The following is a 57,671-nucleotide window of genomic DNA, read 5'->3' as shown; positions in this document are numbered from 1 at the left end:
TGTCCGATGTAGAAGACCCGGAGGGGTTTGTCGGGAGGGGCCAGCGGTTGGGCGTACATGGTGGCGAGCTCGGCCGGCTCCAGGGTCTTCTGCCCGTTGCAGGCGGTCAGGATGCAGGCCAGCGCGACCTTCAGCGAATGTCTCAGGAACATGTGGTGAGAACCGGTGGTGGGTGTGGAGAGGCCGTCTGGCCGGCCTGCGCCGTGCGGGACACCGTGGCTCTGGCCCGTGCCAGGTGCTTGCGCAGTGCGGCGGCCAGCACGTCGACGTTCGGGCGCTCCAGGATCTCCATGTGTCTGCCGGGAACACGTTCCACGGCCAGGCCGGGTGCCAGCGAACGCCAGCCGTAGGCCGGTGCCGTGGATGCGTCATCGCCCGCCTGCAGGAACACCACGGGCAGGTCGCTGGGCACGGCCTTGTGGGTCCGGATGGCCTGGGCGTACGCCTGGATGCGCCGGCTGCCCGGCTCACCGCGGTGTTCGGACTGGTGCCGGTAGACGCGGTAGATGTGCAGCAGGTGTTTCACTCCCTGGCGACGCAGCAGGCGCAGGCGCCTGAGCACCCCCGCGACCAGGTGCCGGGGGCCGTGCCCGGGCAGCCGGGAATCGAGCAGGGCGATCAGGCCGATTTCTTCGCCCTCTTGCCGCAGCCGCCGGGCCACCTCGAAGGCGATCGGGCCGCCGATCGAAAAGCCGCCCAGGAAATAAGGCCCGTGGGGTTGAATGCCGCGGATCAGCGCCTGGTATTCCGTCGCCAGCTTCTCGACCGTCACCTCTGGCAGCGCGAGGTCCGCCGGCCATTCCAGCAGGTCGATCTCGGTTTGCGAGAACACCCCGTACACAGGCATCGCCGGATCGAGTTGCTGCGCCAGGCGGCGGTACATCTCCGCGCCAGCCAGCAGAAACAGGCCCGGCTCGCTCCCATGGGGTTGCAGCACGGCGACCGGGATGTCCCTGGATTCCCCGGCCGGTGACTGGGCAAGCGCGGCGGCCAGGTCCGCCACCGTGGGGTGCTTGAACAGCAGGGCCAGCGCACAGGGGCGTTTGAGGGTCGACTCGATGCGGTTGACCACGCCCACGGCCAGGATCGAATGCCCACCGAGGTCGAAGAAGTTGTCGTGGATGCCCAGCTGGTCGGTCTGCAGCGCCGCCTGCCAGATCGCCAGGATGGTGGCTTCGGCGGGATTGCGGGGCGCCACGGACGCTGTGCCAGAACCCGGGGACTCGCTGGGCGGCACCGGCAACGCTCGCCGGTTCGTTTTGCCGTTGGGCAGCACGGGCACCGTGGCCAGTTCGACAAACACGCCGGGCACCATGTAGTCGGGCAGCCAGCGGCGCAGGTGTTCACGCAGTTCCTCGCGCGGGGGCATCGACCCGTGGGGCACCACGTAGGCCGCCAGCCTGGGCTGGCCCGGGACGTCTTCGCGCAGCACCACCACCGCGCGCGCCACGCCGGGGTGGCCGAGCAGCCGGGTTTCGATCTCGCCCAGCTCCACCCGGAATCCCCGCAACTTGATCTGGTCGTCCAGCCGGCCGCCGTGTTCCAGCGAACCGTCGTGGCGCCAACGCCCGCGGTCGCCGGTGCGGTACAGGCGCCGGTTGAGGGGATCCGGCGCGTCCGGCTGCACGACGAACCGCTCTGCGGTCAGCGCATCAAGGTGGTGGTAGCCGATGGCCACGCCTGCGCCGCCGATGCAGATCTCGCCCGGGACGCCGATCGGGCAGGGCTGAAGGTGTTCGTCGAGCACCTGGATCGAGGTGTTCCACACCGGGCGCCCCAGCGCGATGGCGGGCATGGCCTCGGGTGACACCCGCCAGCAGCTCGACCACACCGTGGTTTCGGTGGGGCCATACATGTTCCAGACCTCGCCACAGCGGGCCAGCAGCCGGGAGGCCAGGTCGGGAGCCAGGGTCTCTCCACCCACCAGCGCCTTGAGTTGCGGGTCTCCGGCCCAGCCGGCTCCGAGCAACAGGTGCCACCGCGACGGCGTGGCCTGCAGCACCGTGATCTTTTCGCGCGCCATCACCTCGGCCAGCGCGCCACCATCGGCGGCCTGCGCTTCGCTGGCGACGACCACGGTGCCGCCCGTCCCCAGGGGCAGGAACAGCTCCAGCGCCGCGATGTCGAAGCTGGGGGTGGTCACCGCCAGCAGCCGGTCCTGCGCCGTGAAGCCCGGCGTGTCCGCCATGCTGGCCAGCAGGTTCACCACCGCCCGGTGCGGCACGGCGACCCCTTTGGGCTGTCCCGTGGAACCCGAGGTGTAGATCAGGTACGCGGGATCTTCCGGCCGGGCATCGAGCAGCGGGTCGGCCGGCAGCGGGTCGGCGGCGCTGGCGGCGATCCGCGCGCCGTCCAGATCGACCTGCAGCCGTGGCAGCTGCCCGCAGGCCAGCACCACCGCGCTGTGGGTCACCAGCAGCGCCAGGTTGGCGTCCTCGATCTGCCGTGTCAGCCGCTGGGCCGGGTGGTCGGGGTCCAGTGGCACGTAGGCCGATCCCGTTTTCAGGATGGCCAGCAGCGCGACGACGAGATCGTGGCTGCGGGGCAGGCATACCCCGACGCGGGTGCCGCGCGCAATGCCGCGCTGGCGCAGCAGCCGGGCCAGCCGGTTCGACGCCTGGTCCAGTTCCTGGTGGGTCAGCCGCACGGTATCGAAGACCAGGGCGGCCTGCTGTGCGGAGATCTGCAACCCCTGGGCCACCCATTCGACCACCGACCGGGCTGCCGGCACGCCGGCAGGTCCGTGCGACCACTGGCTCAGGCGGTCGCGTTCGGCATCGCCCGGCAGCGGCAGGGTGGCGATGCGGGTTTCGGGATGACCGACCGCCGCGCGCAGGATGCGCTCCAGATGCTCGCCCATGCGCTGGATGGTTTCGGGGGCAAACAGGTCGGTGGCGTACTCGATCACGATGGCGTGGTCGTACAGCGTGTCGACCACGAAGGTCAGGTCGAACTGGGTCGATGTGCGGTCGAAGTCGAGCCTGGACCAGCTCAGGCCGTCGAAATGGCAGTCGCGGGCCTGCGAGTTCACCATGTTGAACATCACGTTGAACAGCGGCGGCCGGCCGCTGTCCGCCTTCGACGCCAGTTCCCGGACCAGCAATTCGAACGGCATGTCCTGGTGTGTGAAGGCGTCCAGAGAGGTCTCGCGCACCCGCGAGAGCACGGTGCGGAAATCCGGATCGCCGTCCAGGGCGGTGCGGAACACCAGGGTGTTCACGAAGGTCCCGATGAGGTTTTCCGAGGCCAGGTGATGGCGGTTGGCGATGGGCACGCCGATGCCGATGTCGGTCTTGCCCGTGTGCCGGTGGAGCAACACGTTGAGCGCGGCGATCAGCACCATCGAGAGGCTGGCGTCGTGGGCGGCGCCGAGCCCGCGCAGCGCGGCGATGTGGTCGGGGTCCAGGGGAAAGCGCAGCGCGCCGCCACGGAAGCTCTGCGCCGCGGGGCGCGGGAAGTCGTTGTTCAGCGGCAGGGGTTCCAGACCTTCCAGGCGCCGCGACCAGTAGGCCAGTTCGTTGGCCCGCCGCTCGCCTTCAAACCAGCGCCGGTGCCAGGCCGCGTAGTCGGCATACTGGATCGGGAGACCGGGCAGGGAGGCTTGTCCGCCAGCCAGAATGGCGTTGTAGTGCAAGGCCAGTTCCCGCCCCAGTTCGGCGAACGACCACTGGTCGCTGATGATGTGGTGCATCACGATCAGCAACACCGCTTCCTGCTCGGCCGTGTGGATGACCTGCGCGCGAAACAGCGGGCAGCGATCCAGCTGGAACGGGATGCTGGTGAACCTGGCCAGCTGCTGGTGCAGCAGGTCCCCGGACGCGCTGCTGGCGCCGGTTGTCAGCCACACCTCGTCGACGGTGGTGGCCGGGGCTGGCACGACTTCGCCCGAGACGCCGTCGGCGGACCTGATGAAACGGGTTCGCAGGATCTCGTGCCGCTCGACCACGCGCGCGAGCCCCGCACGCAACGCGGCCACGTCGAGCGACCCCTGCAGACGCAGCGCCAGCGGCACGTTGTAGGCGCTGCTGTCGGGCGCCAGTTCGTGCATGAACCACATGCGCTCCTGCGAGTACGAAGGCGCAACCAGGGTGCCGGGCCCCCGCACGCCCGGCGGTTCTGTCGGTGCGGCGATCGCGTGGCGGGGCGCCTCGGACGGCTTCTCCCGTGCGCTGGCCACGAGGTGGGCGAGTCCGCGCACCGTGGGGCGGTCGAAAAGGGCACTGATGGGCAGGTCCACGCCCAGCCGGGCGCGCAGCCGGGACACCAACTGCGTGGCCAGCAGGGAGTCGCCGCCGAGATCGAAGAATTTCGCGTCGGGTGCGATCTCCTCGTGCCCGAGGACCTCGGCCCACAGCTGGGTCAGGGTCTCCATGAGCGCGGCGTCGGGCTCGTGGGTGGTCGACGGTGCCGCATGCGACGGCGGCCGCACCGGGATTCTCAGCGGCTCCAGCCGTCCCTGCCGGTGGAGGCGCTGTGCCGCACCGCGTTGCGGCTTGCCGCTGGATGTGCGGGGCAGGGAGCCGGTGCGCAACGGCACGATGTCGTGCAGCTCCACCTGGTGCTCGATGGCCACCTGCCGCTGGACCCGATCCACCAGTTCGCGGACCACCTCGGGCGCGGGGTTGCGGCGGCACTCGACCAGAAGGACGATCGCTTCCCTCGCACCCTTGTCGACCGAGATGGCCATGACGCCACCGGCACGGACGTTCGGGTGCGCCGCCTCGGCGGTCTGCTCGAGGTCCTGCGGGTACAGGTTGCGCCCGTTCGAAATGATCAGGTCCTTGCAGCGGCCCGCGATGAACAGTTCGCCGAGGTGGAGGAACCCCAGGTCGCCGGTGCGCAGGTAGTGCACCGGGTCGGCTTCCTGAACCGCCAGCGTCGCGCCAAATTGCTCGGCCGTGGCTTGCGGCTGGCCCCAGTACCCCCGGCCCACGCTCGGTCCTGCCACCCATATTTCGCCGATGCGGCCCGGGGCACAGGGCACCCCGGTGTCGGGGTCGACGATGCGCAGCCGGAAGCCCGGCAGCGCCGGGCCGCAGCCCACCAGGGTTCTGGCGCCGGGTGTTTCCGCCGGGACGGGCTGCACTTCATGGCGTTCGAAGGCTTGCGCGTGGAACGGGATCTGGAGCATCGGGCCGTGGGTCTTCCTCACGGTCACCGCCAGCACCGCTTCCGCCAGCCCGTAGGACGGCGCCAGCGCGGAGCGGTGGAATCCGAAGGGTGCAAAGGCCTCGGCGAACGCGTCCAGCGTGGCGGCACGGACCGGCTCCGCACCACAGGTGGCGAGCTGCCAGCTTGTGAGGTCGGCGCTCCAGTGCGGCGTGCGGGCCAGCGCCTGCACACAGGCGGCGTAGGCGAAATCGGGTGCCCCGCTGTGCGTGATGCGGTGCCGGCCGATGGCCTCCAGCCACCGCAGGGGGCGCAGCAGGAACTGCGCGGTGGACATCAGGAACGCGGTGCCTTCCATGTAAAGCGGCTGGATCACGCCATGCACCAGGCCGTAGTCGTGGAACCAGGGCAGCCAGATCAGCCCTCTCGGGTGGGGCGTGTGCACCTCGCCCGACAGCGCCTGGCATTGCGCCAGCACGTTGGCGTGGGTGATCTCGACACCGCGCGGAGCGCTGGTGGACCCGGAGGTGTACTGCAGGTACGCGATGGCGCGGTCGCCCCGGGCACCGGCGCCTGCAGTGGGTGGGGCAGGGGGTCGTGGTTCGGCCAGCAGGGATGCCAGGGTGAGCCACGGCACGTCGGGAAGCTGGGCGCGCCCGGCGGCCAGGTGGTCGTCGTCGGTCAGGATCAGCGCCACATGGGCATCGGCCGCGATGCCCCGCAACCGGGACTCGCTGCTGCGCGGATGGACGGGATCCGGCACCGGTGCCGGGATGGGAATCACCTCGGCCAGGATGCAGCCCCAGAACAGCTGCACGGCCTCCAGACCGTTGTCAAACGCGAGCAGCACCCGGTCACCGGGCGCGGTGAGCGCGCGCAGCCGGCGAGCGATGGTGTCGCTCGCCAGGCCCAGTGCCGCGTAGCTCAGCACCTCCGTGGCATCGAGATCCTGGCCCAGGAACACGTAGGCCGGGCTGTCCGGTTGTGCCGCGACGCGCGCGCGCAGGAGCTCCCCGAGATCGGAGGGCTCCTGCCATTGACCCTCAATGGCGCTGCCAGCGGGCGTCCGTTCGAACATTGTGGATGCGGGGTATTGGATGGCTGTGGGGAAAAAGGCTCCAATCAGGCCGCTGGGGGCCTGTGGGGTGGTTTCAGTTCGATGCCGCGGGATGACAGGAATTCCATGGACGGGATGGCAATGATGTTTTCGTAGGTTCTGGGTTCAGGCGTTTCGATCCGGTGCAATTCGGGCGTTTCCCCGTGTTGCAGCCACCAGAGCAGTTTGCCGGTCGGGCTGCCGGTTTCGGGGGCGAAACAGATTTCAACAAAAATATAGCCCGGAAGAGAGGACTTGATCGACGGGAAATCGTCTTTCTTGGCGTGCTGGCCGTGAAACTCGAAGGCCACCACGGGCCGGTGCCTGGCGATGGTCTTTTGCAGACCTTCGAGCGTCATTGGTTCCAGTCCTTCGACATCGATCTTGATGAAGTGGATGACATCCAGTCCGAGCCCGTCGATGTAACCGTCGCCTCTCTGGATCGGCAGCTGGATGATCTTGGTGTTCCTGGGTGGTTCGGCCGTGTCGCTGACATAGCCGCTGTTGCCGAGGTTGCCGTCGAGATTCACCTGGAAGGAGGCCACGCTGTTTTCGTTGCCCAGCCCCAGCTGGTGGCACTGGATGTTCTGGATGCCGTTCAGTGCAATGTTTTCAACCAGTCTCTCGTAGGCTTCCGGGTTGGGTTCGAAGCAATGAATCCGGGACGCGACCTGGCTCAGATAGATGGCGTGATTGCCGGTGTTCGCCCCGATATCGAGAATCACACTGTTTCCGGGGAGCAGTCCCTTCATGAACGACAGGAACCGTTTTTCGTAAATCCCCTCAACAAAGATGATTTTGTCAATGTATTGGGCCGGATCGATGTTGAAACGCAGGCCGCCGTCGGTGATGTGGACAAACGGCTCCGTCAATTGCGAAATCTGCCGGCGCCGGCTCGGCTGCTGATGGTATTTTTGCCAGACCCGCGACAGGATGTGACCGATTCTTGAGGCGAGGGAGTCTTGTTGGTGCAGTGTCGACATTGGGACTCCTGGGCTGGTTGCTGGCGACCGGTCAATGGCAATGAGAAGGAACTTCCTGGCGCATCATGGTTTCGACAATGCCCTTGCGTACCGCTCATGCAGGGACTTCAAATGGTTCATTCTGGCCAGAAACTCCGCTTCGCAGGCGTGGCGCCTGGCAAATGCCAGTCCGGCCCGGGCCAGGGTGAGCAGCTGTGCGCGGTCTCCGGCGAGCCGGGCAATTTCGGCCGCCAGCGCCTTCCAGTCGTCCATCGGCACGGAACGCCCGCCATCACAGTGCCGCAGCAGGCCCGCAAAGGCTTCGTTGTCGTATCCCACGATGGGCACGCCACAGCCCAGCGTCTCGAGGTAGGTGCATGACGGATCGCCCTGCCGGTGGCAGCAGACGAACAGGTCGATCTCGTCCCGGATGCGGGGCATCAGCGCCGATTCAAAGTCGAGCACGCCGCCCAGCACGACCTCGTTGCCAAGCCCATGTTGCTGGATGTCCTGCGCCATGGCCGGCGCAAGCGGCCCGTCGCCATAGATGTCCATGCGGAAAGGCACACCGAGTTCCCACAGTGCCTGCGCGACCTTGACCAGGTGGTCGGCCCCCTTCATGGCCGTCAGGCGCCCGCTGAACGCCAGGCGGATCGGGCGCTGCGGGCCGAACGGGAGCGCACGGTCCGCCAGCCCTGGCTCGGCCGGGATCATCTGCCGGGACACGCGGCTGTCGAAATACAGCAGGGTGTTCGCATTGAGTTCGCGGTAGGCCTCGTAGGTCGGCGTGCCGTTGCACTGCAGGCCCGCCGCCTGCCGCACCGTTGCCACGATGGCCTTCTCCTGTCCGGCGGTCCAGTGGTGCCGGCGCCAGCGCCGCCAGAACACCGGGTGGTCGGCATCCACGATCTGCAGCCGGGTCTTCAGGGAGTATTCGGTGACCAGCACGAACGGCACACCGGCCTGCGCGCAGGTGGCCGCCGCGTGGTTCATGCGGTGGTCGGGGCCACCCATCACGATGGCCGCTTCCCTCATGGTTTGTTTCGCCTGTTCCGAGTCGAAACGCGTGAGCACCACCTGGAAAGGCAGCGCGTCCACCCGGACCCAGACGTCATCGAGATTGACCGAGTGCTCGTGTTCGTCGGGTTCGATCAGCAGGGTCACCGGACCCTCCCAGTGGTCCACATGCGCCTGCATGCCGGAGACGAACTTGCCGGTCAGCCGGAGCTGGTCCGGCCGTCCGATGCCGGCGGTCAGGCTGGGGGCCACCACGAGAGGTCGTTTCATGGTGCCGGGGGGTCAGTGAATCACCAGGCTGACCACCATGTCCTGGGTGGTGGTGATCGTTCCCGCCAGGCCGGGGGGCGTGCTCTCCCGGGCATCCTGCCGGAACGGGCGAGCCACAAAGCGGGTGTCGTCCAGGGTGGGCGCCATTTCAATCGCCACGTCCTGGAAATCCAGCAGGGCACGGATCTGTGGATACACCCACTTGTAGTAGGCCTCCTTGGCGCAGAAGACGCGGGTCACCCAGCGGGCGCGCTCGGCCTCGGGCAGGTCGGCCAGACGCTGCAGCTCATCGGGGCGGCAGATCAGGTCCCACAGGTCCCGGGGCAGGTCGCGGTCGGGCTCCACATCGACCCCCACCGACTGGCGGTGTTCGCGCAGCGCCACGATGGCGATGCAGGTGGTTTTGCTGTGGGAGATGGAGCCCACGAGATCCGGGGGCCAGCGCGGACTGCGGTCCGGATCGGCAGGCAGGGTAACACCAGGCCGTCCCAGTCGGCGCATCGCATGGCGGGCGGCCGATCGCCCCGCCGCGAACTCCTTCTGGCGGTGCGCGATGGCACCGGAGACCGCCGCATATTCTTCGGGGGTGAGCATCGCCGGGTCACCGTCCGCCGTGCTGCAGCAGACCGCCGCGGCATGGTGTCCCAGCAGGGCTTGCAGGGTGCTCTCCATGCGCTGATGCATCGGGAGGGGCGGGGAACCGGTGCTCAAAGGGTGCTCCCCGGTCTTGTGGTGCGCATCGCCCGCCGCCGCGCCATGGCATCGGCACGCACCTGGGCGCGTTCGGTGGATTCGGCGGCAGACTCCGCCGTGTCGCGTGGCTTGTCGTCCAGGTGGGCGGCCAGCGCGGACAGGGTCGGGAAGCGGAAGATGTCGGTGATGCTCAGGCGGGTGGTGTTGAGCGTCTGCCGGATCTCGCGGTGGGCCTGCACCGCCAGCAGCGAATGGCCGCCCAGCGCAAAGAAATTGTCCTTCGCGCCAATCTGCGGCACGCCCAGCACGCGGGACCAGATGGCGGCGATCTTCTGCTCGACCTCGTTCTCGGGTGCCACGAACACCTCGGTGCGTTCGCGCTGCGTGGTCTGTGTCGGTGCCGGCAGGGCCTTCCGGTCGACCTTGCGGTTGGGTGTGAGCGGGAACTCGTCGACCGTCACGAAGTGCGCCGGCACCATGTGTTCGGGCAGGCGCGTGGCGGCCCACTCGCGCAGCTGCTCGGTCGACACGCCCGCATCGGCACGCAGGTAGGCCACCAGGCGCACGTCACCCGGCTGGTCTTCGCGGGCCACGACCACAGCCTGGCGGACACCGTCGACCGATTCGAGCACGGCCTCGATCTCGCCCAGCTCGATGCGGTAGCCACGGATCTTGACCTGGAAGTCGGCGCGGCCGAGGAAGTCGATCCGGCCGTCCGGGCGCCAGCGCGCCAGATCGCCGGTCCGGTACATGCGCGCGCCACCGGGCGCCACACAGGCCGGGCGGACGAACGGGTCGGCCGGAAAGCGCTCGGCGGTCAGGTCGGCGCGCTGCCAGTAGCCGCGCGTGACCCCGTCGCCGCCGATGTAGAGCTCGCCCGGCACGCCGACCGGGACAGGCTCCTGGTGCTCGTCGAGCACATACATCTGGGTGTTGGCGATCGGACGGCCGATGTTGACGACCGACTCGCCGGCGCCGGCGGTCTCGGTGGACGACCAGATGGTGGTTTCGGTCGGGCCGTACATGTTTTCGATCGAGGCGCTGGTGACCAGGCCCAGCTCCGCCACCAGCGTGCCCGGCAGGGCCTCGCCGCCGATCATGAGGTGCTGCACCTGCGACAGCGCGGCCTTGGCCTCGTCGTTCATTGCGATCATGCGCGCCATGCTGGGCGTGCACTGCAGGTGGGAGACGCCGTGCCGGACGATCTGCGCGGCGATCGAGAAATCGTCGTGGGCCACGGCCGTGGGCTGGTTCGAGCGGCGCAGCACCTCGGCCAGGGGATACAGGGCTTCCATGACCTTCTCGACCGGGATGCCGTAGTCGATCAGGCAGGCGACTTCGGCCACACCGATGGCCTTGAGTTCCTCCACCCGCTTGAGGCAGTCGTCCACGGTGCCAAACAGGCCGGAGTCTTCGAAGTAGCGCAGGAAGGCGAACTCCAGGATGCCTTCCAGTTCGTCCTCGGTCAGCGACCGCAGGTCCAGCTCGAACGGATTGCTCACGCCCACCGGCTTCTTGAAGGCCGGGAAGGCCCAGGCGTACTGCTTGATCAGGCCGGCCGCGCTGCGCAGGTAGTCCTTCATCGGACCACGGGCCGTCTCGCGCGCCTGCTCGCGGTCGCGCGCCACATAGGTGTGCAGCATCAGGGTGACGGTGAAGTTCGCCGGGTCGTGGCCGGCGTCGCGCAGGGCCTGGTGGTAGATCTTGATCTTGCCGCCGACCTCTTCGACGGTCTGGCCCAGCAGGTGGGTCAGCACGTGGGCGCCGATGGCGCCGGCTTCCTTCCAGGTCTCGGGGTTGCCGGCGGTGGTGACCCAGATCGGCAGCTCCTTGGAGACCGGACGCGGCTGCGTGACCACGTTGAAGGGCTCGCCACTTGCCGTGGGAAAAGCCACCGCCTCGCCGCGCCAGAGGTGGCGCAGCTGCTCGATGGTCTCGAACATGGCTTTCTTGTTGTTCGGCGGGGTGTTCTGCGGACGCAGCACGAAATCATCGGGCTGCCAGCCGGAGGCGATGGCGAGGCCTGCGCGCCCGTTGGTGAGGTTGTCGATCACGGCCCATTCTTCGGCGATGCGCGCCGGATGGTGCAGGGGCCCCACGCAACTGCCGGCGCGCACGCCGATGTTCTTCGTGACCGCCGCCACGGCGGCACCCGTCACCGAGGGGTTGGGGTAGGGGCCGCCGAAGGCATGGAAGTGGCGCTCGGGTGTCCACACCGCGCAGAAGCCGTGCTGGTCGGCGAACTTGGCGCCCTCCAGCAGCAGTTCGTATTTCTTCGGGCCGGCGCCGTCGTCGTTGCCCCAGTAGTAGAGGCTGAAGTCCATCTTCTGCGCCGAGATCGGCATCGTGCCGCTGGAGACGAGCGCGCGGTTTTCGTCGCTGGAGAGCACGAGCTTGAAGCCGCGGGCCAGCGTGTAGAACAGCTCCAGCACCGAAATGTCGAATGACAGGCTGGTGACGGCCAGCCACACGCCGGGAGGATCGTGGCGGATGCGGTCGTCCATGCCGCGGAAGAAGTTGGCCACATTGCGGTGCTCGACCATCACGCCCTTGGGCCGGCCGGTGGAGCCCGAGGTGTAGATCATGTAGGCGATGTCGGACGGACTGACGCCACTGACCGGATCGGTGTCGGGCTGATGCGCGATGGCCGGGTCGTCGTCGATCACCAGCACCTCGGCCTGGTGCACCGGCAGGCTGTCGACCAGGGTGGACTGGGCGATGATCACCGGGGCGCCGCTGTCTTCGATGTAGAGGGCGATGCGGTCGGGCGGGTAGGCGGGGTCCAGCGGCACGTAGCCACCGCCCGCCTTCTGGATCGCCAGGGCGCCGATCAGCAGGTCCAGCGAGCGCGGCGTGTACAGGCCGACCAGGGTGCCGGGCACCACGCCCATGGCCGCCAGTCGGTGGGCCACCTGGTTGGCGCGGCGGTTGAGCTGCGCGTAGCTGAGGGCCTCGCCTTCGAACACCACCGCCGTGGCGTCCGGTGTCCGGCGCACCTGCTGCTCGAAGAACTGGTGCACGCAGGTCTGGCGCTCGTAGTCGCAACGGGTGTCGTTCCAGCCGTAGAGCACCTGTTCGCGCTCGGCCGGGCTCATGACGGGCAGGCGGCCGAGGGCCATCTCGTCGGCCGCCGGGTCGCCCAGGGCGTCCAGCACCCGTTGCAGGCGCTGGGCCAGGGTCGATGCCGCCCCGGTGGTCAGTCGGGCTTCGTCGTGCCACACGGTCAGCGCGCCGGGGGCGGTGATCTGGACCGTGATCGCCGTGCCCTCGATGCCCGCCGCTTCGCCGCCCGTCGCCAGGCCGACCTGGGGCACGGTGAGCGCCTTGATGGCCGGGTCGCGGACCACCAGGTCCAGGGCAAAGGCCGGGGCCTGCCGCGCCGCCGACAGTGCTTCGGCGCATCGGGTTGCAAAAGCCGAAAACGGGGTGTCCCCCGCGGCCGTGAGGCGCAGCGGTACCCAGGCCGACAGATAGCCAGGCGCCACGGGGGCGCCGGCGTCCCGGTAGGCCAGATCGAAACCCGCCTTGCCACTGACGCGCGCCACCCAGGCCGCCACCGCGGCCAGCAGGCGGTCGCCCGATAGGCCGGCCTGGGCCGTCAAGGATGCTCCCTGCCAGCGGCCCGGGCCGGCGGCCGCGGCCACCAGCGGCAGATCGACACCTTCCGGTGCCTGCAGGCACCGGCGCCATTGCACTTCACCGCCCACCACGCGCGCCATGGCCTCGGTGAGTGCCTTTGCGGCGTCGGCGCCGGGCAGCGGCAGGCGGTCCCCCGGCTGGGCCAGGGTCGACGGACACACGGCCTGCCCCTGCAGGTCCCGCAGCCCCGTGAGGCGCACCGGCGCCGAGCCGGTGCCCACCACCAGCCCACCCATGGTCGCCTCCAGCACCTCACCCGGCGCGGCGGAGGCAGGCCCGGTTTCCGGGGCTGCGGCCGACACCAGCAGAACCCGGTCGCCGACCACCAGCTTGGGACAGGTCATCGGGTTCCAGTAGCTGCCGTGGTCCAGCGCCCGCACCAGGGCCAGCACCTCGTCGGCCGGCCGGGTCAGGTCGATGCGGGCGGCGGCGGCGGGGCGGTCCAGGCGCGCGTGGTAGCTGCGCTGGCCCAGATCCTGTGGCTGGCGCTGCAGGCCGGGGCCATGCAGGTCCGCCAGCAACCCCGAGAAGCTCTCCATGGCGGCTTCGTAGCAGCGGGTGTTCAGGGTCAGCGCGGTCTCGTTGGGCGCCATCTCGAACAGCTGCTGTTTGACGATGTCGCCTTCGTCGATGCCGCCTTCGATCATGTGCCAGGTCACCCCGTGCTGCTTCTCGCCGGCCAGGATGGCCCAGACCGGCGCATTCAGACCGGCGTGGCGGGGCAGGGGGCCGTCGTGGAAGTTGATGGCGCCACGCGCGGCCTGGGCCAGCACGGCCTGGGGGATGACGGACAGGTTGGCGATGCTGAACAGCCAGTCGAAATGCAGGCCGGCGAGGCGCTCGGCGAGCCCTTCACCGGGTGCTTCGACACGCAGGTCCCGGCCCACCGCCCAGGAACGGATGTCCGGGTTGCGGGTGACCACCGCGCCGATCCGGTCGCCGTGCTGCAGCAGTCGCTCCGCGCACTGGATCAGAAGAGATTCGTTGCCCATCACCACACAGGAAAAATTGCTCATTGGCGACTCCGGGATAACCAAACACAGTGATTCAGACCGATGCGGCGCTGGGCCGCCCAACCAGGCGGCGGTGCCAGGCGCAGCGCAAGGCATGTGAGACAAGATCGCGCAGGAAATGCACAGGCTGGTCTGTGCTGCCTTTGCGGAACAGCCGCCGGGTCCTGAAGATCAGGGCGCCGGCCAGATGGGCCAGTGTCGCTGCGCCAGCGTAGGCCACGCCGTGGTTCTTGGTGAAGAACCACAGGCGCGAATCGAACCAGAACGGCGGGATGCGTTTCCAGCTCTTCATGCCGGTGGAGACCGAGCCGATGTGCATGACGCGGCTTTGCGGCAGGTACACGGACAGCCAGCCCGCCCGGCGGGCGCGCAGGCACAGGTCGGTTTCTTCGAAATAGAGGAAGAACCGCTCGTCGAATCCGCCCGCGTCTTCAAAGGTGCGGTGGCGGACCATCAGGCTCGCGCCCGCCATCCAGTCCACCACCTGTGCTTCCCCGGGTTCGGGCAATGCCACGATGTAGCGGCGCAGCAGGCGTGAAATGGGACCGGTCTTCGCAGCGCCTTCGAACTCGCTGAACACGGTCGGAAAGCGGAACGCCGTCTGGTGATAGACGCCGTCTTCGCCGTGCAGGCGGCTGCCCGCAAAGCCCACCTGGGGATGGGCCTGCAGGTACTCGGCCAGCAGGCGGATGGCGCCGGGCTCCGGAAAGGCGTCGGAGTTGAGGATGTAGATGTAGTCGGGCGCCGAGCCATCGGGCAGCCCCTGGCGGATGCCGAAGTTGTTGCCGGCGCCGTAGCCGCCGTTGCGGCCCGACTGCAGCACCCGCACCCGGCTCCAGCCGCGTTCCTGCACCGCCTGGGTCAGAATTTCGTAGGAACCATCGCCCGAATCGTTGTCGACCACGGTGATGGCGCCCGCCAGCCCTTCCATTTCCTTCAATGCGGTCTCGACCGCCCGCAGCGTCAGCGCGGGCGTCCGGTAGTTGAGCACGATCGTCAGGACACGGGCGTCCGCGGGCTGGTTCATGCGTTTGCCCCAGGCCGTTCGGCCTCTTCGATGCAGGCCTTCATCAGGCTGGCCATCACGCGCACATTCGGCTCCAGCACCATGGAGTCGTGGTTGCCCGGTACTTCCAGCACGCGCAGGGCAGGCATGTGGCGGGTCCAGTCGTTGTCGGCATAGACATACTCCCGGTCCGCGGTCACCCAGCGCCCGCCGGAGACCTTCCAGTGACGGTCCAGAGGAGGGCGGAACAACACCGCAGGCCCGTTCCAGGCATGCAACTGGTAGCGGGGCAGCGCGGCCAGGAAGGCCGCCTGGATCGCTTCGTTGTTCAGCTGGTTCGCGCGGGGCTGGAGCGGCGGCGCATTCCGGTGGCGGTGCCGGTGGAGCTCCCAGCGCACGCGGTCGCGCGCCCAGGTCCACAGGAAGCCGGCACCCTTCTTGCGCATCTCGGCCAGCTTGATGATGGTCTTGTCCAGGCGACTGAGCCGCGGTCCCACGGGCAGCGGCGTGTCCAGCATCACCAGCAGGCTGATCTTTTCACCTGCGGCCTCCAGCTGGCGGGCGATTTCGTAAGCCGTGATGCCACCGCCGGAGAAGCCGCCCAGCAGGTAGGGGCCGTGCGGCTGCACCTGGCGCATCTCCGCGATGTAGTCGGCGGCGGCGGCCTCGAAGGTCTCGTGCGGCGCCTGATCGCCGTACAGGCCACGCGCCTGCAGGCCGTAAAACGGCCGGTCGGTCCCCAGCAGGCGGGCCAGGTGCCGCAGGTTCAGCACGTTGCCGAACATGCCCGCGACCAGGAAGAACGGCGTGCGTTCACCACCTTCGCCATCGTGCATGGGCACCAGGTGCACGAAGCGGCGCCGGGCGGGTGCTGCCACCTCACCGGCGGCGGGAGCGGCCTCGGCAGAGGCGCTGTCGCCGATGCGTTCGCGGATCAACGCCGCACACAGCGCGATGGTCGGAGCCTCGAACAGCACCGAGATCGGGAACTCGACCCGGTAGGCCTTCTTGATCATCGCGAACAGGCGCACCGCGATCAGCGAGTGCCCGCCCAGATCAAAGAAGCTGTCCTGCACGCCCACCTGATCGACGCCCAGCAGCTCTTCCCAGAAACCCACCAGCGTGCGCTCCACATCGTTGCCCGGCGCCACATAGGCGCTGTCGAGGTCGGGACGCTGGAACTTCTGTCCGGAGCCGGCGTCGGTCGCTGCGGCCTCGCCGGCCTTTCGCACCAGCGCGTCCAGGTTCATCGAGGTGATCACCACCTGCGGCAGGCCGGTGGCGAGCGCGCGGCCGAAGGCATCGGCGCCTTCGTGCGGCAGGATGCCCAGCGACATGGTGTATTGCAGCTGCTCCTCCGCCTGCGAGAGCTTGGCGTGCGCGCCGGCGCCCCCGGTTTCTTCGAACACCAGTTCGCGCGCATCGAGCCGGCTGACAGAGGACGAGAACCCGCCCTCCTGCAGCCGCTTGATCGAAAAGCCCTGCACCTCCACGCAGACCTCGCCCTGCGCGTCGCACAGCGTCACGTCAAAGACCGCGAACGGAGCGTCGGCGCGGTTGGGCTGGGCGTTGCGCACCCAGCTCCACACCGTGCCCGGCAAGGGGCGGTGCACATGCACCGCCTGGTACGACACCGGCACCCAGAGGTGATCGGCCTTGTAGCCATCGATCAGGTGCATGGCCCAGCCGGTGGCCAGGTCCAGCAGCGCCGGGTGCAGGAGGTAGCCCGCTGCGAGGTCTTCTTCGAAGGCCGGCGGCAGTTGCAGGCGGGCAATGCCCTCGCCGTCGCCATAGGCCACCGATTGCAGCACCCGCCAGCGCGGGCCGAAGTTAAGGTGTTCCTCCTGCGGCGAGCGCAGTCCTTCGGAATCTTCGGCACGGCGGAGCAGACAGCGGGTCTGCAGCGCGGCGGTGTCGACCCGTTGGGCCGCGGGCAGCACACCCGGTACCAGCGTGGCCTGGGCGTTGAGCTGGAAGCCCTTGCGTCCCTCAAACAGCACGTCGCTGCGCACTTCCAGCGCATAGCCCTCGTCGCTGCGCGCCAGCTTCACGCGCACCTCGCGGGTCTGGCCGTCGTTGACCTCCAGCGGGCGGAAGAAATACAGATCGCGGATCGAGAAAGCGCCGGTTTCGCCGTTGCCCCGCAAGGCCTCGGCCGCCAGCTCCAGATACCCGGTGCCGGGCAGCAAGGCCTGTCCCGCCCGGGTGCGGTGGCCGTCGAGAATCCAGCGGTCTTGGGTTTGCCAGGAGGCGGTGAACAGCCGGTGGCCCGATGCATCGAAGGTGGCCTCGTCGAGCAGCGGGCTGCCGGCCGGGTGGCGGGGTGGCGGTGCGGCTTCGCCCAGGCGGCTGGCCATGGCTTTCGCGGCCATGCCGACCTCGTTCCAGATGCCCCAGTCGATGGCCAGCACCTTGGTGCGCTGCCCTGCGCGGCTGAGCGCGTAGGCGTTGAGGTACTCGTTGGCCGCCACATAGTCGACCTGACCCGCCGGCGCGGTCACCGTGCTGGTCGAAGAGAACAGGATCAGCCGGTCGATGCTGCCATCGGGGAACAGATCGTGAAGGATCTGTACCCCGTGCACCTTGGGCGCGAACACCTCTTCGACACCGCCCGAGGTCTTGGTCATCAGCGGTCCGTCGTCCACCACCCCGGCGGCGTGGATCACCACTTCGATGCGTCCAAAACGCTGTTGCGCCTGCCCGGCAGCGGCCTGCATGTCCTTGACGTTGCAGACGTCGGCGGCGACCACCAGCACCTGGGCACCCAGGCTTTCGAGGCGACGCACCGCCAGGATGCGTTGCACCACCGGGTCCAGCGGATTGCCGCTGCGCAGCCGCGCGTCCCAGGACTCGGGCGCGGGCAAGGCCTGGCGCGCCAGCAGCACCAGGCGGGCCTGTTTGTCGCGGGCCAGGCGCTCGGCCAGCGTCAGGCCGATGCCACCCAGGCCGCCGGTGATCAGGCAGACGCAGCCCTGCGACAGCCCGGACAGTTCCTGATTGGGTGCCAAGGCCAGCGGGGCAAAGCCCAGCTCGAAGCGCTTGTCGGCCCGCCAGGCGGCCACCCGGTTGTCGGGCGCCGCAAACAGGTCTTCCAGCACGCGGTCGGCCAGCGCGTTCAAGGCGGTCGCGTCGGGCCTGGCGCGCCAGCCCTTGTCGACGGCCGGCAGCACCACATCGAGCACCGAGCAGGTCAGGCCAGGCAGTTCGCGCGGCGCCACCCGGGCCGGGCCCATGAGCGTCGCTTTTTCGGGGTAGGGCAGGGCTTCGCCACGCACCCGCGCGGCACCGGAGCTGATCACCGTCAGGTGCTGGGGCTTGGGCAGGTTTTCACCGGCCACGGCCTGCGCCAGGAACAGCAGGCTGAAAAAGCCTTGCTCCAGGTTGCGGTGGAAGAAGCTGCTGCCTGGGCGAAAGTGCTCCTCCTGCGTGACCAGCCAGGCGTGCACGATCTGCTGTGGCGGGTGGCCCGTGGCCACGAGATCGCGCAGCAGCTCGTCGTAACCCTCGCGGCCGCGCTCCGGGGCCAGCAGGTACTCGAACTCGTTCAGCCGAGCAAAGAGATCGCCCGCGCGCACCACCGTGACCCGGTGGGAAGCGCCGCGCAAGCGCTCGACCAGCCTGTCGGCGAGGCCGGCTTCGTCCGCAAACACCAGCCAGGTCTGCGGCGCGGTGCTGGCCAGGTCCTGGGTGACGTCGATCTCGATGTTGGCCTGGCGGGGGCGCCAGCGCGGCTGGTAACCCCAGGCGCCGATGTCGTCGGTGCGCACCAGCTGGGGCGCCGCTTCCGGTGCGGATCGGGCCGTGCCCGGCTCGATGAAGTAGGGCTTGCGCTGAAAGGCGTAGGTGGGCAGGGGCACGCGGTGCCGGCGGGCCTCGCCCCAGATGGGCTCCCAGTCCACCTTGACCCCGGTGGCCCACAGCCGGCCCAGGGTGCCCAGGAACCACACGTCGTCAGGGACGGCGTGTTCGGCGTGGCGCAGCGAGTTGATCACCTGGGAGGCGGGAACGCCGTTGGCCTGTGCCAGGGAGCCCAGCGCCTTGCCCGGACCGACCTCCAGGTACACCCGGTGACTCTCCTTCTTCAGGGTGGCCAGGCCCTCGGCAAAATGCACCGTGTTGCGCAGATGCCGCACCCAGTACATCGGATCGGTGGCGTCGGCGGCGCTCAGTGGCTGCCCGTCGCGGTTGGAGATGATCGGGAGCTTGGGCGGGCTCAGCCGGATGCTGCGCAGGTAGGCCTCGAAACGGCCCAGGATCGGCTCCAGCATGCGCGAGTGCGCGGCGATGTCGATCTGGATGCGTTGCGGTTCGATCTCGCGCTCGCGCAACCGGGCCTCCAGCCGGTCCAGCGCGTCCTGCGGCCCCGACACCACGCACAGTTCGGGCGCGTTGATGCTGGCCATGTCCAGGTCCTGGCCCAGCAGGCCGCGCACCTCGTCCGCGGGCAGGGGCACGCTGAGCATGCCGCCGCGTGGCACGGAGTCGAAGAGCTGTCCGCGCAGCAGCACCAGGCCGATGCAGTCCTCGAACGACATCACGCCCGCCAGGCAGGCGGCGGTGTTCTCCCCCATGCTGTGCCCCAGCAAGGCGGCGGGTTTGACTCCCCAGGACATCCACAGCAGCGCCAGCGCGTGCTCCACGATCATGATCAGCGGCAGTTGCACTGAAGGTCGCCGGAGTTTGTCGACGGCAGCGGCATGCTGCTCAGGCTCCGGCAACCACAGCGCCCGGATGTCGTAGTCCAGCTGCTTCTGCAACACGTCCAGGCCGCGGTCCATCCAGTCCTGGAACACCGGCTCGGTGGCGTAGAGCTCGCGCGCCATGCCCGCGTATTGCGCGCCGCCACCCGGGAGCAGGAACACCACCTCGGGGTCGTCCAGGTGGCTGTGGGTGAACACGCGGCGGGTGTCGCTGCCTTCGAGCAAGGTGGCGGCCTCTTCGTGGCTTTCGGCCACCAGCACGCGCCGGTGCTCGAAGGCCCGGCGCCCCTGTTTGAGCGTGAAGGCCACGTCGGCCAGCGGTTGTTCGGGGTGGGCTCTCAGGTGGGCCGCCAGGGCCTTGGCGTTGGCGTCGAGCGCCGCGCGCGAACGGCCCGACACGACCAGCAACTGGAACGGCCAGTCGGACAGATCGGAGGCTTCCCGCACCGGGGCTTCTTCGAGTACCGCGTGCGCGTTCGTTCCGCCCACGCCCAGTGAGTTGACGCCGGCACGGCGCGGCCCTTTGTGGGACAGCCAGGGGCTCAGGGTGTGGTTGACCCTGAACGGGCTGGTGTCGAAGTCGATCGACGGGTTGGGCTGCTCGTAACCCAGGCTCGGCGGAATCTCCTGGTGTTTGAGCGCCAGTGCGACCTTGATCAGGCTGGCCACGCCCGCGGCGGTGTCGGTGTGGCCGATGTTGGTCTTGACCGAACCAATGCGGCAGAAACCGGTGTCCGGGGTGGTCTCGCGGAACGCCTGCGTCAGTGCGGCCACCTCGATCGGGTCACCCAGGAAGGTGCCGGTGCCGTGGCATTCGATGTAGTCGATGGTTTCGGCGCTCACGCCCGCCACGGCCTGCGCCTCCGCGATCGCCTTGGCCTGGCCATCCACACTCGGCGCCAGATAGCCGGCCTTGGCCGCGCCGTCGTTGTTGACGGCAGTTCCCTTGATCACGGCCCAGACATGGTCGCCGTCCTTGAGCGCGTCTTCCAGCCGCCGCAGCACCACCACGCCGGCGCCAGAGCCGAACACCGTGCCCTGGGCCCGGTGGTCAAAGGCGTGGCAATGCCCGTCGGGCGAAAGGATCTCGCCCTCCTGGAAGAGGTAGCCGCGTGCGTGGGGCAGTTCGATCGTCACGCCGCCGGCCAGGGCCATGTCGCATTCCCCGAGCAACAGGGACTGGCAGGCATGGTGCGTGGCCACCAGCGAGGTCGAGCAGGCCGTCTGGATGTTGACGCTCGGACCCTTGAGATCAAAGACGTGGCTGACCCGGGTGGACAGGAAATCCTTGTCGTTGCCGGTGTGCCGCAGCAGGAACATCCCCGTGCTGGCCACCAGATCGGGGTTGGAGCAGATGTTGAAATAGAAGTAGCTGCCCATGCCGCACCCGGCATAGACCGCAATGCGGCCATCGAAGCTCTCGGGTGGGTGTCCGGCGCTTTCCAGTGCCTCCCAGGCCACCTCCAGGAACTGGCGGTGCTGCGGATCCATGATGGCCGCTTCCTTGGGGCTGAAACCGAAGAACTCGGCATCGAACTGTTCGAAGCCTTCCAGTGGCGCCGCGGCCGGCACATAGTTGCGGTGCCGCATGCGTTCCGGGCTTTCTCCGCTGGCCAGAAGCTCTGCCTCGGTCAGTCGCCGGATCGACTCGACCCCCTGACGCAGGTTCGCCCAGTAGGCCGTGGGAGTGGTTGCGCCCGGTACATGCGCCGCCAGGCCGACGATGGCAATGTCGTTCGAAGCGGCTGAAGGCGTGGTCACGCAGATCTCTCCGGTTGGGTTACCCGTCCAAACTCCTGTCCGTTAAATCATTATGGCTCCACATTTTGTTACTTCACGTGAGCGAGATCACACTTTTGGGGGATCTTCTGGCGTGGAAGCGACACCTTTTTCGGATATGTGGTCTGTGGGAGGCAAGGTGTGGAAATTGATGTCGCCCAGCACGCCGTATGCACTGCGGTCGTGCAGGACTTCGTCGACCAGTTCGACGTCGATCACGGGCGCTTCGGCGGCAAAACCGTAGACCAGCGCCATGTCGCACAGGATGTTGATGCTGCGGGGAATGCCATGGGATGCCTTGGCGATCTTGGCCGAGGCGTAGGGCGTGAACAGCTTCCGTTCCCGCCCGGCCACTTTCAGTCGATGCTCGATGTAGTCGCCAACCTCCACCGTATTCAACGGGGGAATGAAGAAATCGGCCGCCACCCGCTGGGCGAACTGCTGCAGTTCCGGTCGCCTGAGCAGGTCGCGCAACTGGGGCTGACCGACCAGCACGACCTGCAGCAACTGGTCTTTGTCGGCGTTGATGTTGGAGAGCATGCGCAGCGACTCCATCGCCGCGGGGCTGAGATTCTGGGCCTCGTCGACGATGAGGACGACCCGGTGTTTCTTGCCGTACTCGCGGATCAGGAAGCGCTGGAAGGCATCGTACCGGGCGACGGGGGAAAGGCCGTCGTAGGGCAGGTCGAATGCCAGCATGATCCACTCGGTCAGATCGGCCAGCGCGGGGTGGGTGTTGGTCACCAGGCCCACCTTGACCTCGTCGTGCAGTTCGTTGAGCAGCCGGCGGATCAGGGTCGTCTTTCCGCAGCCGATGTCGCCGCAAATGACCGTGAAACCTGCCCGGCTGCGGATCGCGTACTCCAGCATCGTGTAAGCCAGCGAATGGCGCTTGCCCATGAAAAGGAAAGCAGGGTCGGGCTGGATGGAAAAGGGCTTCTCGCGAAGGCCGTAAAAGGACTCGTACACGCTTCAGGTTACCTTGAAAAATGAAAGCGGAATCGCATCCGGATTGCTGCAGGAAAAATCCCTGACTGGAACTGGGATCTACCAGTGTCCCGCCCCGATGCCGACGGTCATTTTGATCTGAGCGTTGACATAGACCACAAGATCAAACACAAAACCCACCATCAGCACAATGATGTGCCGCGGATGAAAGATTTTCCTGGGTTGCTGGGCAATGAATCCGATGCGTTTCGTCAAATAATGCAATGGAATCCACCCGGATGGCCACCGCGGCAACTGGGAACGAATCGTTTCGTTGAGCCAGTTGTCCCGGCCGGCGGCTCTCGCCAATTCCTCGTGGCGCTGATCTGCCGGAAGTCTGTGCAGGGCTTCAAATGCTGCGGCATTGATGGCCGAGCCAATGACAATCCGGGTCTGGTGCCGGATCAATGCCGGCACGGAGCGCTCGGAAGCAAATATGTGGAAGACATCTCCGCCGTCAATCCGGGAAAAATCCTCTTCCCTGGTCATCGCATCGGTGAGAATCATCGCACGCAGAAAACCATCTTCGACCGCCAGTCCAATGGGCAGATGCAGCCGCCGAGCCCTGGCCGAAGGCATGGCGTACAAGGAGCCGCAGATGGCGGTTTTCCAGTCGTTGAGTGTTTCGCTGCTCATGGCGATGACCTTGTCCATCGCGCTGAGGTTTTCGGGGCGGTAGACAATGTCCTTGATCGGGTGCGAATTGAATGCATGCAGTCTGGGATTGGCGGTCAATCCGCGCACCAGGCGAAGCAGGCTGTCGGTCTCGGGCAGTTCAATGTCGGCATCCGTGAAAATCAGCACATCGGCGTCTTGCCGGCTCAATTCATGCACATAGCTGTTCCAGGTTCTGGATTTCCCCCCCAGCGTGAGATCCACCACCTCTATTCTGATGTGAGGGGATGTGCCTTCGGCCGATTGCGCAAATGCGCGCGCCAGCTGGACGGTGTCGTCGTTGCAGCCATTGGCGAGCACCAATAGCCGGGCATCCAGGCCTGTGACGTCCTGACGCATCAACCCGCTGAGCGTCCTGACAATGCCCTTTGCTTCGTTGTGCGCGAAAACCCCGATATCGACGCGTGTCACTTGGTTTCCTGTGGAGACGGCATGGTGTCAGTTTGCCAGTGAACGAATATTTCCGCCATGAGACATGCGCTCCGGCTATTTTTTTCCGTAGGACCGTTGGTCCGGTGGGGGGCCGGACCAGGGTCTGAAGCTGTCGCGGAGCAGAAGGCCGATGCCCGCCGGGTAGTGAAGGATGTACCGTCTCCACAGGCGGCTGGGTTCCTTCATGAGCCGGAACAGCCACTCCATCCCCATTCTTCGCATCCATTTCGGTGCCCGACCGCCCCGGGGCCCGAGAATTTCAAAACTTCCGCCCACAGGCGTGACGACCAGTTCGGGCATCAGGGACTTGAGCTTGAACGCCAGCTGGTCCCCCCGCGGAACGTTCAGCGCCAGGAATACCCAGCGCACCTGCCGCTCGCGCAACGCACCCACGAACGCGCGCACCTGTTCATCGCTCAGGTCGACTTTTCCGTTGAACAGGTAACGGCAGGCCTGCTGTGCAGCGTCGCCGTAGCGCGCCACCGTGGCGGCCGGGTTCACTCCCCCAATGATGGCGTAGGCGGGTAACCGGGGCAGGAGCAGAAAGGCATCGACCAGGTCGACGCCGGTGGTCCGCTCCGGGATGGCCCGGTTGCCGCCCCGGAACCTGGAGGCCCAGACCAGGGGCATTCCGTCCGCGGTGATGATGTCGGCTCGGACGACCAGATCCCAATAGCCGGGATCTCGCGTGAAGCGGGCGAGCATCTCGGTGTTGAGCGTGAGCAGCCATGCCCCTTCTCCCCGGGCAATGCGGTCCAGGAGGCCGTCCAGCGTCTGCTTGATGGTTGCGCGGGAAATCGGCAGCCCGCACAGGATGCAGTGGTCATTCACGTTCGGGATCCGGTGAGGCAATGCACGGGTGGAGGATTTGAGCGACTTATTTGTATTCAATGATGGTGCCGGCCACGCCCCGAAGACGGGTACTGTGGAATTTCAGCGCACCCAAGCCCTCGGCAAACTTGCCAATGACCAGGAACGCGCTGGATCGGGCCGATCCACTGCGCCAGGCCAGGCGCAGCCATTGCAGGGGATAGGCCAGCGCCAGGAGTGCGGCCCAGGGGCCGAACACGACCATGGCAATGCCAATCGACAGCGGCAGCAGAATCCCCCAGAACCAGGACCGGCGCGTTTCGTGGACCCAGTGGCGTTCGGGCGAGGCGCCGTGAAGCCAGGCGCCGGCCGCATAGGCGTGACCCGATCGCATGGTGCGTTTCCACCACTGGCCGAAACGGGTCATGGCGGCATCATGCAAAGTCATCTCGTGGTCCAGCCGATGAATGCGCCAGCCCTTCTGGCGCAGGCGAAGACACAGCTCGGGCTCTTCGCCCGCGATCATGCTGTCCCGGTAGCCATGCACGGCCTGCAGTGCCGAGGCTCTCATCATCGCGTCACCACCGCAGGTCAGGGCATCGCCGATCGGCGTGTTCCATTCCTCGTCGCACAGTCCGTTGTAGATGGAGCGTTCGGGATACCGCTCCCGGCGTCGGCCGCACACCACGGCATGGGAGGGGTGATCCTGGAGAAACCTGCTGGCTGCCGCCAGCCAGCCCTGGACGACCTCGCAGTCTCCATCCACGAACTGCACAAAGTCGACATCCGGGTGTCGCTGCAGCAGCCGCCGGAGGCCCTCGTTCCGGGCCCGTGCAGCGGTGAAGGGCCGCGAAAGATCCAGATCGACCACTTCGGCGCCCATCTCTGCCGCCATGTGATTGGATCCGTCGCTGGAGCCTGAGTCCACATAGACCGTGGCCGGCACAGCGGGCAGGAGCGACATCAGGCAGCGCCGCAGGCGGTCGCCCTCATTGCGCCCGATCACCACCACACCCAGCTTGTTGTCGTGCATGCGAAGCAGTTCCTCGATAGAGTGGCAAGCAACGCGCCAGAGCACCCTGTGCCGTCTTCCCCGCAGCCAAGTCCGAAGGACCCACAGCATTGCAAACATTCTGACATGCTCTTCCTTGGCGCGTTGGTTCAACAGTCCGGGGCAAGATCGGGCCGCCGGATGTGGCGGCCGTACGGCGCCACTATGTGTGTCAATATGGCATGCATGCATCCCCAACCGGATGGACGTCGTGGTGAAATAAAAAGTATGCTTGGCGTAAGATGTGTTTTGTAAAAAAATGAAACTTGGCTTCATCGGGGAAGGGATGCTGCCAACGCTCGATTCGCGGACAGTATTTGTGACGGCGCTAGTCTTTGGAGGCTGACCATGTCTATTTTTTCGCGCTTCATCCTGGCGTTTCTGTTGGCGGCGGTCGTTGGGCCGGTGCTTGCACAAACGGAGTCCGCCTACAAGCTGCGGCACGGCGATTCCCTGATGGTGTCTGTCTGGCGAGACGATGCCTTGAGAATGCAGGTGCGTGTGCTGCCGGACGGCAGCATTACCTTCCCGCTGGCCGGGCGTGTCGAGGTGGTGGGGTTGAGCACGCCGGAGGTCGAGGCCCGCGTGGCGGCAAAACTCAAGAAATACCTGCCCGATCCTGTCGTGACCGTGGCGATCACGGCCGCGGACGGCAATCAGGTGTATGTGCTGGGCAAAGTGATTCGCCCCGGTGCTGTTGCCCTCGTTTCGCCAGAGACCACGGTTCTGCAAATGCTCAGTCAGGTGGGCGGTCTGGACCGCTTCGCCGACGGCAATTCGATCCGGGTATTGCGTCACTCGCCGCAAGGCAACCGCATCCTTCCGGTCCGGTACGATGACCTGGTCAAGGGCAACCAGCTCGACACCAACGTGGTCCTCATGCCCGGCGACACCATTCTGGTGCCTTGATCATGAAATCCCTGCCCAATCCCTGTCTGGTGCTTGCTTGTCAGGCATTTGTCTGGCTGCCGGCAATGGCGCAAAACGCGCTGACCGTGCCTGTGGAAATCGTCAGGGTCAGCAATCCTGACCTGGCCGCAGAAAGCCGTGGCAGCGTCATGCTGTATCGACTCCATCCCCAATACACATTCCAGAGCGTTCAGGGTAACTCGCGCACCGAACTGTCTCTTGGAGGCATGATCGAACGGTCGGGAAATACCGATCTGAGTGCCAGTCGCTCTCTGCCCAGTGTTGGTCTGCTCTGGGAAAATTCCAGTCCGGTGGATGTCGTTGCGTTGCGTGCATCGCTGGAGGAGGCGTCGACCCGGGAGACCGAATTCGCCGAATTCGGGAGAGTGACGCAGGACAGCACGCAGCGGACTGCGACCCTCCGAGGCACATGGACCCGCAACCTGACGGCGGGGTCGTCTCTGGAACTGGCGGCGTCGCATGCCCGCCTGAGCTACGACAGGCCATTGCTTGTCGACTACGCGGAAACGCTCGCGTCGGCGCTTTATCGCATCGAAGCGAGTGCCAGTTCCCGCTATTCGCTCTTTGCGAGCGCTGCACGCCTGAATCCCGACGGGGGCGGCGAGGGCGCGTCGCGCAGACAGCTTGGCGTGGGCTATGAAACGGACATCAGGGACGGTCTTTCACTGAATGCGACCGCTGGCGCTGTTCGCTCCACCGCTCCGCGCAAGAAGACCGTGCCTGTTGGTGGCTTGCGTCTTACCTACCGGGGAGAACGGATCAACTATCAGGTGGCCTGGTCCAGGGATGTCAGCACAGGAGCCTCGCTGGGAGGCTATATGCGGTCTCAGGATTTCGAAGCCTCCTTGACATATCCGTTCACCGCCAGCACGTCTCTTTCCCTCGGATTCAACCGCGCCCAGTCGCTGGAGACGGACCGGGATGTCGGGACCACTGCGTATGCCCGGATCCGGTCGGAACTGACCCGGTTCTGGACATTCACCATGGGTCTGGAGCAAAGGCGGGCCATGCCTTTCGGCGGCCCCACTGCGCGAGGAAATTCGGTGGCCGTGGGTCTCGTGTACGCCCACCCCAACTTCTAAAACCTACACACGCATGTCGGCCGACTACCAACTTAGCCTCCGGGATTACCTGTCCATCGCCCGGCGCCGGGCGCTGGTGATGGCCCTGACTTTCGGTGCTGTCCTGGCGGCCTCTGTGGTGGTGGCGATGCTCTTGCCCAGGGTGTACCAGTCGACGGGAACCTTGCTGGTGGAGGGGCCGCATGTCTCAGGCGAGGTGGTGAACTCTGCCTTGCCCGGCAACGCCGAACAGCGGGTTCAAGCCTTGAGCCAGCGCATCATGACGCGGGAGAGCCTCTTGCGCATCGCTGCGGAACATCAGGTGTTTGATCCGAAGCCCGGCGTCGTGCTCAAGGACACCGATGTGGCAAACGCGATGCGGGCGAGCATTGACGTGCAAGTGCAGAGTGGAAATCTGCCAAACGGAGAACGGCCAACCAGCAACTTTGCGTTCAACGTGTCTTTTCAGCATGGCGAACCCAAGAAGGCGCTGGAAGTGACCAGTGCGTTGCTCCAGCTGTTCCTGGAAAGCAGTGTCCGGGAACGGATGCAGCAGGCGTCCCGGGCCAATGAGTTCCTGAGCCAGGAGGCCGATCGCGTCAAGTCCCAGCTGGAGGATCTGGAGCGTCGCATCGAGACATACAAGCGGACACAAGGCAGCGCAACGGAAGACGGGCAGGCGGTGGCGCTGGCAAGCATTCAAACGCTCGAGAGTGATCTTCGGGCGGCCGAGAGGGACCACCGCCAGGCGCTGGATCAGGTGCAGACCCTGACCGTCGAGCTGGCGGGCGCTCGCGCGGGTGTCCTGCTGCCCGGCACGGTGACCACACCGGGCCCCAGCGTCGCGGAACAGGACCTGGAGCGGGCGCGGTCCGAGCTGGCGCGCATTCGGGGGACATACACGGAAGACCATCCGGATGTGCTGGCACAGCGACGCAAGATCGAACTGCTCGAACGGTCTTTGCGGTCGGAGTCCTCGGTCAGCAGCCCCGCGCGCGAGGCAGCCGCGGCCCAGGCAAAGCTGGCGGTTTCCCGTCTGGAGGCGCAACTTGGCACAGCGCGCGCACGTGCCGATTTGCTGGCCAGTCAACAGTCGAGCCTGCGCAATGCCATCAACCTTCAGCGCACCAAGGTGACGCGCGCTCCGCAGGTGGAGCGCGACCTGGCCGCGCTTCAGCGCGATCACGATGCGGCGAAAGCAAAGTACGAGGATCTGCGCTCCAAGCAGATGTCGGCGCAGATCGTCCAGAACCTGGAAGGTGGGCAGCAAGGCGAGCGCTTCACCTTGCTGGAGCCACCCCTGATGCCGGAATACCCGATCAAGCCAAGCCGCAAGAAGGTTGTTGCCCTCGGGTTTTTCCTGGCGCTGGCGGCGGCGGTGGGCCTCGTGGTGCTGCTTGAAGTGATTTTTGCCCGCGTGCGGGGAGTCAACTCGTTGACTGCGCTCACCGGTCAGCGACCCATGGTGGTCATTCCGTACATCACCACCGCCAGCGAACTCCGCTCGGCGCAATTGCTGCGCACGCAGGTCATTGGTCTGTTGGCAGGCTTGGCGCTGCTCGGTCTGGTCCTGATCCATACCTTGGTTGTGCCGCTGCACACCTTGCTGATTTCATTGTTCTCCCGTCTGGACTAAGGGCAACTTGGCAAATGGAACGCATCAAGCTCGCGATTGAGAAAGCCAAGGCGGCTGAAAGTGATTCGAGCAGGTCCGATGCGCCACGCTTGCGCGACAGCAGTGACTCGGGCGTCTCGGGAGGTGATCACAAGGCGGCGGTCAGGCGCGAAGTTGCCGGCGATGACCTCGGCTCCATGCAGTATTCGAAGACGGCGGTGGTATCGCTGGACGCGATCCACCTGGAGCGCCACCGGATCATTGCGCATCAGAAGTCCCACCCGGACAGCTGGGCGTTTGACGTGCTGCGCACCCAGGTGCTGCAGAAGATGGACGAAAACGGCTGGCGGACACTGGCCATCACCTCACCGAGCGTCGAATCGGGCAAGACCGTGGTGTCCATCAACCTGGCCATCAGCATCGCGCAACTGACCAACCGGACGGCGCTGCTGGTGGATTTCGATTTGCGCCGCCCGAGCGTTGCCCGTTCCCTCGGATTGAACCGGTCCCTGTCGCTGAACGACCTGCTGAGCGAGCGCGTCGACATGGACGAAGTCCTTGTCAATCCGGGCATCGAGCGTTTTGTTGTCCTGCCGACCAACCAGCCTGTCACCGGCGCCTCCGAGGTGCTGTCTTCTTCCAGAGTGGGCAACCTGATCGGCGATTTGCGTGAGCGATACGCTGACCGCATCGTCATCTTTGACTTGCCGCCCGTTCTGGCTGCGGACGACGTGATGACCGTGCTGCCGCGCATCGATTGCGTGCTGATGGTTGTCGGCAGCGGGATGTCCACCCAGAGCGAGGTCGAAGAGGCCATGAACCGCCTTTCGAAGGCCAATCTGCTGGGCGTTGTCCTGAACAAGGACGAAGCACAGGTCCAGAACGCCTACTACTAGTCATGCACCTGACTGGCCGTGGTTCATGACTGTGACCACCATTGACCTGGGCCTGGTGCCGGACCGTCATGGCTGAGTATTTGCGGGCGCTGCTGGTGTTGATGGCCATCGGCACCGTCTTTTTCTATGCTGCCCGGGGGGCTTTTTCATCGATCCTGGGCGAGGACACGTTCAAACGCTGGCGTGCCTTGTGGATGGTGGCGACGCTCATCCTGTTTCTCTCCCACGGCATCCTGCTGTACTTCCTGATACTGGCAGTGATCCTGCTGGCCTATCGGCGCCGTGAGGCCCATCTGATGGGCATCTACTTTGTTCTGCTTTTTGTGGCGCCGCCCGCCCCGGCGGAGATTTCTGGCCTGGGTGTCATCGACCACCTCTGGGTGATCAACCACTACCGTCTGCTGGGCGTCGCCCTGTTGCTGCCTGCTGCACTGTCTCTTTTGCAGCGCAGCACCACGATCCGTCTGGGCAGTTCGCCGGTGGACTGGATGGTGCTGGGCTATCTTGTGCTGATGTCCTTGCTGGCGTTTCGCGATGGCAATGTCACCGACGGCTTGCGCTCGGTCCTGTCGCGCTGGGTCGACATCTTCCTGCCGTACTACGTGGCGAGCAGAAGCATTCGCTCCGAAGAAGGCCTGAAGCACGCCATGGCAGGCTTCCTGATGGCCGCCATGATTCTTTCCATCGTTGCGGTCTTCGAAGTGCTGCGCACCTGGAAGCTGTATTCGGCGGTGCTCGGCGCCATCGGGGTGAACCAGGGCATTTTTGGCGGCTACCTGATGCGGTCCGGCCTGCTGAGGCCCAATGCATCTGTCGGCAATTCCATTGTTCTTGGCTATGTTCTGGTGACCGCCCTGGGCTTCTTTTTCTACCTTAAGGAGTTTCTTTCCAGGCCCCTTTACCGGTTTCTGGGCGCAGCGCTCCTGATTGCGGGGATTACCGCGTCCCTGTCGCGTGGGCCGTGGGTGGGGGCGGTGCTTCTGGTGATCATCTACATCGTGACAGGCCCCAAACCCGTCAAGCATCTGTTTGCTCTGGGCTTCTGGGTGGTTGTGGCATTTCTCCTCCTGAGCCAGCTTCCCAGCGGGCAACTCCTGATCGACATGCTGCCCATCTTCGGTACCGCGGAGCAGGGCAATGTGGAATACCGTGCCAATCTGCTCACGTCCGCCTTGCCGGTCATTGAACGCCATCTGCTGCTGGGTTCAAACAATTACCTGGAGGCTCCTGAGCTGCAAGTCATGATGCAGGGCGAAGGAATCATCGATCTGGTCAATACCTATGTCGGTGTGGCCCTGTATTCCGGCATGACCGGTCTGCTGTTGTTTCTGGGCGCGTTCCTGTGCGCGCTCTACCAGGTGCGTCAAGCCATGCGAATTGCCAGAAAGCAGGGTTCAAGGGTGGCGCTCCTGGGGCGCGCGCTGTTCGCGACCGTGCTGTCCATCATGTTCATCATCTACACGGTGAGCAGCATTTCGGCCGTTCCCGTGGTGTACTGGGCGATGCTGGGCCTCTGTGTGGCCTATGCCGGTTCGGTGAGCGAGCAATCCCGCACATCCAGAGAAACACCCGTTTCTTGAGGATCAACGTGACCCATCCAACGACTGCGACCATGCCTGCACAAAACCGGTCGGCGCTGAATGCGAAGGCCCGCTCGGGCACGGCCTGGATCGTGATCGCATTCGGGTCCGGACAGGTGGTCCGCCTTGGCATGAACATCGTGCTGGCCAGGTTGCTGTTTGAGGAGGCATTTGCCCTCATGGGGCTGGTCACGGCCGTCATGACCGGTCTGGCGATGTTCTCGGACATCGGGCTTCAGCAGAACGTGACACAGAGTCCACGTGGCGACGAGCCCGACTTTCTCGATACGGCGTGGACCATGCAGGTCATCCGGGGGGGCATTCTGGCCTTGCTCGCGGCGCTGCTGGCCTGGCCCATGGCGGTGTTCTATGGCGCCAACGATCCTGCTGCGCTGGAGCTGCGGTGGTTGATTTCCCTGGTCGCATTGACGGCGTTTACCGAAGGGCTGAGGTCTCCTCGCGTCCTCACCGCGGCCAGGCACATGCATGTGGCCCAGATCACGCGCATTGAAATCGCGGTGACGATCGTCCACACGACAGTGCTTCTGTTGCTCGCCTGGTACCTGCGTTCGGTGTACGCGCTGGCGATCGCCGTCGTGCTGTCGTCTGTGCTGCACACGGTGTTGACCTATTGGTTCTTGCCAGGACCGCCTGCCCGCTTCCTGCTGGAGCCAGCCGCCGTGCACTCGATCTTCTCCTTCGGGAAATGGATCTTCCTGTCCACATTGCTGTACTTTCTGGCCATGCAAATCGACCGCCTGGCGTTTGCGGCCCTGTATCCGCTGTCCGAAGTGGGGGTCTATTCCATTGCGGCTGGCCTGGCGTTGATGGTTCCGAGCCTGGTCGGCAGTCTGCAGGCCGCCATCGTCTTTCCCTGGTACACGCGCATGCTCGAAGACGGCATGGATCTCCCGGAAGCCTTTCACAAGGCCAAGAAACCCGTGTTGGTCGTGTCGACCTTCGTGATCGTCTTGCTGATCGTCGGGGCAAAAAGCTTTTTCTCACTGGCCTACGACAGCCGCTATTCGCAGGCCGCCGTGTTTTTGCCCATACTGGCCCTTGGCGTTTGGTTCAACATTCTCGGGGGCCTGTATGGCTCCGCTTTTCTTGCCAAGGGATTGCCCAGGTGGCTCGCCCTGGTCAGTGCCGTGAAAGTCCTGTCTTTCCTGGGACTGATTGCATTGCTGTCGCGTTTCGACAGCACCATCGTCATTGCGACCATGGCGGTGTCGGTGAGCGAACTGATCTCGGCATTTGTGACCCGTTACTTCGGGTGGAAGCTGGGCCTGAAGAATCTTCGCATTGAAGGCGCCATGCTTCTGATGCTGATCGTTTCCTCCGGGCTTGGCCTGTTTCTGGTGTATCGCTTCGAGCCCATGGCCAAACTGCATCCGGTGCTGCAGCTGGCGGTGCTGGGCATCCTGGTTTCGGCGCTGTTTGCGCCGTTGCTTTTGAAATTGCTGTACCCGCTGATCAGACGGCGCTGACCTGCTCCCTTCGGGGGCCTTCGGGCGCGGATCTGATCTGGCTGGTTGATGCAGGCCGGTGACGCATTCAACACGGGAGTATGTCGATGGAAATTTCACAGCTCACGTTTCTGCGCTTCATCGCAGCATCTGCCGTGGTGATCTTTCACTTCGGTCGCGAGGTGCCATCGCTGTCCTGGGGAAGTGCCTTCTGGCCTTACGCGAACACCGCCGTATCGTTCTTCTTTGTCCTGTCCGGTTTCATCCTCGCGCATGTCTACGGTTCACGTGGCGTGTTGAACAGGCGGGATTTTTATGTGGCGCGGTTTGCCAGGATTGCACCACTGTATTGGGCGGCCCTGCTGGTCGTGGCGGCCTACGCCATCTACAAGCACACCCTGGATGGAACCGCCGCGCTGCTCAATGCCACCTTGCTGCAGTCCTGGGTGCCCGGATATGCATTGACGCTCAATTCTCCCGGGTGGTCGCTGTCGGTGGAGGTGTTCTTCTACCTGTGTTTCCCCTGGCTGCTCAGGACGCTGAAGAACATACGGCATTCCTCCATGCTCGTGGTGGTCATGCTGGTCGTCTGGGTGACCAACCTGACGTTGCACGTCGCGTTGATGAACAGCCAGAACCTTCAGTCCCTGTCGGCCGGGCACGAATTCACTGCCTACAGCCCGCTGACCCATGTGGCGACGTTCGTGGTCGGCGTCATTGGGGGACTGCTTTTCGATGCCCACCGGCAGGTGTTCGCGCGCATCGCGATGCCGTTCGTGGCCGCCTCGGTGCTCGGCCTGTCGCTCCTGTTCTTCTGGCCCAGTCCCATCCTGCGGTTTCATCACAATGGCTTGCTGGCGCCGCTGTATTTGTTGCTGCTGTGGGGATTGGGGGCCGCGAAGGAGGCCCGGTTGTCGCGGCTGATGTCCACGCGCCCGCTCGTGCTGTTGGGCGAAGCCAGCTATGGCGTCTACATCCTGCAGTTTCCGGTCGGCATCGTGCATGCGCCATTGGCCGCGCGGTTTCACTGGGGCGTCGAGGCAACGTTCTGGTCCTATTTCGCCCTGCTGGTCCTGGTGTCGCTGGTGGCGTTTGTGTGGGTCGAAAGGCCCCTGCGCACGCGCATCAAGGCGGCATTTGCCCGCCCGGGCGCACGACAGCGCGCTTCCGTGGCCTGATCTGTCCGGACTCTTATGAAGCCAGGCAGTTGCTACTGCCGGCCCCACCAGCCATTCTTTTTGCCGAAGGCCAATGCCTGGTTTTCGGCCCAATAGTAGGTTCGCGCAAAACCGATGCCAACGGCCATGGCCACGAACAGTGCCACCCATGGCATCGGGGCGTGAAACATGCGCAGGACGATCGATTTGACCTGGTAGTGGCTGAGGTACATGAACATGGATGCCCCGGCAATTTCGCCAACCACCCTTTTGACGGGAACCGGGACCGAAATTTCCTGCCAGAACAGCAACAGGGCGCAGCCGGCGCAAATGTAGTAGGAGGCAGAGGTAAACCCGTGGTGCAGCACCACCGCGGTGCCCACAATCGCCATCACCGCGAGACGGGTGGGCAGGTCTCTGAGAGCCGCGCTGGCAATGAGCATCCCGCAGGCAACCGTCCACAAGTACCAGACCGGTGTGCGATGGAAGAGGTAGTTGGTGTCCCAGAACTTTTCAAACACGTAGCTGAATGCCATCGCAAGAATCAGCAGAACGGTCCCGCTGACCAGGGGGCTCTTTCTGAATGCGTTTCGCACCGCCTCGAACGAAAACAGGACAGCGACCACCAGCAGCAGTTGCATGTATATCTCGGCGAAATAGAAATAGGCGACGTGGTACTGCCCAGGGTCAAACAGGTTTGAAATCAGGAGGAGGGGCTTCAGCTCGTTTTCATGCGCCCAGAGTTGCATGGCCACGACCACCAGCACCGTGGGCACGGCGATCCGCGAGATGGTGCCGAACACGGCGCCAACCTTTCCGGAGCGGCTGATCTCGGGCCACTGAAAGCGCATGAAGCTGTAGCCAGCCAGCAGAAAGAGGAAATACGCGGCGCCCCAGTTGTTGCTGTAGACAAAGGTGTCCAGATGCAGGGCCAGGATGCAGACCATGAAGAATGCGCGCGTCAATGTCGCGGATTCCAGGCGGACCAGGGATTTCTTTTCGGTTTCCGGAATACTGCGCTGCAATTGCGCGACGGTCAGCGACTCCCATCCGCTGGGCAAGGGTCCGAAGCGGTCCTCGTATCCCATGGAAAACTGGATGTAGCCCAGCGAGTCTCCGCCGAGGGCATCGAAGCTTGAGTCTGTACCGATCTTGCGCCCGGGGAAGAACTGCTGGAAGAACCCCAGGACATCGTTTGCCACCGGTTCGCTGTTTCCCTTGACCTTGTCCGGTGTCGCGCGCGCGGCTTCGCGCGCAAGAACGAATTCCTCGGTGAGCAGCCGTCGCAACGGCTTTCCCGTGGCGGTCTGGGGAATCGACGGCATGGCCTTCACGTGCAGGGCGTCCCCGACATCCAGGCCCAGCATCTTCAGCGCATCGGTCGACGCTTTCCGCAGACTTGCCAGGTCCAGGTCCGGCGACTCCGCCACCACCAGAACACCTTCTCCCCGAAGCGCATCCGGAACCTTGGCCACGACAACCTTCTCGCCTCGCAAGAGGTGTCGACTGACCTGCTCGCCCAGGATGTCCGGGTTGATCTTCACGCCGCCGGTATTGATCAGATCGTCCGCGCGGCCGTCGTAGTAGAGATAGCCGTCCGTCAGATGGCCCAGGTCACTGGTCACCAGCCAGCCTTCCGGATCGGTCAGCTGCTGCACCCGGTCTCCGTCGATGCGCCATTGCGCAACATGCGGGCCCCGGATCCTGATGCGGCCCTCTGGAGAGATGCCCACTTCGGTCTTGCCGACCGCGCGGCCCACGGACTCGAGCAGTTCGTCGGGGGCACCCGAGATCTGCAGGAAGGTGGTGCGAGAGGCTTCTGTCAGGCCATAGTGCTGGACGATCCGGGCATTGGGAAAGAGCGCCCGGATCCTGCGCTTCTCGTCGGCCCCCATGTACTGGGAGCCGATCTCCATCCAGCGCAGCTTCCTGCCCGCGTCTCCGATGGCTTCGGGCTTCTGCAGCAGAATCCGCAGCAGGGTAGGGACAGCAGAAAGCGAGTTGACTTCACCGGCCTCAAGCATTCGCGCCAGCTCAAGGGGGTCAAATCCACGCGGCGGGATGTAGGACTGCCCACCCACCGCGCTGACGACGCGGATGCGGGCCATGCCGAAGCTGTGTGTGACCGGGATGCCAACGTATTCCCGCACCTCCGGTGTCAGATCCATCTCGGCGATGAGCCGCTCCGCGGCATCGGCGAGATTGGCATAGGTGAGGATGATTCCCTTTGGCTTGCCTTCGGTCCCCGAGGTGAAGGTCACCTGTGCCGGGAGATCGTCGCGGATCAGCGCATGGTGTTCCGTGAACCATCCACCACCCGCCTCCGGAACGATGCACTGCTCGATGGTGATGCCGACCGGCTCTTTGGCCGCATCTTCATCCTGGAAACCGACCAGGGGCCGGCGCTGCTCGTTGAGAGCAAAGACGTGTTCGACATAGGAACGCGAATTGCGGCGGATCAGACCGGTTGCACGAAGCCTAGAGTCTTGCATCTTCAGCACCTTAAGTTCGTTGAACTGCAACGCGACAACGGATTCTGGACCCAGCCGGAGGGTCCTGAACCCTTTCGGGAATTGGGTGGGTGCCAAAACGCGATGCAGGGGATGCCCAAGGCCGCACAGACCTGGGGCGATCGATGGTGTCCGCCGCGACCGCCTTGCGGGTGGCGGTCATCCGGCCGTCACTGAATCTGGACTTCTTCATGTAGAGACTTCGGCGCGGGACCTCTCTACAGTGGCCGGCTCAGGTTCCGGGGGGCTTCCGAGTTTCAGCCGAGGGGAGGGGGTTACTCGAAGAAATCAGAGTCCGCCCACTGGGACGAGGGGCCTTGGTCTTCAGTGGTCATCGGCACGTCGAGATCCAGCACAAACACCACCTCGCCGCCGAAACGACCAACGCCCAGGGTCTTCATGAGCTGCTGCTCCTGCTCGGGTCGCTCCATGCGCATGAAGCAGATGGCTTGTTTGGTGCCCTCGTGCATTGCCGTGAGGATGTCCAGCCGGGCGATACGTCCAAACTGGCCACACAACTCATGCAAGGCGGATTTCAGGCTGGTCACGTCGCTGTGCTGCCGGAGTTCTGCAAGTGTGCTCACGTTCACTCCTTTGATGGACGGGCCTGCATGCCAAGCGGCAGGCGGCTGGAATGGGAAGAATCACTGATGAGTTGATGGTAATACAGCTGCTACAACTTGCTACAACTATGTTACACATTCCCTCCCCTAAATGAGGTATTCACCTGCGGGTCAGCGCCAGGCCAGGCCAGCGGAGCACTTTGCGCCCCCGACGGCTTCCGATGTGCAGGGGTATGCTTCAAAAAACACTGACGAAGGCGGGCGCGACATGCAACAAGGACTCCATGCGATCCAATCCGACGAAGCAGTCACCTCGCCCGACCTCGCGCACGCGGCGTCTCCCGGCCTGCAGTGGACACAGCTGACGCGGCTGGCGACCCACCTGGCCAGGACATCGGCGGCCCTTCTGATCGAACTGCGGCCCGACGGCCCGTTTGCCATGGGCACCAGCGGTTTGTCCATCGACCGGCAGGCTGCCGCCCTGGCGCTGTGTGCAAAAGTGGCCGCGGACACCGGGCTGAACGGACACCTGGCCGACGCGGCAGAGCACCCCGATTTCCGGATGGACCCGCTGGTGAGTGCTCTGCAGGTCCGGTTCTGCCTGGTGCTCCCGCTGGCATCCAGCGACGAGCGAAACCCTTGTTGGCTGGCGCTGCTGGATGCCGCGCCGCGCAGCCCCGACGAACTGGCGGCATGCCTGCCCGGTTTGCAGGTCCTGTTGGCCCATGCCGTGCAGCTTCAGGACTTGCTCCGCCAGCACCAGCGGTCGGCGCACCTGACGCAGGGCAGGGAAGAACGTCTTGGCAAGGCGCTGCATGAAAGCGAAAGCCGCTTGAACCTGACCGAGCACACGGCCGGTGTGGGCAGCTGGTCGGTCAACATCAGCACCGGGCAGATACAGCACTCCGAAGAGTACGGCAGCATCCTGGGCCTCAAGCCCGGCGAATCGGTTCCCGACCTGGCGGCCATGGTGCGGCGCTACACGCCGGAATGGCGCACCGGCATCCGTCAGCGGCTGGAACGGTGTGCCCAGACCGGCGAGGCGTTCGACGAAGAGATCCAGGTGCACGTACCGGGGCTGAGCCCCAAGTGGGTCCGCACTGTGGGCAATGCCGTGCGCGATGCGCACGGGAACATCGTGCGCATTCAGGGGGCGGTGCAGGACATTTCAGCGCAGAAGCACGCGCAGCAGGAAACCCTGCGCCTTGCAATGCGGCTGACCACGACCCTGGCCAGCATCACCGAGGCTTTCGTCACGCTCGACCGGCAGTACTGCTTCACCTACCTGAACCAGGAGAGCGAGCGGCTGCTGCAAAAAACCACGGCCGAGCTGCTGGGTCAGGAGGTCTGGCAAGACTTCAACGCCGACCTGGCGCATCGGCTGAAGGAGCAGCTGGGGCTCGCGATCAAGACCAACCGGCGCGTTGAGCTGGAGGACTTTTTCCCTTCGCTGGGGAAATGGCTGGAAGTGCGGGCCTACCCCTTTGCCGAAGGGCTGGCGGTGTATTTCCGCGACGTCACCGAGCGCCGGCGCGCCCAGGAGCAGCTGATGTTGCTGGAGACCAGCGTGGCCCGGCTGAACGACATCGTGGTCATTGCCGAGGCGGGCGCCGGCCCGGACGACGAGACGCGCATCGTGTTTGTCAACGACGCCTTTGAAAAACAGACAGGCTACCGGCGTGAAGAGGTCTTGGGGCAACACCCGCGCTTCCTGCTGGAGCAGGACCCTGCCACTTTCAAGCTGCTTGAAATGGCCAATCGCTTGCGCGAGTCCCCGCAGGCACGCACCGAACTCATGGTGCACCGCAAGACCGGCAAGCCGTTCTGGGTCGAGCTGGAGGTGGTTTCGGCGCAGGCCAGTGCCGAAGCGGTCACCCACTGGGTGGCCGTGGGGCGTGACATCACCCAGCGCAAGAACGCGGAAGACATGATCCGGCACCTGGCCTTCTACGACCCGCTGACCGATCTGCCCAACCGCCAGCTGCTGCTGGATCGGCTGCAAAAGGCGATTTCCCAGAGCGCCCGCTCGGGTCAGCACGGTGCGCTGATGTTCATCGATCTCGACAATTTCAAGATCCTCAACGACACGCTGGGACACCACGTGGGCGACCAGTTGCTGCGCCAGGTGGCACTGCGCCTGACGAACTGCGTACGCAAGACCGACACCGTGGCGCGCCTGGGGGGAGACGAGTTTGTGGTGATGGTGGACGATCTCAGCACCGACGCCGAGGCAGCGGCCAGCAAGTCGCGCGCGCTGTCCGAAAAGGTGTTGAACGTGTTGCGTGAGCCGTTTCAGATCGTGGGGCACCAGCACTTCGCCACGCCCAGCATCGGTGTCACCGCGTTCAGCGGCGACCAGAGCGATGTGAGCGAGTTGCTGAAGCAGGCAGACCTCGCGATGTACCAGGCCAAGGGCCTGGGCCGCAACACGCTGTGCTATTTCGACCCCGACATGCAGGCCACGGTGAGTGCCAATGCGGCCGTGGGTCTGGCGCTGCGCGCCGGGCTGCGCGAAAAGCAGTTCGTGGTGCACTACCAGCCGCAGGTCGATCGCCAGGGGGTGATCACGGGAGTGGAGGCTCTGGTGCGCTGGCAGCATCCCGAAAAGGGACTGATCAGGCCGGCCGACTTCATTCCGGTGGCCGAAGACACCGGTCTCATCCTGCCGCTGGGCATGTGGGTCCTGGAGACCGCGTGCGAGCAGCTGGCGGCCTGGGCCAACGGGGAGCAGACGGCACAGCTGAGCATTGCCGTGAACGTCAGCGTGTACCAGTTCCGCCACCCGAACTTTGTCGACATGGTCATGGCGGCCATCCAGCGCACCGGCATCGGCCCGCACAAGCTCAAGCTTGAACTGACCGAAAGCCTGCTGGCCGACCGCATGGAAATCACCATCCAGAAGATGGGCATGCTCAAAGAACTGGGTGTCACCCTGTCGCTGGACGACTTTGGCGTGGGCTATTCGTCGCTGTCGTGCCTCAAGCGCCTGCCGCTGGACCAGCTGAAGATCGACAAGGGTTTTGTGGCCGATGTGCTGACCGATCCCAACGATGCGGCCATCTCGCGCGCCATCATCGCGCTGGCGCAGAGTCTGAGTTTGCAGGTGGTGGCCGAGGGTGTGGAAACACAGGAGCAGCTGAGCTTCCTGGCCGAACAAGGGTGCGACCAGTTCCAGGGGCATCTGTTTGCGCCGGCGCTGCCCATCGAGGCGCTGGAAGCCTTCTTGCGCAATCCGTTGCCCGCCGCGGCGGAGGTGGGTCGGGCCCGGGCAGAGGCCTCACAATGAAGCCGCAGACCGTTCTGATGAGCCTGGCGCCCGTTGCAATGGACGCCTGAAAACAGGTCAAGGCTGGTGGCGGGGAGGGCGGTGCAGATGGGCCAGTTTTTCCAACGTCTTGAATAGGTGCTGACTGATATGAAGGTCTTGCTGACGGGCGGTTGCGGATACATCGGAAGCCATGTGGCTGTGGTACTGATGTCCGCGGGGCATGAGGTGGTTATCGTCGATGACTTGTCGAACAGCCACCGGGATGTGGTTGGCCGGATTGCGGACATCGCCGGCCAGTTGCCGGTCTTCTATCAGGGCGATGTGGGTGATGTTGCACTGGTCCGTGATGTCATTCGCCGGCACCAGATCGATTCCGTCATTCATCTGGCCGGGTTCAAGTCCGTGGGCGAATCGGTGCAGTTGCCGCTCAAGTACTACCAGAACAACGTCTGCGGCACCCTGGGGCTGCTTCAGGCCATGGAGGCCGAGTCTGTCCCGAGGCTGGTGTTCAGCAGCAGCGCCACGATCTACGGCGACCCCCAGTACCTACCGGTGGACGAGGCCCATCCACAACGCGTCATCAACGCCTACGGCCGCAGCAAGCTGCACATCGAAGGCATGCTGCAGGACATCAGCGCTTCCCGCCCATCGCTGGGTGTCGTTTGTCTCCGCTATTTCAATCCGGTGGGAGCCCATGGCAGCGGACTGATCGGGGAATATCCAAGAGGAACGCCCAACAACCTGATGCCTTATGTTGTGCAGGTGGCCTCGGGTGAACGGGAGGTTCTGAACGTTTTTGGCGGGGACTATCCGACGCCCGATGGCACCGGGGTGCGGGACTACATTCATGTCATGGATCTGGCCGAGGGCCATCTGGCGGCGCTGAATTTCCTGTCGTCGAACAGCGGCTGGCACGCCTTCAATTTGGGGACCGGAAGGGGTTTCAGCGTGCTGGAAATGATTCGCGCATTTGAAAAGGAATCCGGCCACACCGTGCCCTACCGCATCACGGCGAGGCGGGAAGGAGATGTTGCTTGCTCGTACGCCGATGTTCAGGCCGCCGCCCGTGGCTTGAACTGGAAAGCCACGCGCGCGCTGGAAGACATGTGCTCCAGTGCCTGGCGTTTCCAGAGCCGCCTTTCGACCGGCGGTCGATCTCCCGCTGATTGACCCCGCCCGCGCACTTGGGACCGGTGTGCGGGGGCGTTTCCCGAGTTGTTGAACGATTGATCGAATGGATGCCATGGCCGATGAGACCCTCTGCCCGAAGAAGAGCCCGCGAACCGCTTCCGAGGCCGGCTTCCTGACGCGGTTTGCCGCGGTGGCCTGCCTGCTGGCTGCAGCGGCTCCGGCAGCGGCACGGACCTCGACCACGGTGGTGGCACAACTCGAAGCGACGCGGCTGAGTGGCCCGGCGCCGCTGGCGGTGCAGTTCGATGCGAGCGGCACGACCTCCAGCCTGAGCAGCCAGCACCCGTTCCACCAGGTGCGCTACGCCTTCAACTTCGGCGATGACCAGGGCCTGAGCTGGCCGGTCTCCGGCCTGCCCAAGAACACGCAGTCCGGCGGACCGCTGGCGGCCCACGTGTACGACCTGCCGGGCACCTACCAGGTGCGGGTGCGCGCGACCGACCAGGCCGGTGGCTATTCCGAGCGGTCTGTCACCGTCGAAGTGACCGACCCCAATGCGGTGTACACCGGCACCGGAACGATCTGCGTGTCGACCGCCGCCAACTTCAGCGGCTGCCCCGCAGGGGCGTCGCAGTCCAGGGCACTGCCCAGTTCGGCCACCTACAGCGGCCACCGCGTGCTGCTGCGCCGGGGCGAGACCTTTGACACCATCAACATCCCCCACGGCAGCCAGAACGTGCAGGTGGGAGCCTTCGGCACCGGAGCCAAGCCGCGCGTGAGCAGTGTGCTGGTGGGCGTGCTCAATCCGCCGAACTCGTCCTTCCCGCGGGACATCACCATCATGGACCTGGACGTGCTGCAGCGCTTCGAGCAGTTCGTGACGATGTCGCGCCTGCTGCTGTACCGCAACACGTTCGAAGTGCCCACGGGTGAGTTCATCCCGGCGCAGATCAACATCGCCAGCGCGCTGGCCTACATCGTGCAGAACCACACCTTGGCGGCCAACCAGTACTTCCAGCCGCGCGAGCTGTTCGTGGTGGAGAACATGGTGCGGGGCAGCACGGCCAATCCTCTGGTGAACATGGCCGGGGAGGGCAGCCGCTTCGTGCTGATGGGCAACGACATGGGCACGGCCCAGCAGCACACGGTGCGCATCTGGGAAATGCACAAGGGGTTCATCGCCCACAACGCGCTGCGCGGTCGTTCCTCGGACGGCATCCGCGTGTCCCTGAAGGTGCACTCCGGTGGTCTGGGCGACTACAACGACAACTACGCGATCTCGGGCAGCGTCTATGCGTCGCGCCAGATCGTGATCGCCAACAACCGCCTGGGTGACCCCACGGACAACAACTCGTTCACCGGCGGCGCCAGCCCGCAGAACAACACCGACAGCAGCCGAGAAGGGCTGGAGGATGTGGTCCTGGAGAGCAACGTGTTCTACCGCGGTCCCAACACCAACACGGAATTCATCCTGATGGGTCGGCGCATGACCGCTCGCGGCAACATCCGCGCCGATGGCGGTACTCCCAACATCAGCCAGTACAACAACTCCTATCGGTTGCTGCCTGCTGAATGGACGGGGCCTTTTTTCCATCAGTGAGCAACGGCTGGATGAGGCAATTTCATTGCACTGCTGCCGGGTGCATTACGATGGGCTGAAGCTTTGGTTTGAATTGAATGACCGTAGCTCCCGCTATTTCCTCCTTTCGTCGGCTGCCCGGCCCGTTCAGAGGATTTCTCCTGCATGCCGGCGGCGTCACCGAGCGTCCTCATGCAAGGGATGTCCGCTCCTCGCGCAAGGGCCCGGCGAGGGATCGTCATGGGTGGTACATGCCGTCAGTTGCCTGCTCTTGAGCCAGGGAAGGCGCCAGGGCGGGCCATCCAGGGTGTCGTTGGCCCCCGCACGGGTGACGCCACGAAACAAGACGCTTTCAAATTCCCACAGATGCTTACGCGCATTAACCTGCCGTGATGAAACGGCCGTTCTCACGCCCACGGTTACGCATTGATACTCCGCTGGTTCGATGATTCCAGCCGCCTGTCCCATACGATCTCCACGGTCGATGGATGTTCGCGTGAAATTGCATCTGTTCGCGCGATTCAGTCGGTTTGTCTGGTGGCGCGATTGCCAGGTCTGGCATTCGACAATCAAAAGGAAACCTTTTGATTAATTCCATGACAACCTTTTGATTAGTTCCATGACCATCCCGTTGACCTCGGTGTCTGTATTGCGATCGATCAGTTCACTGGCGCTCTTGTCTGGCGCGTCGCTGAGTGGTGGCGGCGTCCAGACCATGCCCCCCTGAGCCCTTTTCCCAGGCTCCGGCTTCGTGAAAAGGCGGCTGCACGCCGCCTTCACCTGATCCCTGCCGGTGGCATAGCCGGCCAACGCATTCCTTGAATCGATGATGAAAATACATGACACCAGCTGGGTACGGGCTGGCTTGGCCGGCACTTTGGCCGTGTTTCTTGCAGCATGCGGTGGCGGCGGTTCCACAGAGTCCCCGGTCCACGGTACCGCTGCCTCGACAGCGGCCAGCCAAGACCGCAGCGAGGCGGATGGGTCTTCTGAGAACAACGCCGCGGGCAAACCCAATGCCCAGTTGAATGCCCAGGCGCTGGCCAAGGCAGCGGCGCTGGCCGAAAAGGCAGACACGTCCCAGCCGCTGGAAAGCCTGCCGGCCGGCAGCATCGCGTCCAAGGCGGCCTACGTCTCCGGCGCCGTCGCTCGCAAGGCCGCCTTGGTGGGCGCTCCGGCTTATCGCTTCTACAACACCGGCACCGGCGCGCACTTCTACACCACCAGCGCCACCGAGGCAGACAACCTGGTGGCCAATTTCTCGTCCCCGTTCCACCTGGAAGGCCCGGCTTTCTGGGTCACCAAAACCCTCTCGTCCGGCCTCTCGCCGGTGCACCGCTTTTTCAATGCCCAGAACGGGGTTCACTTCTACACCATCAGCGAGGCCGAGCGCGCCAGCCTGGTGGCCTCCTCATCCGAGTACAGCTACGAGGGCGTCGCCTACTACGCCAGTCAGGTGGCTGGCGCCGGGCTGGTGCCGCTGTACCGCTTCTATGTCCCGAGCAAAGGTGTTCACTTCTACACCACCAGCGAAACCGAGAAATCCAGTATCCAGGCCAACCTGAGTGCCACCTACCGCTTCGAGGGCGTCGGATACTACGTGCTGGACAGTGCCTCCCAGACACGGGCTCCCGACCTCGGTCAGACCTCGACCACGGTGGTGGCGCAACTCGAAGCGACGCGGCTGAGTGGCCCGGCGCCACTGGCGGTGCAGTTCGATGCGAGCGGCACGACCTCCAGCCTGAGCAGCCAGCACCCGTTCCACCAGGTGCGCTACGCCTTCAACTTCGGCGATGACCAGGGCCTGAGCTGGCCGGTCTCCGGCCTGCCCAAGAACACACAGTCCGGCGGACCGCTGGCGGCCCACGTGTACGACCTGCCGGGCACCTACCAGGTGCGGGTGCGCGCGACCGACCAGGCCGGTGGCTATTCCGAGCGGTCTGTCACCGTCGAAGTGACCGACCCCAATGCGGTGTACACCGGCACCGGAACGATCTGCGTGTCGACCGCCGCCAACTTCAGCGGCTGCCCCGCAGGGGCGTCGCAGTCCAGGGCACTGCCCAGTTCGGCCACCTACAGCGGCCACCGCGTGCTGCTGCGCCGGGGCGAGACCTTTGACACCATCAACATCCCCCACGGCAGCCAGAACGTGCAGGTGGGCGCCTTCGGCACCGGAGCCAAGCCGCGCGTGAGCAGCGTGCTGGTGGGCGTGCTCAATCCGCCGAACTCGTCCTTCCCGCGGGACATCACCATCATGGACCTGGACGTGCTGCAGCGCTTCGAGCAGTTCGTGACGATGTCGCGCCTGCTGCTGTACCGCAACACGTTCGAAGTGCCCACGGGTGAGTTCATCCCGGCGCAGATCAACATCGCCAGCGCGCTGGCCTACATCGTGCAGAACCACACCCTGGCGGCCAACCAGTACTTCCAGCCGCGCGAGCTGTTCGTGGTGGAGAACATGGTGCGGGGCAGCACGGCCAATCCGCTGGTGAACATGGCCGGGGAGGGCAGCCGCTTCGTGCTGATGGGCAACGACATGGGCACGGCCCAGCAGCACACGGTGCGCATCTGGGAAATGCACAAGGGGTTCATCGCCCACAACGCGCTGCGCGGTCGTTCCTCGGACGGCATCCGCGTGTCCCTGAAGGTGCACTCCGGTGGTCTGGGCGACTACAACGACAACTACGCGATCTCGGGCAGCGTCTATGCGTCGCGCCAGATCGTGATCGCCAACAACCGCCTGGGTGACCCCACGGACAACAACTCGTTCACCGGCGGCGCCAGCCCGCAGAACAACACCGACAGCAGCCGCGAAGGGCTGGAGGATGTGGTCCTGGAGAGCAACGTGTTCTACCGCGGTCCCAACACCAACACGGAATTCATCCTGATGGGTCGGCGCATGACCGCTCGCGGCAACATCCGCGCCGATGGCGGTACTCCCAACATCAGCCAGTACCAGAACTCCTACCAGTTGCTGCCTGCTGAATGGGTGGGGCCTTTCTATTACCAGTAAGCCCGCTGGCCCGCGGTGGCAATGGCCTGCTCGGCACGGAAAAGAATTGCCGCGCAGGCCAAGGTGATTTCTCCGGACGGGATCTGAGTCCAGCGGGAAAATCCCGGCACATCAGGCACTCCCCTGCCGCCGGGGAGTGATGCGGTGGCGACAGCATCTGCCTCAATGGCTTTTGACGCAGGCAGTGACCCGGCTGCATGGGGCTGATGCGTCGCTCGCAAACCCGAGAAAAGAGCCCGATTGGGCATCTTTATTCCAATTGACATTACCGACCTGATTGCTGCAAATCCGGCCTTCCCGGAATTGCGGCGGTCCGCGGCCGCCTGCTGGATTGCAGCGAGGTCATCTGATTTGACCAGATCGCCGGAGGCAATGGCTCCGGGCAATTGGTTGATCGATGCGCCAATACCAACCGACTCGCGCGCCGCAGCCCCTCGATCGACCCTCCGCACACCTGCCAGCCCGGGCTGTAGCGGGCGGGCATCGCGCCAGGACGCCCTCACGGGCCGGTCTGGGTGGCCCAACCTGAAACCAAAGTAACAGTGCATTGCATTCGACTTCCGAATGGGCGAAAAGTACTGCCAATTAAGTACGAAATATCTTGATCAGATATTTTTTGCTACAGACCGATGCTGCTTTCACATTAGGATTGAATGGGTGCAGGTAGTAAATGGTTGGCAATGCATCGGGTGCACGCGAAAAGGATGGCTTTTACAGGCCTTCTCTGCGCTTCAGAAAATCATTTTTAACCGTTTTAACTACCTTGGGGTTGAATTCTAATTGATTGGGGTTAGTTGCTTCCAATTGTTAATTGGGATACATCCTTAAGAGTCTTTTAAATACTGCCGCACATCGCCTAATGGCCGCAGTTCATCGAATTCGATTCAGGGTGCTGGTCGAATGCACGATACATTCATACCACTTGAGAATCTCATCAAGTTCTGAGCCCGATGGGTGAGCCATTGTTGTCATTGGCATTAATGGCACCGCACTTATTGTTTAGTCAAACACCGTTACTTGCCTGGAAACTGTATGTCAATCTACTCCACCAATGGTCAGATGAATTATTTCGAGTTAACACTTCCCCCCGGGGAGGTGCCCATCCCGAAGAGGCCCTTGCGGTCTGGTCCTGCCTTGCTGCTGATCGCGCTGGCCAGCTCGCTGAGCTTGACCGCCTGTGGCGGTGGTGGCCAAGGAAGCGAAGCTTCGGAACAGGTCGTCGCCACATCCTCCGGCCTGGAGCGTGCGGCCAGCGAAGAAGCCTACGCACAGGAAGACAGTGGCGCGGCGGGCACCGAGTCCCCGGAACAGACCGCAGCAATGCGTCTGGCAACAACCGCCGTCATCAGCAAACAGCTCATCTACGGCGCAACATTCAGCAACACGGCGTGCGCGAAGGAAGGCGCAACCTGCAATTTCTCCGGCACGAAAAACGTGGCCTACGGTGCCGCCGGAAAGTTCACCGTCAAATTGCTCACCGGCCCGGTGAATTGCGGCAACGGCACCTTTGGTGACCCCGTCCCAGGGACCGTGAAATCGTGTTTCCTGGCCACCACGACCACAACGACGACCGCCCCGGCCCCGGCCCCGGCTCCAGCGCCTGCGCCAGCTCCCGCACCGGCTCCCTCCACCGGCACACAGGTCATCAACGGTGCGTCATTCAACAGCACCGCATGCGCGACGGAAGGTGGAACGTGCAATTTCTCCGGCACGCAGAATGTGGCCTACGGTGCCGCCGGCAAATTCACCGTCAAGGCGCTCACCGGCCCGGCGGATTGCGGCAACGGCACTTTTGGTGACCCCATCCCGGGAACCGTGAAGTCGTGTTTCCTGCCGGCGACCTCCACGACAACGACGGCCCCAGCCCCAGCTCCGGCTCCGGCTCCGGCTCCGGCTCCGGCTCCGGCTCCGGCTCCGGCTCCGGCTCCGGCTCCAGCTCCGGCTCCAGCTCCAGCTCCGGCTCCAGCCCCGGCAACCACAACGGGTCAGACCTCGACCACGGTGGTGGCACAGCTCGAAGCGACGCGTGTGACCGGTACGGCGCCGCTGGCGGTGCAGTTCGATGCGACGGCGACGACCTCCAGCCTGAGCAGCCAGCACCCGTTCCACCAGGTGCGCTACGCCTTCAGCTTCGGCGATGACCAGGGCCTGAGCTGGCCGGTCTCCGGCCTGCCCAAGAACACACAGTCCGGCGGACCGCTGGCGGCCCACGTGTACGACCTGCCGGGCACCTACCAGGTGCGGGTGCGCGCAACCGACCAGGCCGGTGGCTATTCCGAGAAGATGATCACCGTCGAAGTGAGCGACCCCAATGCGGTGTACGCCGGCACTGGAACGATCTGCGTCTCGGCCGCCGCCAACTTCACGGGTTGCCCCAGCGGAGCTTCCCAGGTGAATGCACTGCCCAGTTCGGCCACCTACAGCGGCCACCGCGTGCTGCTGCGCAGGGGCGAGACCTTTGACACCATCAACATCCCCCACGGCAGCCAGAACGTGCAGGTGGGAGCCTTCGGCACCGGCGCCAAGCCGCGCGTGAGCAGCGTGCTGGTGGGCGTGCTCAATCCGCCGAACTCGTCCTTCCCGCGGGACATCACCATCATGGACCTGGACGTGCTGCAGCGCTTCGAGCAGTTCGTGACGATGTCGCGCCTGCTGCTGTACCGCAACACGTTCGAAGTGCCCACGGGTGAGTTCATCCCGGCGCAGATCAACATCGCCAGCGCGCTGGCCTACATCGTGCAGAACCACACCTTGGCGGCCAACCAGTACTTCCAGCCGCGTGAGCTGTTCGTGGTGGAGAACATGGTGCGGGGCAGCACGGCCAATCCGCTGGTGAACATGGCCGGGGAGGGCAGCCGCTTCGTGCTGATGGGCAACGACATGGGCACGGCCCAGCAGCACACGGTGCGCATCTGGGAAATGCACAAGGGGTTCATCGCCCACAACGCGCTGCGCGGTCGTTCCTCGGACGGCATCCGCGTGTCCCTGAAGGTGCACTCCGGTGGTCTGGGCGACTACAACGACAACTACGCGATCTCGGGCAGCGTCTATGCGTCGCGCCAGATCGTGATCGCCAACAACCGCCTGGGTGACCCCACGGACAACAACTCGTTCACCGGCGGCGCCAGCCCGCAGAACAACACCGACAGCAGCCGAGAAGGGCTGGAGGATGTGGTCCTGGAGAGCAACGTGTTCTACCGCGGTCCCAACACCAACACGGAATTCATCCTGATGGGTCGGCGCATGACCGCTCGCGGCAACATCCGCGCCGATGGCGGTACTCCCAACATCAGCCAGTACCAGAACTCCTACCAGTTGCTGCCTGCTGAGTGGGTGGGGCCGTTCTACTACCAGTGAGCCACAGCCAGGACCAGTGATCTGCAGCGTCCTGTCGTTCACACGGCAGGGGGCGCAGGTTCCAGGCCCTGTACAGCCTCCCTTCGAAGCCCCAGGCGAACGCCTGGGGCTTTTTTTTGACCGACACTCGGGTGGCTCAGGAGGTGTCATGGACAAGGTGGATGCGGTGGTGATCGGTGCGGGTGTGGTCGGGCTGGCGGCGGCGCGTGCGCTGGCCTTGTCGGGCCGGGAGGTGCTGGTGCTGGAGCGCGAGAGCGGTATCGGCATGGGCACCAGCTCGCGCAACAGCGAGGTGGTCCACGCGGGCATCTACTACCCGACCGGTTCGCTCAAGGCCCGGTTGTGCGTGCAGGGACGGGACCTGCTGTACGCCTACTGCGCCGAGCGTGGCATCGCGCACCGGCGCTGCGGCAAGCTGATCGTGGCCCACTCGCCGTCCCAGGTGGCGGGCTTGCAGGCCATCGCGGACAAGGCGCGCGCCAACGGCGTGGCCGATCTCGCGCTGCTGACGGCGGACGAGGCCGGGGCGCTGGAGCCACAGCTGCGTTGCGCGGCGGCATTGCTGTCGCCGTCGACCGGCATCGTCGACAGCCATGGCCTGATGCTGGCGCTGCAGGGCGACCTGGAGAATGCCGGCGGCATGGTGGTCTGCCACAGCACGGTGCAGGCGCTAGCGGTCTCTGGCGACGGGTTCGTGGTCCGGACCACCGATGGCACCGAATTGATGTCCACCGCGCTGGTCAATGCTGCGGGCTTGCAGGCCTGCGACCTGGCTCTGGGCATGTCTGGATTGGCTCCGGTCCATGTGCCCCGGCCCTGGTACGCCAAGGGCAGCTATTTCACCCTCGCGAGCGGACGCTCGCCGTTCCAGCACCTGATCTATCCCGCGCCCGAGCCCGACAGGCATCTGGCCGGTCTCGGCGTGCACCTGACCCTCGATCTGGGCGGGCAGGCCAAGTTCGGACCCGATGTGCAATGGACCGACCGGCCCGACGATCTGGAGGTCGACCCTGCGCGGGGCGAAGGCTTCTATGCCGAGGTCCGCCGCTACTGGCCCGGATTGCCCGACGGCGCGCTGCAGCCGGGCTATGCCGGCATGCGGCCCAAGATCAGCGGTCCGGACGCGCCGGCAGCCGACTTCCGCATCGACGGCCCGGCGGTGCACGGCGTGCCGGGCCTGGTGAACCTGTTCGGCATCGAGTCGCCCGGCCTGACCAGTTGCCTGGCCATTGGCGATCAGGTGGCGACGCTGCTGTCCTGATCAGCGCGAGGTCTTGATCGCCTGCGCGGCTTCGCGCACCAGGGCCGGCCCCTTGTAGATGAGGCCGGTATAGATCTGCACCACGTCGGCGCCCGCGGCGATCTTGCTGACCGCGTCGGCTCCGCTCAGGATGCCGCCCACCCCGATGATCGGGAAGCTTTTGCCCAGCGCCTGGCGCAGCTGGCGGATCACGCGGTTGCTGGCTTCGAGCACCGGCGCGCCGGACAGGCCACCGGTTTCCCCGGCGTGCGGCAGGCCCTGCACGGCGTCGCGGCTGAGCGTGGTGTTGGTGGCGATCACGCCCAGCAGGTGGGTCGCCTGGCCGTTGGCATCGGCGCCGTGGCGCAGCAGCGTGGCGGCGATGACCCGGATCTGGTCGTCGTCGAGGTCGGGCGCGATCTTCAGGAACACCGGTGACTGCTTGCCGTGGCGCTGTGCGAGCTGCTCGCGCCGGGCCATCACCGCGCCCAGCAAGGCGTCGAGCGCCTCGTCGCTCTGCAGGCTGCGCAGGTTCTTGGTGTTGGGGCTGGAGATGTTGACCGTCACGTAGTCGGCATGCGGGTACACACCGTCCAGGCAAGTCAGGTAGTCGTCGGTGGCCTGCTCGATCGGGGTGGCGGCGTTCTTGCCGATGTTCAGGCCCAGCAGCATCGGGCTGTGGCCGTTCTTGCTGCGAAAGCGCGCCTTCTGGACGTTGGCCAGGAAGGCGTCCAGGCCCTCGTTGTTGAAGCCCAGCCGGTTGATCAGCGCGTTGCGCTCCGGAATGCGGAACATGCGCGGCTTCGGGTTGCCCGGTTGCCCCTTGGGGGTGACCGTGCCCACTTCGACAAAGCCGAAACCCATGGCGGCGAGACCGTCGATGCAGCGCGCGTTCTTGTCCAGACCGGCGGCCAGTCCCACGCGGTTCGGGAAGCGCAGGCCGGCCAGGGTGACCGGATCGTCCACCCGCGTTTCGCCCCACAGGCAGTTCAGCGGGGTGTGCTGGAAGCGGGCGAGTTTGTCGAGCGTCAATTCGTGTGCGGTTTCGGGGTCGAGACCGAACAGAAACGGGCGGGCGAGCGCGTAGGGCAGGAGTGACATCGGATAATCAGCAGATTCGCGTAAACCCTGATTGTCTCAAATGACCCAAGACGAACTCAAAGCCCTGGTCGGACAGGCCGCCCTGCAATACGTGACGCCCGGTGAAGTGGTGGGTGTGGGCACCGGCTCCACCGTCAACAAATTCATCGATGCACTGGCCGCGATGAAGGACCGCATTCCCGGTGCCGTTTCCAGCTCGGAAGCCTCGACCGCCCGCCTCAAGGCGCTGGGCATTCCCGTGCTGGACCCGGCCGACGTGACGGAGCTGTCGGTCTACATCGACGGCGCCGACGAGATCGATGCCAGGGGCTACATGGTCAAGGGCGGCGGCGCGGCGCTGACGCGCGAGAAGATCGTGGCGGCCATGTCCAAGCGCTTCGTCTGCATCGCCGACGAGTCCAAGATGGTGTCGGTGCTGGGCGCGTTCCCGCTGCCGGTCGAAGTGATTCCCATGGCGGCCTCGCGGCTGGCGCGCCAGTTTGCGGCGCTGGGCGGCACCGCCAAGCTGCGCATCAAGGACGGCCAGCCGCTGGTGACCGACAACGGCCAGCACATCCTGGACGTCACCGGCCTGAAGATCAGCGAGCCGCTGGCGTTCGAGAGCGAAGTCAATCAGTGGCCGGGCGTGGTCACGGTGGGCGTGTTTGCCCATCAGAAGGCCAGTGTCTGCCTGCTGGGCACCCCGGGCGGGGTGCGCACGCTGACGTTCTGAGGCTGCTCCGGGAGGCGGCGACCCACGGGTCGCCGATCTTCAGAAGCGGATGCCGCCGGGCGTGGTGACTGGCGGGGCCACCGGAACCTCTGCCGGTGCTTCGGCATCCACCGGCTTCGCGGTCTTCCTGGTGGACGCGCCAGCCGTTGCCGTGGCATCGGCCGCCTTGGCTTCCACCAGCGGGGAGGGGGCCGGGCGGCGGTAGGCCGCCGACAGCGCCGATTTTTTCGGGTAGCCGGCCGCGTCGAGATACTGGGTCCACTCGACTTCCGAATAGCCCTTGATCTGCTGGCTGCCGATCGAGAGCATGGGCAGCGACGAAGCCCCGCTCAGGCGCTTGAGGGCCGCGATGTCGTCGTTGGAGTTGACCGTTTTCTCCGTGTACGGAATCCCCCGGCCATTGAGGTAGTTGCGTCCTGTGTCACAGGGCGCGCAGTCCTTGCCCGCGTAGAACACCACCGGGTAGCGGCCCATGGCCTGTTTCAGTTCCGGCGGCGTGTAGCCGGAGGCCGCTGCGGTGCTGGTCGACGGCCCCCCCGCGGCGGGTTTGGCCGAGGGGTTGCCCTGCGCGTTGGCGGGTGGTGGCTGGTCGGAGTAGCTGACCTTGCCATCGGGCCCGACGATGCGGTAGACCCCCTGGGCCTGGGCCGGTGCGGAGACCGCGGCACCCAGTGTCAGCGCGAGGGTCATCATGGCCCCGAAAGTGGCCGGACGGTGACCAAGGACTGGCTTCATGCGTTTTCCTTCTCAACGATGTGACAGGTCAGGCCATGCCCTGATGGCGCAGCAGGGCGTCGATGCCCGGCTCGCGGCCACGGAAGGCCTTGAACGATTCCATGGCGGGACGGCTGCCGCCTGCTTCGAGTATCGCCTCACGGTAGCGGCGCCCGGTGTGCACGTCCAGCGTGTTGTGACCACCGGCGCGCGCGGCTTCCTCGAAGGCGGCGTACGCGTCGGCCGACAGTACCTCGGCCCACTTGTAGCTGTAGTAGCCGGCCGAGTAACCACCCGCAAAAATGTGGCTGAAGGTGTTGGCGGTGCGGCTGTAGGCGGGCGGCTGCAGCACGGCGACCTCGGCGCGCACCTGGTGCAGCAGGGCCAGGATGGCTTCACCCGTGGTCACGGGCTGCGGCTGGCTGTGCAGCAGCATGTCGAACAGCGAGAACTCCACCTGGCGCAGGGTCTGCAGGCCGCTCTGGAAGTTCTTGGCCGCCAGCATCTTGTCGAACAGTTCGCGCGGCAATGGCGCACCGGTGTCCACGTGGGCGGTCATGTGCTTGAGCACATCCCACTCCCAGCAGAAGTTCTCCATGAACTGGCTCGGCAGTTCGACCGCGTCCCACTCGACCCCGCTGATGCCCGAGACGTCGCGCTCGTTCACCTGCGTGAGCATGTGGTGCAGTCCGTGGCCGAACTCGTGGAACAGGGTGATGACGTCGTCGTGCGTCAGCAGCGGCGGCTGTTTCACGCCGTTGACCTCGATGCCCTCGGCGAAGTTGCAGACCAGGTGCGCCACCGGTGTCTGCAGCGCGCCGCCGTCGGGACGCAGCCAGCGCGCGCGGACGTCGTCCATCCAGGCGCCACCGCGCTTGCCGTTGCGGGCCGCCGGGTCGAGGTAAAACTGCCCGACCAGCTCGGTGCCGGCAGGTGTGCGCCGCTCGATGCGGTAGAACTCCACCAGCGGGTGCCAGACCGGTGCCTCGTCGCGGCGGATCGAGACTTCGAACAGGGTTTCGATGATCTGGAACAGGCCGGCCAGTACCTTGGGCGCGGTGAAGTAAGGCTTGATCTCCTGGTCGCTGAAGGCGTAGCGCGCCTCCTTGAGTTTCTCGCCGATGTAGGGCCAGTCCCAGGGCTGGGGATCGGTGTTGCCCAGCGTGCCGGCGGCGAAGGCGCGCAGGTCGGTCACATCCTGTTCGGCGTAAGGGCGGGCGCGCACGCCCAGGTCACGCAGGAAGGCCGTGACCTGTTCCGGCGACTGGGCCATCTTGGGCACCAGGGACACGTCGGCGAAATGGCGGTAACCCAGCAGTTGCGCTTCTTCGTGGCGCAGCGCCAGCAGTTCGGTCATGATGGCCGCGTTGTCGAAGCGGGTGGCATCGCCTTCGGCCTGGTCGCTGGCACGGGTGACGTAGGCGCGGTACAGCTTCTCGCGCAGCGCGCTGCTGTGGGCAAACTGCATCACCGGCAGGTAGCAGGGCATCTTCAGGGTCAGCTTGTGGCCCTGCTTGCCGTCGGCCTGCGCGGCCGAGGCGGTCGCCTGCAGCACGTCGGCCGGCACGCTGGCCAGCTCATCGGGCGTCACGTAGAGGCTGAACGCGTCGGTGGCATCGAGGGCGTTTTCGCTGAACTTCTGGGCCAGTTCGGCCTGCCGCTCCTGCAGCCAGGCAAAACGCTGCTTGGCCTCGCCCTGCAACTCGGCCCCACCCAGCACGAAGCCGCGCATGGCATTGCGGTGTGCCTGGGCCTGCTCGGCGTTCAGGGCATTCACGTCCATGGACTTGTACTTGGCGTACAGGCGTTCGTCCGATCCCAGCCGGGTCCAGAACTCGGTCACACGGGGCAGGGCCTCGTTGTAGGCCGCCCGCAGTTCGGGCGTGTCTGCCACGCTGCTGAGGTGGCTCACGGCCCCCCAGGCGCGCGACAGGCGCTCGGTTGCCACGTCCAGGCGGGCCGATATCGCTGTCCAGTCGGCAGGAAAGTCGGCGGCCGTCACTGCCTCCAGGGCGGCATCGGCTTCCTGCAGCAACGCGTCGACCGCGGGTGCCACCTGGGCCGGAGTGATGGCGTCGAACCTGGGAAGGCTGGAGAAGTCGAGCAGGGGGTTGGCGGCAGTGCTGTTCATGCAGGCTCAGTAGGGGCTCGAAGCGAAAAGTTCAATGGATGGCGCGGCGCGAGCCGGCCACCCGACGGAATCAGCGTGCGCTCTTCTTGACGCTCTTCTTGAGCACCTTGGCGCGCTTGACCTGGCCGCCGGAAGTCAGGCGCTGGTTGCCCAGCACGCGAACGACCTTGACTTCCGGCTTCTGTCCGCCGCGTTTGCTGAACTTCAGCACCTTGACATCGCGGGGACCGGGCATGCGCTCCTCGTGGACGGCCTTGACCTTCTCCGGGATCGGGCGCCAGAGCACCAGCAGCTTGCCGATGTGCTGGATCGGCGCGGCGTCCAGCTCGTCGGCCAGGGTCTGGAGCATGGCTTCGCGCGCAGGGCGGTCATCGCTGAAAACGCGGACCTTGATCAGGCCATGGGCCTTGAGGGCGGCATCGGCTTCTTTCTTGACCGCGGCGGTGAGTCCGTCGCCTCCGACGAGGACGACGGGATCGAGATGGTGCGCCTCGGCGCGGTGCACCTTGCGCTGTGCGGGCGTGAGTTGGATCTGGGGCATGGGACAATTATCGTTTACACAGCGGCCATGCGCCGCCAGCGGAATCCCCATGGGCATGAAAGTCAAGACTCAGAGCAAGAAGGTCAACAAGGCGTGGCTGAACCAGCACGTCAACGACCCGTATGTGAAGCTCGCCCAGAAAGACGGGTACCGCGCCCGGGCCGCCTACAAGCTCAAGGAAATCGATGAAGCCCTGGGCCTGATCCGCCCGGGCCACGTGGTGGTCGATCTCGGGTCGGCCCCCGGAGCCTGGAGCCAGTACGTGCGCCGGCGCCTGAGCCCCTCGGGAGCGGCCGTGGGCGAGCTCAACGGGCAGATCATTGCCTTGGACCTGCTGCCCATGGAGGCGGTGGAAGGCGTGCAGTTCATCCAGGGCGACTTCCGCGAGGCGGAGGTGCTGGCTGAGCTGGAGCGCGTGCTGGTGGAGCGGGGCGTGCAGAAGGTGGACGTGGTGGTGTCGGACATGGCACCCAACCTGTCGGGCATCGGGTCGGCGGATGCCGCGCGCATCGAGGACCTGGTGGGCCTGGCGGTGGACTTCTGCCGCCTGCACATGAAAGCCGACGGCGCACTGGTCGCCAAGCTGTTCCATGGCGGCGCCTACGACCCGATGGTGGCGCTGTTCCGCAAGACCTTCAAGGTGGTCAAACCGTTCAAGCCGAAGGCTTCGCGCGACAAGTCGTCCGAGACTTTTCTGGTCGGGCTGGGACTCAAAAACTGACCTTGGTCCGGTTTGCACCGCCAAAACTAACCATTTCAGCGACATAGCCTCGCCAAAAGTCAAGTCCGCCGTGGCTTGAAAGACCTAAAATGATCACAACATGCCAGTATCCGTTCTAGTCAGGAGCCGTCCTTGAACAACCAGTGGTTCTCGAAAATCGCCGTGTGGATGGTGATCGCCATGGTGCTATTCACCGTCTTCAAGCAATTCGATGGCCGAGCCACGGCCGGTGCCGGCTATGTCGGTTATTCCGAATTCCTTGATCAGGTCAAAGCGCAACAGATCAAGACCGCCACGATCCAGGAAGGCCCGGGCGGCACCGAGATCATCGCGCTCACCCACGATGACCGCCGCATCCGCACCACCGCGACCTATCTGGACCGCGGTCTGGTGGGCGACCTGATCAACAACAACGTCAAGTTCGACGTCAAGCCGCGCGAAGAGGGCTCCCTGCTCATGACCTTGCTGGTCAGCTGGGGCCCGATGCTGCTGCTGATCGGTGTCTGGATCTACTTCATGCGCCAGATGCAGGGCGGCGGCAAGGGCGGTGCCTTCAGCTTCGGCAAGAGCAAGGCGCGCATGCTGGACGAGAACAACAACACCGTGACCTTTGCCGACGTGGCCGGGTGTGACGAGGCCAAGGAAGAGGTCAAGGAGGTCGTGGACTTCCTGAAAGATCCCGCCAAGTTCCAGAAGCTGGGCGGTCGCATCCCGCGCGGTCTGCTGCTGGTCGGCCCTCCGGGTACCGGCAAGACGCTGCTGGCCAAAGGCATTGCCGGCGAAGCCAAGGTGCCGTTCTTCAGCATCTCGGGTTCCGACTTCGTGGAAATGTTCGTGGGCGTGGGCGCGGCCCGCGTGCGCGACATGTTCGAGAACGCCAAGAAGAACGCGCCCTGCATCATCTTCATCGACGAAATCGACGCCGTCGGCCGCCAGCGTGGCGCCGGCCTGGGCGGAGGCAACGACGAGCGCGAGCAGACCCTCAACCAGATGCTGGTCGAGATGGATGGCTTCGAGACGAACCTGGGCGTGATCGTGGTGGCTGCCACCAACCGCCCGGACATCCTGGACGCCGCCTTGCTGCGCCCGGGCCGCTTCGACCGTCAGGTCTACGTCACGCTGCCCGACATCCGTGGTCGCGAACAG

At 65.2% G+C, this 57,671-nt stretch carries 34 protein-coding genes (2 of these 34 cut by a window edge); 16 read left to right on the top strand and 18 right to left on the bottom strand.

Features of this window, described 5'->3' with window-relative positions:
* From ACS5NL_RS13225 to ACS5NL_RS13170, 12 genes are all read right to left on the bottom strand, one after another.
* Positions 1–152 carry the beginning of a hypothetical protein gene (locus ACS5NL_RS13225; RefSeq protein ID WP_439354317.1) on the bottom strand. 793 nt of this gene lie to the left of the window's left edge, so the window shows 152 of its 945 coding nt (coding positions 1–152); the start codon lies at positions 150–152; its stop codon lies beyond the left edge, outside the window.
* Positions 143–6,187: a non-ribosomal peptide synthetase gene (locus tag ACS5NL_RS13220; protein ID WP_439354315.1), complete on the bottom strand. Its 6,045-nt coding sequence runs from the start codon at positions 6,185–6,187 to the stop codon at positions 143–145. The genes ACS5NL_RS13225 and ACS5NL_RS13220 overlap by 10 nt, the downstream gene beginning before the upstream one ends.
* A 44-nt stretch (positions 6,188–6,231) precedes the next feature.
* Positions 6,232–7,188 carry an FkbM family methyltransferase gene (locus tag ACS5NL_RS13215; protein WP_439354314.1) on the bottom strand — a complete coding sequence of 319 codons (957 nt, stop codon included), beginning with the start codon at positions 7,186–7,188 and terminating at the stop codon, positions 6,232–6,234.
* Between the two features lie 63 nt (positions 7,189–7,251).
* Positions 7,252–8,454 carry a glycosyltransferase family 4 protein gene (locus ACS5NL_RS13210; protein ID WP_439354312.1) on the bottom strand — a complete coding sequence of 401 codons (1,203 nt, stop codon included), beginning with the start codon at positions 8,452–8,454 and terminating at the stop codon, positions 7,252–7,254.
* Positions 8,455–8,466: 12 nt separating this feature from the next.
* Positions 8,467–9,126, bottom strand: coding sequence for a 4'-phosphopantetheinyl transferase family protein (locus tag ACS5NL_RS13205; RefSeq protein ID WP_439354310.1), 660 nt, complete (start codon positions 9,124–9,126; stop codon positions 8,467–8,469).
* 35 nt (positions 9,127–9,161) lie between these two features.
* Positions 9,162–13,802: a MupA/Atu3671 family FMN-dependent luciferase-like monooxygenase gene (locus ACS5NL_RS13200; RefSeq protein ID WP_439354308.1), complete on the bottom strand. Its 4,641-nt coding sequence runs from the start codon at positions 13,800–13,802 to the stop codon at positions 9,162–9,164.
* Positions 13,803–13,833: 31 nt separating this feature from the next.
* The gene (locus tag ACS5NL_RS13195; protein ID WP_439354306.1) at positions 13,834–14,826 is read right to left on the bottom strand and encodes a glycosyltransferase family 2 protein; all 993 of its coding nucleotides are present in this window, start codon (positions 14,824–14,826) and stop codon (positions 13,834–13,836) included.
* Positions 14,823–21,266, bottom strand: a complete 6,444-nt coding sequence (locus ACS5NL_RS13190) for a type I polyketide synthase (RefSeq protein ID WP_439354305.1) — start codon at positions 21,264–21,266, stop codon at positions 14,823–14,825. The genes ACS5NL_RS13195 and ACS5NL_RS13190 overlap by 4 nt, the downstream gene beginning before the upstream one ends.
* An 87-nt stretch (positions 21,267–21,353) precedes the next feature.
* The gene (locus ACS5NL_RS13185; RefSeq protein ID WP_439354303.1) at positions 21,354–22,184 is read right to left on the bottom strand and encodes an ExeA family protein; all 831 of its coding nucleotides are present in this window, start codon (positions 22,182–22,184) and stop codon (positions 21,354–21,356) included.
* Positions 22,185–22,331: 147 nt separating this feature from the next.
* Positions 22,332–23,357 carry a glycosyltransferase family 2 protein gene (locus ACS5NL_RS13180; RefSeq protein ID WP_439354301.1) on the bottom strand — a complete coding sequence of 342 codons (1,026 nt, stop codon included), beginning with the start codon at positions 23,355–23,357 and terminating at the stop codon, positions 22,332–22,334.
* 75 nt (positions 23,358–23,432) lie between these two features.
* Positions 23,433–24,209: a WecB/TagA/CpsF family glycosyltransferase gene (locus tag ACS5NL_RS13175; RefSeq protein ID WP_439354300.1), complete on the bottom strand. Its 777-nt coding sequence runs from the start codon at positions 24,207–24,209 to the stop codon at positions 23,433–23,435.
* A 46-nt stretch (positions 24,210–24,255) separates the two neighbouring features.
* A complete protein-coding gene (locus ACS5NL_RS13170; protein ID WP_439354298.1) occupies positions 24,256–25,221 on the bottom strand; it encodes a glycosyltransferase family 2 protein in 966 nt (321 codons plus the stop codon).
* A 366-nt stretch (positions 25,222–25,587) separates the two neighbouring features.
* On the opposite strand from ACS5NL_RS13170, the gene ACS5NL_RS13165 reads away from it, so the two are divergent.
* The 7 genes from ACS5NL_RS13165 (at position 25,588) to ACS5NL_RS13135 (ending at position 33,965) form a co-directional block, all read left to right on the top strand.
* Positions 25,588–26,148 carry a polysaccharide biosynthesis/export family protein gene (locus ACS5NL_RS13165; protein WP_439354296.1) on the top strand — a complete coding sequence of 187 codons (561 nt, stop codon included), beginning with the start codon at positions 25,588–25,590 and terminating at the stop codon, positions 26,146–26,148.
* 2 nt (positions 26,149–26,150) lie between these two features.
* The gene (locus tag ACS5NL_RS13160; RefSeq protein WP_439354294.1) at positions 26,151–27,251 is read left to right on the top strand and encodes a hypothetical protein; all 1,101 of its coding nucleotides are present in this window, start codon (positions 26,151–26,153) and stop codon (positions 27,249–27,251) included.
* Positions 27,252–27,264: 13 nt separating this feature from the next.
* Positions 27,265–28,866: a GumC family protein gene (locus ACS5NL_RS13155; RefSeq protein ID WP_439354292.1), complete on the top strand. Its 1,602-nt coding sequence runs from the start codon at positions 27,265–27,267 to the stop codon at positions 28,864–28,866.
* A 14-nt stretch (positions 28,867–28,880) separates the two neighbouring features.
* A complete protein-coding gene (locus ACS5NL_RS13150; RefSeq protein WP_439354290.1) occupies positions 28,881–29,741 on the top strand; it encodes a CpsD/CapB family tyrosine-protein kinase in 861 nt (286 codons plus the stop codon).
* 68 nt (positions 29,742–29,809) lie between these two features.
* Entirely contained in the window at positions 29,810–31,321 is a 1,512-nt protein-coding gene (locus ACS5NL_RS13145; protein ID WP_439354289.1) for an O-antigen ligase family protein, read from the top strand.
* 32 nt (positions 31,322–31,353) lie between these two features.
* Positions 31,354–32,808: an oligosaccharide flippase family protein gene (locus tag ACS5NL_RS13140; RefSeq protein ID WP_439354287.1), complete on the top strand. Its 1,455-nt coding sequence runs from the start codon at positions 31,354–31,356 to the stop codon at positions 32,806–32,808.
* Positions 32,809–32,894: 86 nt separating this feature from the next.
* Positions 32,895–33,965, top strand: coding sequence for an acyltransferase family protein (locus tag ACS5NL_RS13135; protein ID WP_439354286.1), 1,071 nt, complete (start codon positions 32,895–32,897; stop codon positions 33,963–33,965).
* A gap of 32 nt (positions 33,966–33,997) precedes the next feature.
* Here ACS5NL_RS13135 and ACS5NL_RS13130 read toward each other — a convergent pair whose 3' ends face one another.
* Entirely contained in the window at positions 33,998–36,466 is a 2,469-nt protein-coding gene (locus tag ACS5NL_RS13130; RefSeq protein WP_439354285.1) for an AMP-binding protein, read from the bottom strand.
* Between the two features lie 263 nt (positions 36,467–36,729).
* A complete protein-coding gene (locus tag ACS5NL_RS13125; protein WP_439354283.1) occupies positions 36,730–37,038 on the bottom strand; it encodes an RNA recognition motif domain-containing protein in 309 nt (102 codons plus the stop codon).
* Between the two features lie 247 nt (positions 37,039–37,285).
* On the opposite strand from ACS5NL_RS13125, the gene ACS5NL_RS13120 reads away from it, so the two are divergent.
* The 6 genes from ACS5NL_RS13120 to ACS5NL_RS13095 all read left to right on the top strand — a co-directional run bounded on the left by ACS5NL_RS13120 (position 37,286) and on the right by ACS5NL_RS13095 (position 50,626).
* Positions 37,286–40,303, top strand: a complete 3,018-nt coding sequence (locus tag ACS5NL_RS13120; RefSeq protein WP_439354281.1) for a sensor domain-containing protein — start codon at positions 37,286–37,288, stop codon at positions 40,301–40,303.
* Positions 40,304–40,432: 129 nt separating this feature from the next.
* Positions 40,433–41,455, top strand: a complete 1,023-nt coding sequence (galE, locus tag ACS5NL_RS13115) for a UDP-glucose 4-epimerase GalE (RefSeq protein WP_439354279.1) — start codon at positions 40,433–40,435, stop codon at positions 41,453–41,455.
* 73 nt (positions 41,456–41,528) lie between these two features.
* On the top strand, positions 41,529–43,016 hold the full coding sequence (locus tag ACS5NL_RS13110; protein ID WP_439354277.1) for a PKD domain-containing protein: 1,488 nt from the start codon (positions 41,529–41,531) through the stop codon (positions 43,014–43,016).
* Positions 43,017–44,019: 1,003 nt separating this feature from the next.
* Positions 44,020–46,008, top strand: a complete 1,989-nt coding sequence (locus tag ACS5NL_RS13105; protein ID WP_439354275.1) for a PKD domain-containing protein — start codon at positions 44,020–44,022, stop codon at positions 46,006–46,008.
* Positions 46,009–48,012: 2,004 nt separating this feature from the next.
* Entirely contained in the window at positions 48,013–49,365 is a 1,353-nt protein-coding gene (locus ACS5NL_RS13100) for a PKD domain-containing protein (RefSeq protein WP_439354273.1), read from the top strand.
* Between the two features lie 148 nt (positions 49,366–49,513).
* Positions 49,514–50,626 (top strand): NAD(P)/FAD-dependent oxidoreductase, encoded by a 1,113-nt coding sequence (locus ACS5NL_RS13095; RefSeq protein WP_439354271.1) that lies wholly within the window; start codon positions 49,514–49,516, stop codon positions 50,624–50,626.
* Here ACS5NL_RS13095 and ACS5NL_RS13090 read toward each other — a convergent pair whose 3' ends face one another.
* Positions 50,627–51,706, bottom strand: a complete 1,080-nt coding sequence (locus ACS5NL_RS13090; RefSeq protein WP_439354269.1) for a quinone-dependent dihydroorotate dehydrogenase — start codon at positions 51,704–51,706, stop codon at positions 50,627–50,629.
* Between the two features lie 40 nt (positions 51,707–51,746).
* On the opposite strand from ACS5NL_RS13090, the gene rpiA reads away from it, so the two are divergent.
* Positions 51,747–52,418: a ribose-5-phosphate isomerase RpiA gene (gene rpiA / locus ACS5NL_RS13085; RefSeq protein ID WP_439354268.1), complete on the top strand. Its 672-nt coding sequence runs from the start codon at positions 51,747–51,749 to the stop codon at positions 52,416–52,418.
* Positions 52,419–52,457: 39 nt separating this feature from the next.
* On the opposite strand, the gene ACS5NL_RS13080 is transcribed toward rpiA, so the two are convergent.
* The 3 genes from ACS5NL_RS13080 to ACS5NL_RS13070 form a co-directional block, all read right to left on the bottom strand.
* Positions 52,458–53,153 (bottom strand): glutaredoxin family protein, encoded by a 696-nt coding sequence (locus ACS5NL_RS13080; RefSeq protein WP_439354267.1) that lies wholly within the window; start codon positions 53,151–53,153, stop codon positions 52,458–52,460.
* 28 nt (positions 53,154–53,181) lie between these two features.
* Positions 53,182–55,263, bottom strand: coding sequence for a M3 family metallopeptidase (locus tag ACS5NL_RS13075; RefSeq protein WP_439354266.1), 2,082 nt, complete (start codon positions 55,261–55,263; stop codon positions 53,182–53,184).
* Between the two features lie 70 nt (positions 55,264–55,333).
* Complete coding sequence (locus ACS5NL_RS13070; protein WP_439354265.1) at positions 55,334–55,804, bottom strand: YhbY family RNA-binding protein; 471 nt, start codon at positions 55,802–55,804, stop codon at positions 55,334–55,336.
* Positions 55,805–55,859: 55 nt separating this feature from the next.
* Here ACS5NL_RS13070 and ACS5NL_RS13065 point away from each other — a divergent pair, with 55 nt between their 5' ends.
* Entirely contained in the window at positions 55,860–56,525 is a 666-nt protein-coding gene (locus ACS5NL_RS13065) for an RlmE family RNA methyltransferase (RefSeq protein ID WP_439354264.1), read from the top strand.
* 132 nt (positions 56,526–56,657) lie between these two features.
* On the top strand, positions 56,658–57,671 hold the 5' portion of the coding sequence (gene ftsH / locus ACS5NL_RS13060) for an ATP-dependent zinc metalloprotease FtsH (RefSeq protein WP_439354263.1). 903 nt of this gene lie beyond the right edge of the window; 1,014 of the gene's 1,917 nt are visible here — the first part of the coding sequence; its start codon is at positions 56,658–56,660; its stop codon lies off the right edge, out of view.

The sequence above is a fragment of the Hydrogenophaga sedimenti genome (assembly GCF_051857515.1).
Taxonomy (GTDB): Bacteria; Pseudomonadota; Gammaproteobacteria; order Burkholderiales; family Burkholderiaceae_C; genus Hydrogenophaga.
This window is presented reverse-complemented; position numbering and strand designations above follow the sequence as displayed.

What these genes read in the sequence shown, in the direction of transcription:
- ACS5NL_RS13150 (WP_439354290.1), top strand. Translation starts at nt 28,881, where the DNA reads ATGGAACGCATCAAGCTCGCGATTGAGAAAGCCAAGGCGGCTGAAAGT.
- ACS5NL_RS13205 (WP_439354310.1), bottom strand. Translation starts at nt 9,126, where the DNA reads ATGGAGAGCACCCTGCAAGCCCTGCTGGGACACCATGCCGCGGCGGTC.
- ACS5NL_RS13090 (WP_439354269.1), bottom strand. Translation starts at nt 51,706, where the DNA reads ATGTCACTCCTGCCCTACGCGCTCGCCCGCCCGTTTCTGTTCGGTCTC.
- ACS5NL_RS13210 (WP_439354312.1), bottom strand. Translation starts at nt 8,454, where the DNA reads ATGAAACGACCTCTCGTGGTGGCCCCCAGCCTGACCGCCGGCATCGGA.
- ACS5NL_RS13160 (WP_439354294.1), top strand. Translation starts at nt 26,151, where the DNA reads ATGAAATCCCTGCCCAATCCCTGTCTGGTGCTTGCTTGTCAGGCATTT.
- ACS5NL_RS13155 (WP_439354292.1), top strand. Translation starts at nt 27,265, where the DNA reads ATGTCGGCCGACTACCAACTTAGCCTCCGGGATTACCTGTCCATCGCC.
- ACS5NL_RS13185 (WP_439354303.1), bottom strand. Translation starts at nt 22,184, where the DNA reads ATGGGCAAGCGCCATTCGCTGGCTTACACGATGCTGGAGTACGCGATC.
- ACS5NL_RS13070 (WP_439354265.1), bottom strand. Translation starts at nt 55,804, where the DNA reads ATGCCCCAGATCCAACTCACGCCCGCACAGCGCAAGGTGCACCGCGCC.
- rpiA (WP_439354268.1), top strand. Translation starts at nt 51,747, where the DNA reads ATGACCCAAGACGAACTCAAAGCCCTGGTCGGACAGGCCGCCCTGCAA.
- ACS5NL_RS13195 (WP_439354306.1), bottom strand. Translation starts at nt 14,826, where the DNA reads ATGAACCAGCCCGCGGACGCCCGTGTCCTGACGATCGTGCTCAACTAC.
- ACS5NL_RS13120 (WP_439354281.1), top strand. Translation starts at nt 37,286, where the DNA reads ATGCAACAAGGACTCCATGCGATCCAATCCGACGAAGCAGTCACCTCG.
- ACS5NL_RS13110 (WP_439354277.1), top strand. Translation starts at nt 41,529, where the DNA reads ATGGCCGATGAGACCCTCTGCCCGAAGAAGAGCCCGCGAACCGCTTCC.
- ACS5NL_RS13165 (WP_439354296.1), top strand. Translation starts at nt 25,588, where the DNA reads ATGTCTATTTTTTCGCGCTTCATCCTGGCGTTTCTGTTGGCGGCGGTC.
- ACS5NL_RS13145 (WP_439354289.1), top strand. Translation starts at nt 29,810, where the DNA reads ATGGCTGAGTATTTGCGGGCGCTGCTGGTGTTGATGGCCATCGGCACC.
- ACS5NL_RS13220 (WP_439354315.1), bottom strand. Translation starts at nt 6,187, where the DNA reads ATGTTCGAACGGACGCCCGCTGGCAGCGCCATTGAGGGTCAATGGCAG.
- ACS5NL_RS13215 (WP_439354314.1), bottom strand. Translation starts at nt 7,188, where the DNA reads ATGTCGACACTGCACCAACAAGACTCCCTCGCCTCAAGAATCGGTCAC.
- galE (WP_439354279.1), top strand. Translation starts at nt 40,433, where the DNA reads ATGAAGGTCTTGCTGACGGGCGGTTGCGGATACATCGGAAGCCATGTG.
- ACS5NL_RS13065 (WP_439354264.1), top strand. Translation starts at nt 55,860, where the DNA reads ATGAAAGTCAAGACTCAGAGCAAGAAGGTCAACAAGGCGTGGCTGAAC.
- ACS5NL_RS13170 (WP_439354298.1), bottom strand. Translation starts at nt 25,221, where the DNA reads ATGCACGACAACAAGCTGGGTGTGGTGGTGATCGGGCGCAATGAGGGC.
- ACS5NL_RS13135 (WP_439354286.1), top strand. Translation starts at nt 32,895, where the DNA reads ATGGAAATTTCACAGCTCACGTTTCTGCGCTTCATCGCAGCATCTGCC.
- ACS5NL_RS13140 (WP_439354287.1), top strand. Translation starts at nt 31,354, where the DNA reads ATGCCTGCACAAAACCGGTCGGCGCTGAATGCGAAGGCCCGCTCGGGC.
- ACS5NL_RS13080 (WP_439354267.1), bottom strand. Translation starts at nt 53,153, where the DNA reads ATGAAGCCAGTCCTTGGTCACCGTCCGGCCACTTTCGGGGCCATGATG.
- ACS5NL_RS13200 (WP_439354308.1), bottom strand. Translation starts at nt 13,802, where the DNA reads ATGAGCAATTTTTCCTGTGTGGTGATGGGCAACGAATCTCTTCTGATC.
- ACS5NL_RS13075 (WP_439354266.1), bottom strand. Translation starts at nt 55,263, where the DNA reads ATGAACAGCACTGCCGCCAACCCCCTGCTCGACTTCTCCAGCCTTCCC.
- ACS5NL_RS13095 (WP_439354271.1), top strand. Translation starts at nt 49,514, where the DNA reads ATGGACAAGGTGGATGCGGTGGTGATCGGTGCGGGTGTGGTCGGGCTG.